Genomic DNA, 52,859 nt, shown 5'->3' with positions numbered 1-52,859 from the left:
CTACGACCGATGCCCGCAGACCTTCTTCTCGGCGATAGCTCTCGCCGCGACCGTCATCTTCTGGCTTTGAGGGAGAACGAGTCCTGAGCCTAGGCTCTGGCGATAAGAATAGTTGAACAATAGTTTCTGTAGAAATGGGCGGCGAAAGCCGCCCTTTTTTCGTTCGCGGTGATGTCGGACTTGCCCGGGGCCAAAATACTGAGCCGCGCTCGCACGACGAAAAATTGGATCCCGGTATGAAAAGCCTTCGATCGATGGCGCTTACCCTCTGCCCTCCTATCTGTCTTCGCGGAGAAAAATCTGACGGCACGTCGCGGGCGGAGCGCACCGTCTGACACTTGAGATTGCAGCGCTCAGTTCTTCGCGCCCCTGAAGTCATGGCAGGTTCTTGGGCTACCAGCGTAGCTTGTATACGAGAAACTCCTTGCTCCCAGGACAGCGTGGTAAAGGTCGCGCCTTTGGAATAGCGCTTTCGATCCGTGCTTTCCGCCAGATGTAACGCGAGCACAAAGGATCATCCTTGCGAAATAAATTTCTGAAAACCCTTTTGGCCGCGTGACTCCCGGAACCATCTTCCTCGGGATAGAGTCGAACCCTGCACTCAAGGCGCAGGCTCGTAATACGCGAAAACCGGGCATTTCCGCCCGGTGGTCACGTTATGCTTATCAGAATGGCCAAAAAACCACCCCAAAAGGACAATTAGTCCTTTCAATTTCAACAGGCTCATGCACGAACCTCTGTTCACCCACACTTCGAATGCCCGCAGGAGGCACAGGTCATGCAACCTTCGACCATGCGCATGTCGTATTGCCCGCAGTTGGGGCAGGCCGGACCGCGAGGCTGGTCGAGGTTGACCACCTGGGCGGTCGGGTCGCTCTTCAGGCCCATGCCTTCGCCTTCCAGGAAGCCGGTTGCGATCATGTGGCGCTCGATGACGCCGCCGATGGCCGCGAGGATCGAGGGGATGTACTTGCCCTGAACCCAGGCGCCGCCGCGCGGGTCGAAGACGGCCTTCAGTTCCTCGACGACAAAGCTCACGTCGCCACCGCGCCGGAACACGGCTGAGATCATCCGCGTCAGGGCCACGGTCCAGGCGAAATGCTCCATGTTCTTGGAGTTGATGAAGACCTCAAAGGGGCGGCGGCGGCCGCCGACGATAATGTCGTTGATCGTCAGGTAGATGGCATGTTCGCTGTCGGGCCACTTGAGCTTGTAGGTCGCGCCCTCGAGGGTCTGGGGGCGGTCCAGGGGTTCGGACATGTAGACGACCTCAGCGCCTTGGGCGCCTTCGCCCCGGACCTGGTCCGGCGCCTCGCCGGGGGCCACGTCTTCGACCTCGGAAACGCTCAGCACCGATCCGGTGACGTCGTTCGGACGATAGGTTGTGCAGCCCTTGCAGCCTGTCTCGTAGGCTTGCAAGTAGACGTCCTTGAAGTCCTCGAAGGAAATGTCCTCGGGGCAGTTTATGGTCTTGGAGATCGACGAGTCGACCCATTTCTGAGCCGAGGCCTGCATGCGGACATGGTCCAGTGGCGCCAGCGTCTGCGCATTCACGAAATACTCGGGCAGGGCGGCATCAGTGCCGAAGGTCTCACGGTACATCTGCACCGCGTAGTCGACCACCTCCTCCTCGGTCCGGGTCCCGTCCTTTTGCAGGACCTTGCGGGTGTAGGCATAGGCAAAGACCGGCTCGATCCCCGACGAGACGTTCCCGGCATAGAGCGAGATCGTCCCGGTGGGGGCAATCGAGGTGACGAGGGCATTGCGGATGCCGTGTTCGCGGATGGCGGCGCGTACGTCCTCGTCCATGCCCCGCATCGTGCCGCTGTCCAGGTAGGCTTCGGCATCAAAGAGCGGGAAGGCGCCTTTTTCCTTCGCCAATTGCACGGAGGCCAGGTAGGCGGCGCGGGCGATCCGGTGCAACCAGCGTTCGGTTTGCCGCGCCGCTTCCTCGGAACCGTAGCGCAGCCGTACCATCAGCAGGGCATCCGCCAGCCCGGTCACGCCCAGCCCGATGCGGCGCTTGTTCAGGGCCTCGCGGGCCTGCTCCTCCAGCGGAAAGCGCGAGGCATCGACCACGTTGTCCATCATCCGGACAGCGGTGGCGACCAGCTTGTCCAGTGCCTGCTCGTCGAGGTGCGCGTCGCCGGTAAAGGGATCATTGACCAGCCGGGCAAGGTTGACCGACCCCAGCAGGCAGGCGCCATAGGGCGGCAGGGGCTGCTCTCCGCAGGGGTTGGTGGCGGCGATTGTCTCGCAGTAGCTGAGGTTGTTGGCCTGGTTGATCCGGTCGATGAAGATCACGCCCGGCTCGGCATAGTCATAGGTGGCGCGCATGATCCGGTTCCACAGGTCGCGCGCGGGGAGCGTGTGATAGACCACCCCGTCAAAGACCAGCTCCCAGGGGCCGTCCGCCTTGACCGCCTCCATGAAGGCATCCGTGACCAGGACCGAGAGGTTGAACATGCGCAGGCGCGCGCTGTCGGCCTTGGCTCCGATGAAATCCTCGATGTCCGGGTGATCGCAGCGCATGGTCGCCATCATCGCACCGCGGCGCGAACCTGCGGACATGATCGTTCGACACATGGCGTCCCAGACGTCCATGAACGACAGCGGTCCCGAGGCATCCGCCGCCACGCCTGCCACGGGTGCGCCCTTGGGCCGGATGGTCGAGAAATCGTAACCGATCCCGCCGCCCTGCTGCATGGTCAGCGCCGCCTCGCGCAGCTGGTCGAAAATGCCGCCCATGTTGTCGGGGATCGTGCCCATGACGAAACAGTTGAACAGGGTCACGCTGCGGTCGGTGCCGGCGCCTGCGGTGATCCGGCCCGCAGGCAGGTACTTGAAGTCTTCCAGCGCCTCATAGAACCGCTCTTCCCAGTGAGCGGGGTCCTTTTCGACCGTGGCCAGCGCCCTGGCGATGCGGCGCCAGCTGTCCTCGACGCTGAGGTCAAGCGGCGTGCCGTCCGCCTGTTTCAGGCGGTATTTCATGTCCCAGATCTGTTCGGCGATGGGGGCGGCAAAGCGGGTCATGGCGATTCCCTCAGGTGGCAGGCTGAACAATGTAGCTGCAACCCGAGTTTTCCACAACAGATTGACAGGCTTGCCGCCATGTCCCCCAGATCATGCGCCGAATGCAAGTGGTTTGCCCCGGCGCATGTTATGGTTTTTTAGAAAAAGAATTCGTCTCCGGGGACATAGTCCTCGGTGTCCTGCAGATCCGGTTGATCCCGCGGGTCCTCGGTGAATTTGCGGCGCGCGGCGCTTTGAACTGCCTCGCGAGCTGCGCCCAGGTGGTCGAACGCGGCTTCCTGGACGATACGGTCCGCCAGTTGGTCAAAGGTCTGCTGCACCGCGCGGTCATTGGCGATGAAGGGACCGTTGTCCTGGCTGAAGAAGCGAAAGCCGATGTCGTCGATGATGATACCGTCTTCGGGCATTTGGCTGGTCTCCTGGATGGACGCCCCGAACCTTGGGGCGGGGATTACTGGTCAAGGAAGTCTCAGGCCTGCACCGGTGTCAGCGGTGTGGCTGCCAGTATCCCGCATCCGTCGCGTTGCGGACAGTCAGGTTAACCTTGCCATTGCTTCGGCAGGTCTCCGCCGAACCGTGCGCGGCAGAAGGCGTATTGGGGCGCCAGGGCCGCGGCCAGGGCCTTTTGCGCGTCATGGGGCAGGGCGGTTCCCACGGTGGTTTCATTCCGGCGTAGCCCGGGGCCGGGCGACCGCCAGGGGGTGTCCAGAAAGCGACATAGCCGGGGCAGGGCGTCGCCCCCGGCGAGATCCTCGTAGAAGAGGTACAGAAGATCCTCGGGCGCGAAACAGTCGTCCAGTGCCGTGACGGTCGCCCGGTAGTCGCCGCGCGCCATGATCGCGGGCGCGTCCAGGGCGTCGGCCCAAGCCTGCGTGGCGTCCTCTGTCAGGCCCTGTTGCTGCATGTGCCGCAGTTGAGACCACAGCCGTTCGACGGGGTCACGCATGACGAACAGCAGTTTCAGCCGGATGTCCTGCGTGGCGCAAAAGGCCTGCATATGGGAAAAACCCACCGTCCCCAGCACTGAATAGGCCGGGGTGACATCGCATATCACCCGTGTCTGCAGGGTGCTGATCCGGGCCATATGGCCGAAATAGGCGTTGTCGTCATAGATCATCTGCACCCGGTCCAGTGCGGCCTGGAGCATCGGCGAAGCGGCCAGGTGCTCTGCCGGGTGCCCCTCTTGCGACAGGAACAACGTCAAACGACGGACTGCCAGAAGGTCCATGTCACTCAGGGCATGTTCCGGGAAATCTCGGCTGAAGAAATGCAGTTCCTTGAGCGGAGAGGGCGACACGCCCTCCAGTCCGCCCATGTAGGCGTGCAACCAGCTCGTCGCGCATTTCATGGCGCCGACGCAGACCAGCAGCGTCTTGCCGTCCAGCTCGGGGTAGTGCCGGATGCGCGAAAGCTCGGTCGCCATAGGACCCTCCTGCCGGTTCGCAACAGAAGGTCAGGCTGACACGCTGCGGCACACGGCTCAAGCCCGGAGGTGACGTGCCCGATGGTGACGGGCGTGGTGAAAAAATGGGCGGACTTGGCGACGTGGAATGATTTTGGCGGCCCTAGTTGCGACTAATTCTCATTTTCATTGACTCTTGCGAATTAGTCGCACTATATCTCGCAGGTGAAAACGCCTCGGCGGGTGTATCGCCGGGGTGTCGTCTTGAGGAGGTGCACAGTGACTTTGACCAAGCGAAAGCTTCTTGCCGGACTGGCGACCTTGCCGCTGGCCCTGTCGGCCAAAGGCCTGGCCGCGCAGGGGGTGACAACCGTGGTCGCGACCACGGGCATGATCGCCGATGCCGCGCGGCAGGTGGGGGGCGATCTTGTCGAGGTCCGTGGCCTGATGGGGCCGGGTGTCGATCCGCACAGCTATCGCCAGACCCGCAGCGACATCGTGGCGATGGCCCGCGCGGATGTCGTGCTCTGGCATGGTCTCTACCTCGAGGCGCAGATGGAGGAATTCCTTCAGGATCTGGGCGAACGCGGCACAACGACCGCTGTGGCCGAGGGGCTGCCGCGCGACCTGCTGCTGGCCCATGACGACTACGACGACAAGTTCGACCCGCACGTCTGGATGGTGCCTGATCTCTGGACACATGTGGTGGAAAACGTACGCGACGCGTTGAGCGCGGTGCGACCCGACAGTGCCGAGGTCTTTGCCGCCAATGCCGCCGCGCACCTGGCAGAACTGGACGAGCTGGCCACCTATGCCGCCGGCATCCTCGCCAGCGTGCCCGAGGAAAGCCGCGTGCTGGTCACGGCGCATGACGCCTTCAACTATTTCGGCCAGGCCTACGGGTTCGAGGTCATGGGCATCCAGGGTATCTCGACAGAGTCCGAAGCCGGGCTGCGCCGGATCGCGGATCTGGTGGATATCCTGGTGGATCGCCGCATCGGCGCGGTCTTTGTCGAAAGCTCTGTTTCTGATCGCAACATCCGCGCCCTGATCGAAGGTGCCGCCGCCAAGGGGCACGAGGTTGTCATCGGCGGCGAGCTCTTCTCGGACGCGATGGGAGAGCCGGGTACCTACGTCGGCACCTATGTCGGCATGATTGATCACAACGCGACAACCATTGCCGGGGCCCTTGGCGGCGACGTCCCGCGCGATGGCATGAAAGGACTGTTGAACGGATGACCGAACCTTCCGTGACCTTGGCCGCATCCGGCGGGCAGGCGGCGGCGCCGGCGCGCCCTGACGCCGCCCTGAGCCTGCGGGGCCTGACCGTGTCCTACGGTGAGAAACCTGCGGTGTTTTCCGTCGATGCGGCCTTCCCTGCGGGCGAGATGACCGCGATCATCGGGCCGAACGGGGCGGGCAAGTCGACCTTGCTGAAGGCCGCGCTGGGCGTAATCCCGCGGCTGTCGGGCGAGGTCAGCGTCTTCGGTCAGCCGATCGAGACGGTCCGCGGGCGCATCGCCTATGTCCCCCAGCGCGCCAGCGTCGACTGGGATTTCCCGACCACGGTGATCGACGTGGTGATGATGGGCCTGTACCGTCAGGTCGGCCTGCTGGGGCGGCTGACCGGCGCTCTCAAGGCGCGGGCCCTGTCCTGTCTCGACCGGGTCGGCATGGCCAGCTTTGCCGACCGCCAGATCGGCCAGCTGTCGGGCGGCCAGCAGCAACGGGTCTTCCTGGCCCGGGCGCTGGCGCAGGACGCGGACCTCTACCTGCTGGACGAACCTTTCGCCGGGGTGGATGCGGCGACCGAACGGGCGATCATCGACGTTCTGAAAGCGCTCAAGGCCGAAGGCAAGGCGGTGGTCTGCGTCCACCATGACCTAGCCACGGTGCGCGACTATTTCGACAATGTCTTCATGATCAACGTGCGCCGCATCGCCGAAGGCCCGGTCAGGACAACCTTCAATGGCGAGACCCTGAATGCCACCTACGGCGGGCGGCTTGCTGCCACGCATATCGACCAGTTGAACCTGGTGGAGGGCGCGTGACCCCGTTGATCGAGGCGTTGCTGCTGCAAGCGGGCTACAATGCGGCGCTGGTGGCCGTGGGCGCCGCTTTGCTGGGCTTTGCTGCCGGCGCCGCCGGAACCTTTCTTTTCCTGCGCAAGCGCGCGCTGGTGTCCGACGCAGTGGCCCATGCCACGTTGCCCGGCGTCGGGCTGGCCTTCATCGCGATGGTCTGGCTGGGCGGCGACGGGCGCAACCTGCTGGGTCTTCTGGCGGGGTCTGCCGTGACCGCCGGGATCGGCCTCTTGGCGGTGGAATGGATGACCCGGCGCACCCGGCTCAGCGAGGATGCGGCCATCGGCGCGGTGCTCTCCGTCTTTTTCGGGCTGGGGATCGTCATCCTGACCGTGATCCAGACAATGAGCTCCGGCCGCCAGGCAGGGTTGGAGAGCTTTCTGCTCGGCTCGACCGCCGGGATGCTGTTCCAGGACGCCATCGTGATCGCCGTGGGTGGCTCGCTGGCGGTTCTGGCGACTTGGGTGATGCGGCGACCGATGACGCTGGTGGCCTTTGACGCGGAATACGCGGCGGCGAGCGGCGTCAACGTGCCGGGGATCGACCGGCTGATGATGGCGCTGGTCATGGCGGTCACGGTGATCGGGCTCAAGATCGTCGGGCTGATCCTGATCGTGGCGATGCTGATCATCCCGCCGGTCACTGCGCGGTTCTGGACCGAGCGTAGCCAATCCCTGATTTGGTACGCGGGGGGCATTGGCGCTGTGTCGGGGTACCTGGGCGCGGCGCTGTCCGCCTCGGCCCCCGATCTGCCGACGGGGCCGATCATCGTACTCGTCGCGGCGGGCCTGTTCCTGCTGTCGCTCTTCCTCGCTCCCGCGCGCGGCGTGGCGGCGGCGGTGTTCCGGCACCGCCGGTTCCAGCGCAAGGTGCACCGTCGGCAGGGCCTCTTGGCATTGGCGCGGCAGGAGCCGATCCACGACGAGCTGACCCTGCGTGTCTTGCGGGGCGAGGGGCTGATCCGTGCCGATGGCGTTGCCACGGAAACCGGGCGCGCCCAGGCGGCCAAGATCGCCCGCGACGAACGCCGCTGGGACGTGGCCCGCGAAATCCATCAGGACACCGGGCTGACCGGGCGCTATGACGGGCTGACCCCGATCGAAGATGTCTTTGCCCCCGACGAGATCGCCGAGTTCGACAGCCGCATCGGCGGCCCGCGTGCCATAGGAGAGGGGCTGTGATGGGCAGCGAATTCGTCATGTTCTCCCTGACACCCATGCTGATCGGCGTGCTGGCCTCTGTCGCCTGTGCCTTGCCGGGAAACTTCCTGATCCTGCGGCGGCAGGCGCTGATCGGCGATGCCATCAGCCATGTCGTCCTGCCGGGGATCGTGGTGGCTTTTCTTCTGACCGGCGTCGTGGCCGCGATCCCGATGCTGCTGGGTGCCGCCGGGGCCGCCGTGGTGGCTGTTGTGCTGATCGAGGCGATCAAGCGGCTCGGTCGGATCGAACCGGGCGCGGCGATGGGTGTGACCTTTACCACGCTTTTTGCGGGGGGCGTCTTGCTCTTGGAGCAGAGCGATACCTCCAGCGTCCACCTGGATGTGGAACATGCTCTGATGGGCAATCTTGAATCGCTGGTCTGGCTGCGCGCGACGGACTGGTCCTCGCTCTTTGATCCCTGGGCGCTGGCCGGCGTGCCCGAGGAACTGCCGCGCATCGCCGTGGTCTGTGCGGGGGTTATCCTGCTGACGCTGGTCTTCTGGCGCTGGCTGAAGATTTCCACCTTCGACGAGGGCTTTGCCCAGGCGTTGGGCCTGCCGGTGGGCATGATCGGCATGGGCCTGGTCATCACGGCGGCGGTGGCAGCGGTCGCGGCCTTTGATGCCGTGGGGTCAATCATCGTGATCGCCATGTTCATCTGCCCGCCGGCGGCGGCCCGGATGATGACCAACGGGCTGGAACGGCAGGTCTGGTGGTCGGTGCTGTTCGCGGTTGTCGCGGCCGTGCTGGGATACGTTCTGGCGGGCTACGGGCCGCTCTGGCTGGGCGGGGACAATGCCGTCAGCGCGGCGGGGATGATCGCGACCGTCTCGGGCGTCATCCTTGCGCTGGCCTGCGCCTTTGGACCGCACCGCGCGCGTGTGGGGGCGCGGGCCGAGGCCTGAAATGAAAAAAAACGGCCCGCGGAATGCGGGCCGAGTGATGTGACGCGGCGAAACGGATCAGGCGGCGGGGCGAGACCCAACGACGCCTTGCGTGACGGAATCCGTGATCTCGAGGCTTTCTTCCTCGGACAGGTCCATCAATTCGGCCAGCCGGGCGCGCGCGCGGCCCACGCGGCTCTTGATCGTGCCCACGGCGACGCCGCAGACCTCTGCCGCTTCTTCGTAGGCCAGGCCCTGTGCACCGATCAGCACCAGCGCCTCGCGCTGCGTGTCGGGCAACTGATCGAAGGCCACCTTGAAATCTCGTAGGTTCAGACGCCCGTCGTGATCGGGTTTGGTCGCAAGGCTTTCGCTCATCGTGCCGTCGGCATCCTCGACCTCGCGCTTGCGCTTGCGCCGCAGCGAATAGAACGTGTTGCGCAGGATCGTGAACAGCCAGGCCCGCATGTTGGTGCCCTGCTGAAAGCTGTCGATGTTCGTCCATGCCTTGACCAGCGTCTCTTGGACGAGGTCGTCCGCCGTGGCAGAGTTCCGGGTCAGCGACAGCGCAAAGGCGCGCAACGAGCCGATGTGCTCGGTCAGTTCCTCGCGGGGGTCACGCATCTTGCTGGCCCCCGCTGTTCTTTTTATCCTCGGCGGCTTTCAATTGCGCCAGCAGGTCGGTGAACCGATCGGGCACGGGCTGCTGGGCCATGTCATCGAAGGCCTGTCTCAAGTTCCTGTCGATTTCGTCGACGACTCTTGAATTGAGTTGTTTACGCGTCATGTGTTTTGTCATCTTTGGATCTCGCAACGCCTCATTACGGAACCAAAACGTTGCAGCCTGCGTTCGGTTCCAAAGGTAGCACTAATATTTGGAGCAACAAGCATGACGGCTCAGTCATCCTCGGACATGACAACCGCAATCGGCGGCAACCTTCCCTACCTGCGCCGCTACGCCCGCGCGCTGACCGGGCGCCAGGACAGCGGCGACCGCTATGCCGCAGCAACGCTTGAGGCCATCCTGAACGACCCCGAGCTGTACGATGCCGGCCTGACCGCCAAGGTCGCCCTGTTCCGCGTGTTTCACGCGATCTGGATGTCCTCGGGCATGCCGGTCGAGGACGGCGGCGAAACGGGGCTGGCGGCACGGGCGCAGAAACACCTGTCGCGCCTGACGGAAAACACGCGCGAGGCGCTCTTGCTGCACACGATCGAGGAATTCCCGATCGAGGAGGTCGCCCAGATCATGCAGGTCTCGACCGAAGAGGCGGGCCAGTATGTCGATACGGCCTTCCTTGAAATGCGTGACGCGATTTCCGGCAAGATCATGATCATCGAGGATGAGGCGGTGATCGCGATGGATCTTGAAAGCATCGTGATGGACATGGGCCACCGTGTCACCGGCGTTGCCCGCACCGAGGCGGCGGCGCTGGACCTCGCCAGCAGCGAGGCCCCGGACCTGATCCTGTCGGACATCCAGCTGGCCGACGATTCCAGCGGGATCGACGCGGTCAACCAGATCATCGCTCGCGACGGCGACCGTCCCGTGATCTTCATCACCGCCTTCCCGGAACGGTTGCTGACGGGCGAGGGGCCGGAGCCGGCCTTCCTGATCTCCAAGCCCTATACAGAAAACCAGGTGCGATCCGCTGTCAGTCAGGCGCTGTTCTTTGCCTCGACAGAGACGTTGATCCGCTGACTTGATCACTGATGTGAAAAAGAAAAAGGCCCGCCGGTTTCGGCGGGCCTTTTTTGTATACCTGGTCCTGTGCCTCAGCTTTTTGCCAGGGCACGCAGCATCCAGGCTGCCTTTTCATGAAATGCGCTGCGGGCGGTTGCAAGGTCTTCGGTCACAGGGTCGCGATGCGTACCAGCCAGCGCGATCAGCGCATGCAGACGATGTGCCAGTTTCTCGTGATCGTGGGCCAGGTCCTCGATCATGTCGGCGGTTGTCGCCTTTGCAGACAGGTCGTCGACCCGCGATCTCTTGGTGATGTCGTCCAGGCGGGCCGGGGCAAGATGTCCAAGCGCGCGTATCCGCTCGGCCAGGTCATCGGCAGCGGCAAAGAGATCCTGGTACTGTTCCTCGGTCAGGTTGTGCACGGAAAAGAACAGCGGCCCTTCGACATTCCAGTGAATGGCATGGGTCTTGAACAGCAGCCGGTAGGTATCGGCCAGAACGTCCGACAGGCCGCTTGCCAGGGTTTCGGTGTTGCGGACCCCGGTGGAAACGGAATCTTCGGTGGGAACGACTTTCAGGGAGTCAGTCATCTATGCCTCCTGCTTGATTGGTTAATCAGACAACGAGCGGTGCCCGGAAACGTTCCTGATCCAGCCCGGCGGGACGCAGGGGCGGGCGCGTTTCGGCGGGGAACAGGCCGCAGAGAAGGCAGCATGTCCCAATCTGGCACCGACATCGAAAGACAAAGGCGCCACCACCGTCTAGCGACGCCCAGGCGCCGTGACCTACGCAGATTGACGTCATACGTGAAAAGGCCCGCACTGGGGTAGCGCGAGCCTTTGCATCGGTTGGACCGGTTATTCCAGATCAGGCCAGGCGGCGCGTAGAACGCGGGCCCGCGATCAGCCAGACGATGAACCCCAGCAGCGGCAGCAACAGCACGAACAGCGTCCAGAGAACCTTGCCGCCGGTGCTTGCGCTGGAATTGATGATGTTGACGATTGCCCAGACCGCTAGGCCCAACAGGATCAATCCGCCCAGACCCGCAATTTCGATACCCATGATAGTCTCCTTTCGGTTTCGCGCCGCGTTCAGCCGCGCAGTGCGTCGATCAGCTCCGACTTGGTCATCTGCGACCGCCCATCGACATCCAGTTCGCGCGCCCTGTCGTAGAGCGCATCGCGCGTCCATTCTTCATAAGGGGGCGCTTTTCCGCCTTTGCGGGACGGGGCCATGTTGTCATTCGCCTGCGCATTGGCGATCGCCGCCGCTTTCGACTTGGCATAGCCCTTGTCGCGCAGGGCCTGGTAGGTTTCCTCGTCCTTGATCGACGGGTTGTTCTCCTTCTCCTTCGCCATCGCGCTACCTCCTGCATCCTTGCCCCGCGTGAGACCGGCCCGGGGATTTTCCCATGCCGCCCGGCCCAAAAGCGCGAGACTGTACAAGGACCAAACGCCCGGCGTCCCACGCGGTTCCGTGTGCTCCGGGCCGGAAACAGCAAAGAAAGACGGGTTTTTTCGGGAACCTGCAGGGGAGAAAGAGCGTTACGCACGCATGGAAAACACAAATTGTGTCGGCGGGTTTCGTGCCCTGCCCAAAGAGAAAACACTTGCCGGCAAAATGCGCCGGTGCGGGATAGAGATAGAATTTTCAGGAATTGATGAAGGCAACACCTCGCAGATCGTGGCCCAGACCCTGGGCGGCCTGGTCAAGCGGCAGGGGCCGCATCTGTTCACGATCGAGGACAGCGGACTCGGAACCATCTGCGTCGAGCTGGACACGCGGTATGCCAAGCCGGGAAACCAGTTCCTGCCCGAAGGCGTGCTGGACGCCGCCCGCGCCGTCGTCCCGGTCGAGGTGGTCACGCCCCCCCTGACGCCAGAGCAGATGGATCGTGTGCTGGACCTGACCAAGGCTCTGCAAAAGGCGGGTGGCAAAGGCACGTCCGACAGCCTGTTTGCCGGGTTCGGCATCCATTTCAACCCCGAGATCACCGGCTACGAAGATCCCTACTTGTTGCGGACCGTGATCGCCTATGGCCTGCTTGAACCCTGGTTGCGCGAATGGCGCCCACTGGACATGTCGCGCCGCATCCTGCCCTTTGTCGATCCCTGGCCCCTGCAATTCACGGATGCGCTAGTGGCGGCGGACGATCTTGATCTCACGGTGCTCCGGCACCTGGTTCACAGCCACCTGAACGGGCGGAATTACGGGCTGGACCTCTTGCCGATCCTGCACGCCCATGACCCCGAGGGGTTTGCGGCGATGTTCGGAAAAGAAGCCAGCGGCGCCCGTCCGGCCTTTCACTTTCGCTTGCCAGATTGCCGCCTGGACGAGCCGGACTGGTGCATCACGGACGAATGGGACCGATGGTGGTTGGTCGAAGCCCTGGCGGCGGACGAGGCTCGATTTGACGCATTGTACCAGGCCTGGCGGCAAGGGGCAGGGCACGGCGGGCTCTGGGTCGAAGAAGTGGCAGGGCAGATCGGCAACAACGGCGAGGAGCTATTCAGGTGAACCGGCCGCTGATCGCAGTGACCACCTCGACACGGTCGGGGTGGCGTATCTTTCCGCTTGTCCGGCTGAACCTTTGGCTGGCCGGGGCGCGTGCCTTGCGCTGGACGACCCGGTCGGACATCGATCTGGGCCGCGTCGAAGGCGTGATCATCGGTGGCGGCGACGACATCTCGCCCGATCTCTATGGTGCCCGCCTGGAAGTGACCGCACGGCTGGATCATGACCGCGACGCGATGGAACATGACATCGCGCGCGAGGCCCTGGCCAGCGGCATCCCCGTCCTGGGTATCTGCCGCGGGGCTCAGATGCTCAACGTCGCGGCAGGGGGGACGCTGCACCAGGACGCCTGGTCTCTTTATCCCGAAGCCCAACCGATCAAGACCATCCTGCCCCGGCGCGAGGTCCATGTCGAAACGGGCTCGCAACTGGCGGCCTGGTCGGGCGAGGCTCCGATGCACGTCAACGCGCTGCATACCCAGGCGGTCGACCGGTTGGGCCGGGGCTTTCGCGTCGCGGCGCGGGATACGCACGGCATGGTTCAGGCCATCGAACGCTGTCGGGATCCCTTTGCGTTGGGCGTGCAGTGGCATCCCGAACACCTGTTCTATGCGCATCGCCAGCGGGCGATCTTTCGCGCGTTGAGCCGTGCCGCATCTGCCTATGCAGAAGACCGGGCGCAAGTCCTGTCACCCGCCTGAAACCGGCTCTAGTACAAAGAAAAGGGCCCGCCAATCTGGCGGGCCCTTTCGTGTTGATCTGTCTGTACGTCAGACTTTTTCGAGGATTTGGTCCAGCGTCTTGCGGGCCTCGTCCTTGGTCTGGCCCAGTCGCTGCTGCAGCTTGCCTTCAAGCTGTTCGCGGTCGCCGCGTGCCTCTTCAAGTTCGTCGTCCGAAAGCACGCCATAGGCTTCGCGCAGCCGGCCCTTGATCTCGGTCCATTTTCCTTCCAGGCGATCCCTGTCCATCGGATATCTCCTTTGCGTTTCGCTGCCCGGATCCGTTCCGGGCCTCTGATTGTAAAACGTCCGGGATGCCGATCCGTTCCGTCTCAGGCCGCTTCTTCCAAGGCGCGGGTGATCGCGGTCTCGATCTCGTCCAGCGGATGGTTTGTCAGCACCTTGGGCAGGTCCAGCACCAGTTTCGAGGCCACTTCCTCGTGCATTTCCTCGCGCAGGGCGCTGAGCACCGGGCGGCTTGCGACGATGATGAGCCGGTCGAACTTGCCGGCATGGGCGGCCTTGTAGAGGTCTGCGCTGATGGTCTTGGCAAAACGCTCTTTTTCCAGTTGGTGCCAATCGGTGTCATCCACGGCGGAGCGATGTTCGCCGGGACCATCATTCAACCGGCCCGGGCGGTTTTCGGCCCACTCCTGCGCCTTTGGATTCTCCTGCTCCGCGCGATCCCGCACCACCAGGTGCAGATGCGCCTTGTCCCCCTTGTTGACGAGGTACAGCGCCTTTTCTCCATCGGCGATCAGCACCCAGGTGCCATGCGGCACGCCCTTGGCTCGCATCATGTCGTGATCCTCCTCTTTTCAGCGTGGTGACTATCGGGCGGTCAGTCGCCTGCCTGTCGGCCGCGACTGTCGGGCGTGCAAAGCCATCCGCTTTGCGCGCTTTCGAGACGTCAACGCGCAAACCTGCGTTGGCGTTCCCTGCTCAGACGATGTCCTCGGTCACGCCGGGCAGGTCCTGCGCGAGGTCGGCGCCTTCCTCGGCGTCGAAGGGCACAAGGAACCCGCTGCGGTTCTCGGGGCGGCGCAGACCGTTGCGCCGGATCTCTCCCTGCCACAGGGGATAGAGCGTTTCCGGCGACATGGCCTTGGGGGCAAGCGGCTCATGCCACCAGTGCGACAGTAACCGCTCACGCGCCCGTTCCACGCGCTCCGGCTGCGTGATCTCGACCGCCAGCTCGGTATCCCAGCGCATCGACCGCCCGTTCAGATTGGCAGAACCGATCAGGACAGAGGCCGCATCGCGGATCAAAACCTTGTTGTGCACATGGATCAGCGGAGACCCGGCCAGCGTCTCGCAGGTGTCGCGGGCGGCCAGGACCGGGCGCACCGGCGTCGCGATGGTCAGCCGATGCCCGAAACTCTCACGCAGGGTGGCAACCGCCTGCTGGCGCAGGGCAAGCCCATAGCGGGCATCCAGGCTCTCGGAGGAATCGAAAGCCACGTCCTCGGGCAGTCCCGGCATGACGATGATGGCGTTCAGGTCGCGGTTGCGTGTCGCGCCCTCTGCCAGCGCCTCGGCGATCCGGCTGGAGCGGATGAACTGCGTCTCTATATGGATCAGGTGACGTGCCTTTCGAAAGGCCTCCAGGTGCGCCTCCTCGATTTCCGACACCAGCGTGCGGGGAGAAAGATAGGGCAGTTGCAGACGCCGAGGCGCCGACAATGTCCGTTTCAACCCGGGGCAGGGTGGCGGGGCCGCGCGGCCTTCGGTCACTGCCTGGAAACTCTCGAGGTGCCTGCGTGCGGCCGCCGCCTCGGGGCCGCGCAACATGACCTGCACGTCAGACCAGGTATGCCGCGCCGGGCGATCGTGACCGGGGGTGTCGTAACGCCGTTCGTTCAGGTCCAGCCCGCCGACGTAAAGCCATTCGTCGTCGATCACGGCCACCTTCTGGTGATGGGAGACCGTGTGCAGGTTCGGCAACACGCTGCGTTCCAGCCCGACCGCCTCGAACCGGCGTTCAACCGGGGTCGTCTCGCGCAGGCGTTCCCAGCGGCGGCGCAGGACCGCAGGCAGGAAAGCCAGGCGCGGCAACATGCCGGCGCGCGCGCTGTGCTGGTGCGCGCGGATGTTCAGCAGGTCCTTGCCCGCGCCCGTCGCCTCGGCCAGGGCCACGCCCTGCCGCACGGTGCGCCAGCTGAGTTCGTGCAGATCGGTTGCCATGACCGGGTCAAAATCGCTCACGGTGAGATCGATCCGCACGCCGCGCCGCAGGGCATGGGCGAGAAGGTCGAACCAGTCCCGGCCGATCTCGCGCGCCTCGGTGCTGCGCAGCCGGGTCGCCAGGTCGAAGATACGGAAACCGGCGACGACATGACTGCGCGCGGACAGAACCGCACGCTCGAACGCCGGCCAGGCCTCGTCGGCCGTGATCATCACTTCGAAGTCGCCGGCCATCCGGCCCCCCTGTCAGGCGCCGTAGGCGGCGCGCGGAAACATCACTGTCACGCGATAACGTCCGTCATCCGAAGTGGTTTCCATCTTTCCGCCCAATTGCCGCAGAAAGGCGGCAATCATCTTTTGCGCCATGCCGTCGGGGCGCGGCGCATCTGTCCCGGGGGGCAGCGGTTCGGCGGGGGAACTGTCGATGCACAGCCGGACCTCGTCACTACCGCCCGAAGTAAGTTGGACACCGATCCGGTCGCGCGGGTCCGCGTTGCAGGTCTGTCGGATCGCGGTGTTCAGTGTCTCGGCCACGAACAGCGACAGGGGGATGGCCTGGTCGGGATAAAGGGCCACATGCTCCAGGGCCGTGTCGATTTCGATCTTGCCGCGCGCGCCGACCAGATCCTGCGTGTCGCGCACCACCGCCTGCACCAGATCGGCGGCGTCCACCGTGGTGCTGGTCGGCGTATTGTAGAGCGCACGGTGCAACACCGCCATGCCGCGCACCCGGCGCTGAAGCTCGGACACGACGTGCTTGGCCTCGTCGGTTTCCAGGTCACGCGACTGCATGTTCATGATCGAGGCGATCAGCTGCAGGTTGTTCTTGACCCGGTGATGCACCTCTCGCAGCAGCACTTCTTTGTCCTTGAGATCCTGTTCGCGGCGCTGTTCGCCCTCCGCGATCAACAAGGCCATGCGGTTGAAGGCGCGCTGGGCCTCCTCCAGTTCCGCCGGCGGATCGCGCAGGTCCAGCGTGGTTTCCTCGCGCTCGCCCAGGGCAAAACGGCGCATCGCGTTGCGCAACTGCGCGACATGGCGGATCACCAGCCGCTGGATGCCGAACAGGGCGACTCCGACCCCGGCCAGCCACATCAGCACCGGCAGCGAACTTGCGATCACGCTTTGCAGGCGGCTGTCCGCATCGGGCACGGCAGAGAGAGGCCAGCTGCCCAGCAACATGACCTTGCCGGGCACCATCTGCGTGACGGCGAAAAAACGCGTCTCACCCGAGCCGCTGACCGCACGAAAGGTTCGGCCCGGTTCCTTGACGATCTCGGACAGGGGCATGTCGCGGGGCAGGTATTCGGGGGCTGTGGCCCGTCCCAGCGAGGCGGCCAGGATGTCCCCCTCGGCGTCCAGGGCCGCCAGACGCAAAGCGCCGTCGTGGTCGGGATCCTCAAGCGCACCATTCAGGATCGCATGGGGGATCGACAGCGAGACATAGCCGACCATCTCGCCGCCTTCGCGTACCGGATGCGTCACCATCACGATGTTGCGCCCGGTCACGGCGCCCTCGAGATTGACTTGCACGCTTGCGCCGCCGCGCGCCATCGCGGTCTTGAAGGGTTGGCGTTCGGACAGGTCCATCCGGTCGGCGGTCGAACTGCAGGTCAGCCAGCCCGAGGCCTCGATGAACCCGGCAAAGACATAGGTGTCATTGCTTTCGACAAAGCCTTTCAGGATGTCGCTGCAATCTTCCTCGCCCAGCTTGGTGATCAGCACGGCCAGCCCCTGTGCCGCGGCCAGCGCGCTTTCGAGGGTCTCCGCCTGGGGCGAAGCTTCGGCGCGCAGCTGTGCCATCAGCGCGGTGCGGTTCTGTTGCCGCGCGCTCTCGATCACGGCCTGGGTCTGATAGACCGCGATCAGGCCTACGGGCAACATGGCAATGGTCATCAGGCAGGCGATACGCGCCGGCAGACTGCGGGACAGTCGATAGAGGCTTTTCAGACGCGTGGGCATGGAGGGCAGAACTTCGAGGCTAGGGAATGAACGGGACGCTTCCGGGCGGCACGGTGCGTGACCGGGGGCACAAGTCTCCCTTGACCGGGGCAGTATGCCCCTGTTCCCACGCGCCGCTCATGCGGATATCGCCGCTGCCTGCTCATGCAGTCACCCCATCTGAAATCACAGTCCCCTCCGGACAAATGCCGCATGTCCCGAATTGGTTCCCAAGATTTTCGGGTGGGTCAGGACTGCAGGCTGGTCAGGGGGATCTGCAGCCGGCGGCGGAACATGCCGGCCTCGATCTGGGTGGCCATTTCGCCAGCCAGTTGCCCCTCGACGGCGATCGACAGGAGTCGCGAGCCGAAGCCCGAGCGTGGTCGGGCCTCTGTGTCCCAGGAAAGGCCGGTTTCTTCCCAGCTGATGGCAACGTCATCGCTGTCGGTGCGGTTCCATTTCACCGCCAGCTGTCCGCCATCGGTGGACAGCCCGCCGTACTTGGCGGCATTGGTCGCCAGCTCGTGCAGCGCCAGCGTCAGATAGACGGCGGCCTTGGGGCCGACAGGAACGTGTTCGCCTTGGATCGTGATCCGCGTCTCATGTTCCGAGCCATGCGGCGCCAGCAGCTTGTGCGTCAGCGCGTCCAGCGTCGTGGTCGCGCCTTCGCTTCGGCGGACATTGACGACGGGCACGATCATCTCATGCGCATCGCTCAGCGCCTTGAGCCGGGCACCCACGCTTTCGGCCAGTTCGTCGGCGGTCTCATGCGCGTTGCGCTCCATGCGCAGAATGCTGTTGATGACGGTAAAGAGGTTCTTCACCCGGTGCGTCATCTCCTGCATGACAATATCGCGTTCCTCGAGCGTCTCGCGCAGGCGCAGGTCGGATTCGATCATGTCCGCGATGTCCCGCATCTTGGCGATGTCATCGGACGTCCAGTCGCGGGGCTTGTCGTCGATGACGCAGAAAGAGCCCAGCACATGCCCGTCCGGCGATCGGATCGGCACGCCCAGGTAGGCCCGGACGTTCAGGTCCTGAACGGCGCTGTTGTCGCAGACCAGGCTGTCGGCTTCGGCGTCCGGCACGACCAGCGGCTCTTCGGACGACACGACATACTGGCAAAATGAATGGCTGAGCGGCGTGCCGCGCTGTTCTGCGGCCTCTCCGGTGATCCCGGTCTGGGCGGAAAAGAACTGCCGCTCGTCGTCCACGAAAGACACAAGGCTGACGGGAACATCCATCAGGCGTGCGGCGATGCGCGCGGCTCTCTGGTGTGCTCCGGGGGCGGGGCTGTCCATCAGCCCTGTCCGTTCCAGCGCCTGCAGGCGCTCCGGATCCCGAAGCCGGTCTTGGTGGGTCACTTCCTGAACCTCTGTCCTGAACTCGGGGGTATCTTTCATCGGACAGGTCCAATCAGCAATGCATCACTTGGGGTAAGTAGTCCTGCAAAGGCAAAGGAAAGCCCCTTTCAGGCGGTTTTTTGCCCTTTGGCCCGGGCGGTTGGCACGTCTTCGGCCCGGGGGCGGGAACCTTTGCGCGGCAAGGCACGTTCCTTTGCCAGAGCGCCACGGACGGCGCATAGGGAAAAACACAAGGAGACTTACCATGCTTGGCTGGGCCCTGACGTTCCTCATCATCGCACTTATCGCGGCCGCACTCGGCTTTGGCGGCATCGCCGGCGCATCCGCCGGGATCGCGCAGATCCTCTTCTTCGTCTTCCTCATTCTCTTTGTCGTGTCGCTGGTGGCGCGCGTGGTCCGAGGATGATCCGGGCCTCGGCCCGGAGGTTTCCGGGCCGCGCACATTGCAACCTCACTGACAGAGGACGGACGACATGAGCAAGAACACACAAGATCACCATCGGAACGGCGCCGCCGAAGCTGCAGAAGCCGGAGCCGCCTATGCCCGCGCCGCAGGTGAACGGCTGGACGAGGCACAGGCATCGATCGACCGGGCCATCGAAGAGGGCCGGGACGAGATCGAGCGTGCCGCCCGCCAGTCCACCCAGATGGTGCGGGACAACCCAGTCCTTGCTGTCGCCGGTGCTGTCGGCGTCGGGCTCCTGCTGGGTTTGGCCATGCGCAAGAAGGGCTGACTTGCCAGTAACTTGGCCGTTGAAAAGGGCGTCGCAAATACGGCGCCCTTTTCTTGTCGGCGGGGAGTCGGACGACCGAAATGCGGAACCTTTCGCGTCCCCGTCCGTTCTTCTTGCAACGGACGTAAACCAGGGGGGCACCTTCCGATGACCCGCAAGACGCAAGACCGCAAACCTTCTCGTTCCACCGGAAAAAAGGAAGCTGTGCGCGACGCAGGCGCCTTGGCGTTGCGCGCCGGAGCGGGCGGCCCTGCGGGCCTGATCTCGCAGGCGTTGGGGGTGGCGCGCCGGCACCCGGTGCTGGCCCTGGCGGCCACCGCGCTGGCGGGCTACGCGGCAGGGCGCCGGGCGCAGCGGCGTGGAACACTGGTGCCGCCCCGCGACACCAAGGTGCGAGACGCCTGGGCGCCGCAAAACAGCGGCGCGCGGGGGCCTCATCCGCCTGCCCAGGATCACCGCAACCTGCTGACGCGGATGCAGCTGGAGGACCGCAATGAGTGGTCCTGACCTGCGCGATGCGCCGCGCATCCTGACCGAAGTGCTGCGCCAGGCGATCTCCTTGCTGCAAAGCGAGATGCGCCTTGCACGGGCCGAGATCGGTGAAAACCTGTCGCGGGCCGGGTCGGGGCTGGTGTTTTACGCCCTCGCGTTGGTGCTGACCATCGCGGGGCTGAACGCGCTCGCCACGGCTGGCATCGCCTGGCTGGAAACGCATGGCCTGACCTTGGTCGAGGCGGCAGGCGGGATGGGGGGCGGACTGCTGGTGCTTGCGCTGATCTGCGTGCTGATCGCCCGCAAACGCATCAATGCCCGCGTTCTGACGCCCCGGCGCAGTCTCAACAACGTCAAACGCGATCTGGAAACCTTGCAGGAGGTCCGCCGTGGCTGAGATCGAGAAACTCGAAATGCGGGCGGCGGAAGACCGTGCCCGGTTGAAAATCGCGCTTGAGGCGCTGGGCGGCAGCACCAGCAAAAGCGCCATTGCCACGCCCCTGACCGGGGCCGCGATGGGACAGGCCGGACGGTTGGGCCGCGGCGCCGTCGGCGCGGCAGGCCGCAACCCGACAGCGGCGGCGCTGATCGGGCTTGGCATGGGTTTGTTCGCGACGGGCACGGGGGCGCGGACCTCGGGCGCGGTCAAGGACGATGCCCCCAAGAGCCGCGCACCGATGTTGACGGCCGGGGCGCTGATCCTTGGTGCGGGCGCCCTGGCCGGCGCGCTGCTGCCCAACCTGGGCCGTGACAGTCACGGCGACGACTGACCAGCGAGACCTGAACCATGCTCACCACCGTTCTCAGCGAGCGCGCGCAACGCGTGATGTTGCTGATCCTTACCGTGATCGCGCTGACCGGCGCCCTGCAACTGGGTCAGCAACTGCTGGCGCCCATCGTCTTTGCGGTGGTGCTGGGCATCGTCGTCTCGCCCCTCGCGGAACGCCTGACCGACGTGGGCATCCCGCGGGTCGCGGTTGCGATCCTGTTGCTTCTGGTCACGACCAGCCTGATCGCGCTTCTGATCCTGATGATCGAGCCGCTGCTCAACATGTTCATCGAACAATTGCCCCGTCTCAAGGCGGCGGCGACACGTTGGATCGCCTCGGTTTCTGACGTGCTGCGCGGGATCGAGACCATCAGCGAAGAGATCGAAGGCGCCAAGCCGGCCGCCGAGGCAAGCGAAAGCGCCTTGCCAACCGTGCGCGACGCTTTGTGGATGGCGCCCAACTTTGGCGCGCAGTTCTTCGTCTTTGTCGGTACGCTGTTCTTTTTCGTGCTGACCCGCAACGAACTCTATTCCGCTGTCGGCACGCTGGAACCGAAGCTGCGCAAGGCCGATCGCGCCGTGGCCCGCTATTTCGCTGCCGTGACGCTGGTCAACGCCGGGCTGGGCACCGTGACCGCGCTGATCATGCTGGCCATCGGGGTGGATTATCCCATGCTCTGGGGCCTGGCGGCCGCGATCCTGAACTACATGCTGTACCTGGGGCCGCTGCTGATCATCTTCGGGCTGGCCATCGCCGGGTTGCTGCAATTCACCGGCGCCATGTCCCTGCTGCCGCCCGCCCTGTTCATGCTGGCCAACTTCACCGAGGCGAATTTCGTCACCCCCTGGGTGGTCGGTCAACGGCTGGCGATGAACCCGCTGGGTGTCTTCGTGGCCATTGTCTTTGGCCTCTGGCTCTGGGGGCCGGTCGGGGCCATCGTGGCGCTGCCCGTGATGCTGTGGTTCGGCGTGTTGATGAGCCCGGAGATGCTCAACAGGACCCTGGGAGCCGATCAGCTGCAACCGGCCGAATAGGGGTCAGGCGTCCAGCGCGGCCAGCCTGTCGGTCAGTCGCTGGCGTTCCCGCGCGGTCATCAGCCCCGCCTCGCCATGCGCGCGCAGGTCCTCGAGCAGATCCGCGATGGCCTCGCGCCCGGCCTCCGGCATCGCCCCGCGCAACCGCACCAGTGCCTCGGCCACGGCGGTCAGCACGTCGCCAAAGCCTGCCGCGTCCCGCGTGATGTCGCGAAAGCCGGCCTCGACCAGGTCTCCGGCGCCCAGTTCCCTCAGGAATACCCGGTCGTATAGGGGGCCCCCGGTGTCGGAGGTGTTCAAGGCCCAGTCCCACAACAACCGTTCCAGTCGCGCGATCACGTCGATGGCGGTCTTGGGGTCGTTGATCCCGGGGGACAGCGCCTTGGAGGCGGATTCCCTCAGTGCCTGCAGCGCATAGGCCGGGTCCTGTTCATAGGTCCGGTCGGTGGCCAGCAGGAAACAGGCGGCAAATTCCTCGGTCTCGTCACAGCCGCGCAACAGGCCCAGCCGCTGGCTGCGCAGCACGATGTCGCCGGGCAGGTGATCCAGGTAGACCTCCGCCTCGTGGGTTTCCGCCAGCTTCTGCAACTCGTCCATGTCGATGCGCCGCAGAAAGCCAGAGCGCGGCGCCTCGATGTCCACACCGTCCGTGGGCCTCTCCTCCAGCTTGCAGCCCCCCAGGCGGGGCAGGCGCCGTTGCTGGTAGAGGATCTCGCGGGCGGTCTGTTCGGCGCGCAGCAAGGCGTATTCCAGGCTGCCGATCCGCGACAGTTGCCCGATCCAGCGCACCAGCGATACCACGATCGCTGCCACCACGAAAACCGTGACGGCAAAGACGATCACCGAGGCGCTGTCGGAATAGTAACCTGCCCGGTAAAGGATGATCGAGGACAGCGCAAAGACGAAGGCGCCGATGAAGGTCGCCAGCATCGTCTGAGTCGAGGTGTCTTCCATCAACAGGCGGTGAATGCGCGGCGTGGTCTGCTGAGCCAGCGTGCGGTGGGTCGAGACCATGACCCCCAGCGAAAAGGTTGCGACCGCCAGCATCCCGTTGGCCAGGATTGTCAGGATGGGCATGGTCGCGTCTTCGGAAAAGCGGTCGCGCGGGCCGTCCGGGATCAACGGTCCCAGCAGCTCTGCGGACAGCGCGGCCAGGACCGACAGCGCGGACAGTAGCGCGACCCGAATCCAGAGAATGCGGCTGATCCGACGCAGGGTCAGCATCGTCTGGACCAGTTTCATTGTGTGTTTGCCTGCCATGCGGGTCAGCAGGCCACCATTCGGGGGGCATGGTCAAGCGCCAGCCAGCCGCGCAGCGCACGGGAAAAGGTGCAGGGATGCTCGATTAAGGGCAGATGTCCGCCGGGGACAAGCTGTGCCTGGGCCTGTGGCAGGTGGCGCAACAGCTTCAGCTGGTGAAGCGGCGGGACGACCGTGTCCTGACGTCCGATGACGGCAAGGCAGGGCTGTGCGATCTCGGCCATGTTCGCGGTGGCATCCTGCTCCAGCACCCATTTGCCGCATTGGCGGATCGCTTCGGGGTTGCGGTGCTGCAGGGCCAGGCGCATGTCGTCCGGTACCCTCGCGGCCGCCTCGCGCGGCAGGACCGTGGTCAGCGCACGCTCGAAACTGCCGCGCGTGGCAAGGCCCAGGCGCCACATCATCGGTAGCGACCAGCGTCCGGCCAGGTCATGCGACAGGATCGCCGCGCCGATGTCGCGCGGCAGGTCGCGGTGTCCCGTGACAGGCGCCCCCACCAGCACGAGCGAGCGGACAAGGTCCGGCGCCCGGCGTGCCAGCAGCAGGCTGACCAGCCCGCCGCTGGAATGGCCGACAAGATGCACGGCCCGCCCGCCGGAAAACGCCGCGATCCTCTCCAGCATGGGGTCCAACCACTTGCCTGAGGCCAGGTCCCGCGTCACCGATTCTGCATCCTCCTGCGGCCCATGGCCCGGCAGATCCAGGAACAACCGGTTGCCCAACCCCATGTCGCGGCATAGCGGCAACCAAGCCTCGCATGTCATGAAGAGACCGGGAAGAAAGACCAGAGGGGCGCCGCCGCGCATGGGCGCGTTGCGGGACGGAGGCTGACAATCGGGCAGGGAAATCGCGTTCATCGGGAACCTTCGGTCATCTGTCGGAGACATGCCTCCGGCTTTGTGACAACGCTGCACGCCCTTGCGCGGTTCCCGGGGCGGGCGTCCCGGGCAAATATACGGGCCTCACGGAACTTCCGGCGCAGTGAATGCGTTGAGTTTGCGAAGACGGCGGAAGGAGGTCCACGTCCTGGGGCGAACAAGCCTGCAGCGACAAGAACCCTCCGCCGGGGTGTCGCAATCAGTGGCGCCGTTGAGGCGGACAAACCGCCGAATGGAGGATGGAACGCGATGAACACGATCACGGCATCAGCACCCCAAAGGGGCCTGTCGCGTGGTTCTTCCCCCTTTTTTGGGCGGCGGCGTCTTCCCATGTCCATGCAGATGCGGCGCTAAAGCGAACACCACCCCGATCCGCAGATTTCGACCACCGACCAGGCCGAGGTGGCCTGGCCGGCAGGGCATGTCTTGCCCGGACCCCGACGAACCAAAGAAAAGGAGGCTGCCAAATGCTCCGTATTCTTGCCTTTTCCCTCGCCGCCACGTTGATGGCCGGCACCGCCGAGGCGCAGGTCCGCGATGCGCTCGCCTCCGATCTGCGGAATTTCGTCGAGGCGTTCGAGCTGTCACAGGTGCCCGCAACCGAGCAGGCCCGGCTGCAGGTGATCGTCGACCATCCCGAGGCCTCGCATGTGGCCAAGGTCATGGCCATCCACGAGATCCTTCAGGACAACGGCGCCTTGCGTCACGTCGACATGCATGGCGACGCGCCGACGCTGCATTCGTCCCTGCGCGACTGACGCGGACCGACGCACCACTGAAAAGAACCGAAAAAGCCGCGCACCCACCCGGGCGCGCGGCTTTTCGGTGTCACGCGATGACGTAAAAAAAACGCCCCCGCCGAAATCGGGCGGGGGCGATGATTGCGGGCGTTGGGGGATGAGGGATCTGCGCCCGCAGATGACGTGCCTGTCACAAGGGAAATGCACGGCGCGGCAAATGGTTCCCGAAGGGTACATCTTTTCTTGCCGGGCAAGGGCCTTGCCCCGGCCCCGGCTGCTGCGCCAAGCTGGGGATGGGACAACCGGACAAGCCGGGCCGCAACCGTTGGAGGAGCAGAGATTGGGACATGTACTTGCGATCTACCAGGGCACATTGTCCGGCCGCGCGATCCCGTTCGATTGCGATCTGCAAGTCGCCGCCCCGGCGCAGGAGGTCTGACCCATGATCCCGGAAACGCATCTTCGCGACGTGACCGACCGCCTGTCGGGGATCACGCCAAAGGGGCGCCGCCTGATGATTGCCGTGGCCGGTCCGCCGGGGTCGGGCAAGTCCACCCTGGCCGAAGCGCTGGTCGATCGGATCGGCCCCGAGGCGGCGCTGATGCCGATGGACGGGTTTCACCTTGATGACCGCCTGCTGGAGCCACGCGGGCTGTTGCCGCGCAAGGGTGCGCCCGAGACCTTTGATTTCCACGGGTTGAAGGCCGCGCTGGCACGTGCCGCGTCCGACCCTTCGGTCATCCTGCCCGTCTTCGACCGCGCGCGAGAGATCGCCATTGCCGGGGCGCAGGAAATCGGGCCGGAGACGCGCATCGTGGTGGCCGAGGGTAACTATCTCTGTTTCGCAGAGCCGCCCTGGTCCGACCTGATGCCACTCTGGGACCTGTCGGTGTTCCTGGAGGTGCCCGAGGCAGAGCTGGAGCGTCGCCTTGTGGCGCGATGGCTGGGCTTCGGGTTCGATGAGGAAACCGCGCAGCGCAAGGCGCTTGCCAATGACATCCCCAATGCCCGCCGTGTCATGGCTGAACGCGAGACCGTGGACATTGTATTGCGCCAGACGGACTCTGCCTGAAGTTTGGACGTTGCGATCATTTTTCGGTCACTTGCTCATATATTGGGCGCGCTGCGTGAGCAACGCAGGCCGACTGTGGTCAGCGACCTCCGGCACGGCCATAGTCTGGACATGGGTGGGATGAACGGTTGACCGTGTGAGCAAACTCGTTGTCTTCAGCGATCTGGACGGAACGCTTCTGGATCATGCGAATTACTCTTTCGCCCCGGCGCAGCCCGCGTTGGACGCACTGGCCGCGCGGGGCATTCCGCTGATCCTTGCCACCTCCAAGACGGCCGCCGAGGTCGCCGTGTTGCACGAGGCCCTGTCGCTGGGCGACTGGCCCGCCATCGTCGAGAACGGGGCCGGGATCTATCGACCCGGCAGCACGGCGGGGGATGCCGCGCCCTATGCCGCCCTGCGGGCCGCTCTGGACAGCTTGCCGCCGGATCTACGTGCACCGTTCAGGGGTTTTGGCGACATGAGCGACGCCGAAGTGGCAGAAATCACTGGCCTTGCCCCTGAGGCCGCTGCGCTGGCGCGCCAACGGCAACACTCGGAACCCGGGCTATGGCGGGGGAGCGACGCCACGCAAGCCCGTTTTCTCGCGGCCCTCGCGGACAGGGGCATCGCGTGCCGGTCCGGTGGGCGATTTCTGACGCTGTCGCATGGGCGCACCAAGGCTGACGGGCTGCGCGAAATCGCCGCCGAGCTTGGGGCCGAACGGACGCTGGCGCTGGGGGACGCGCCCAATGACACCGACATGCTGCAGGCGGCTGATCTTGGCGTCATCGTGCGCAACGACCACGGCCCCGGCATCCCGCGCCTTCCGGGCGAGGGCCAAGGCACCATCCGGCGTACCGCAGATCCCGGCCCCATAGGCTGGAACACGGCGGTTCTGGCCATACTGAACGACATAAAGGACTGATCTCATGTCTGATTTCCATCAGAACGGCAATATCGCGCAGTTTCACAACCTGCGCAGCCGCCCCCTGGAAGAGCTGATCTACGAGATCGAGACCTACGCCCAGACCCGCAAGATCACGCTTGTCCTGCCGTGCCTCTACTCCGAGCTCGAAGGGCCCGCGATGGGCAATATCCTCGATGAGTTGAGCAAGGTCACCTACCTGCACCGGATCATCATCGGGCTGGACCGCGCCACCGAACAACAATTCCGTCGCGCCCGCGATTTCTTTTCAAGACTACCGCAGGATCATGTTGTCCTGTGGAACGACAGTCCCCGCATGTCAGAGCTGGACGCCAAGCTGGCCGAGATGGGGCTGGCGCCGCAGGAACAGGGCAAGGGCAAGAACATGTGGACCTGCATGGGCTACCTGATCTCCTGCGCCGATACCTCTGTCATGGCACTGCACGACTGCGATATCGTCACCTACAAGCGCGACCTGCTGGACCGGCTGGTCTATCCTGTCGTAAACCCGAATTTCCGCTACCAGCTGTCCAAGGGCTATTACCCGCGCATCGGCGACGGCAAGCTGAACGGGCGGGTCACGCGCCTGCTGGTCTCGCCGCTGTTGATCGCCCTGAAACGCACGATCGGCGACCGCGATTACATCGACTACTTGCGCGCCTTCCGCTATCCGCTGTCGGGCGAATTTGCCCTGCGCACCTCGCTCTTGCCCGACCTGCGCATTCCCTCGGACTGGGGGCTGGAAATCGGCGTGTTGTCAGAGGTCTGGCGCAACCTGGGCCGGCATTCCGTCTGCCAGGTGGAAATCGCGGATGCCTATGACCACAAGCACCAGCAGGTCAGCGAAGAGGACGCCGCCACGGGCCTCAACCGCATGTCCATGGACATCTGCAAGGCGATCTTCCGCAAGCTGGCGGCGGATGGCACCGTCTTTACGCCCAATGTCTTCCGCGCGCTCAAGGCCACCTATTACCGCGTGGCGCTGGACCTGATCGAGTTCTACGACAACGATGCCAAGATGAACGGGCTGACCATCGACCGCCACCGCGAGGAACTGACGGTCGAGCTGTTTGCCAACAACATCGTGGAGGCAGGCAAGGTGTTCCTTGAAAAACCGAACGAAACACCCTTTGTCCCGAACTGGAGCCGCGTGAACGCCGCCGACCCGGGGATCGTGGGCGAATTGCGCGCGGCCGTCGCCGCGGACAACGAGGAATTTGCGCCGATGACCTTCTGACGGTCAGCGATAGGTGCGTTCCTCCATCGGGGTGGCCTCGATCGCCTCCAGCAGGGCGGCCAGCAGCAGGTCCTCGGCCCGGTTCTTGACCGCCTTCGGGTTCCAGACGACATGAACGTCGATGGCGGGCAGGTCGGTATAGGGGGGCAATTGCCATAGCAATCCGTCCCGCACGTCCCGCGCCGCGACGTGGACGGGCAGGGGGCCGATGCCCAGCCCGGCGATGATCATGCGCCGGACCTCTTCGAGGTTGGTCGAGACGCCGGTGATCCGCTGGCCCAGGTCGGCCTGGGCCCGCATCAGCGTGACGGGCCGCAGCACGTCCTGCAGCCGGTCGGTTTCGAAACTGACCGACCCAAGCCCGGCAAGATCGCCGATGGACAGGTCGTCACGCCCGAAAAGCGCATGTTCCGGCCCGCAGAACAGGCCGAAATACTCGCGGTAGAGGCGCCGGTATTCCAGCTTGGGGCTGTGATCCCGCACCAGGCAGATGGCGAAGGACGCGCGCTTGGCCAGCACCTCGGCGATGGCCTCGGCGCTGGACCGGACCTCGATCGACAGGCTGGCGCGGGGGTGGGACCGGTGGAACGCGGCCAGCGTCTGATCAAAAACCGGGCAGACGACATGGCTGGCCACCTCGATCTTGACATGCCCCTGCACCTCGTCGGTCAGCTCGCGCACCAGTGTCGACAGGCGCAGGACAGAGCCGTTGATTTCCACCGCCTCGCGATACAGCAGGCGGCCCGCATCGGTCAGCTGGAAATGCCCCGGGGACCGGTTCACCAGCTTGCGCCCGATCCGGTCCTCAAGCCTTTGAAGTGCCGCGGAAACTGAAGGTTGCTTGAGCCTCAGCCGCTGCGCTGCCTCGGTGATCGAATGGCTGTCCGCCAGCACCACGAAAGTGCGCAAGAGGTTCCAGTCCAGCTCGCGTGCAATGCGGTCAGGTTCATAGCGCGGATCGCTTGCGGGATCGGCAGGGGTCATAGGCGCCACCTATAGTCATCATTCTGCATATCTATTTGATCTATGATTGTCCGCTTCGCATGGTTTCCGCAAGTCTCCAGACACGAGGAAACGCATGTCCGTCGAAGCCCGTGAGGCGCGCCAACCCTGGATCCTGCTGGCCCCGGCCATCAGCGCGGTCACGCTGCTGCTGCTGGTGCCGCTGATCTTCATCGTGGTCTACAGCTTCTGGCTGCGCACAGCCACCGGCGCCGACCAGGTCGGCTTCTACCTCGACAACTGGCAGGAGGCGCTGACCGACAGGTTCTACCGCGACATCCTGTTCAGTACCCTGCGCATCGCCGCCATCACCACCATCGTCTGTGCGCTGATGGGCTATCCGGCGGCCTATTTCATCGCCCGGTCGCGCGGCAACAAGGTCATCCTGTTGCTGCTGCTGATGCTGCCCTTCTGGATCAGCTACATCATCCGCACGATGAGCTGGATCAATATCCTGGGCGTCTCGGGCGCGCTGAACACCCTGCTGATGAGCGTCGGCATCATCGGCGAGCCGTTGAACATGCTCTACAACGAGACAACCGTGATCCTCGGCCTCGTGCACTTCCTGCTGCCCTTCATGGTGCTGAACGTCTTTGTCAGCCTCGACGGCATCGACACCAACCTCGAGGATGCCGCCAATTCGCTTGGCGCGACCAAGTGGCAGTCCTTCATCCAGGTCACGCTGCCGCTGTCGCTGCCCGGTCTCGCGGCGGGCGGGTTGCTGTGCTTCGTGCTGGGGGCGGGCACCTACATCACGCCGCTGGTGCTGGGCGGGCCGCGTGACGCCATGTTCGCCAACCTCGTCTTTGAGGCGATCATCACGCAACTCAACTGGCCGCTGGGCTCGGCGCTCAGCCTGATGCTGCTGGTCGTGCTGGGCGCGCTGGTCATGATCTACAACCGCTATCTGGGCATGGCACAACTGATGAAGGGGCTGGGCTGATGCGCTGGGGATGGCAATTGATCCGCCTGTGGAGCCTGCTTGTCTACGGCTTCATGTTCCTGCCGGTGGCCGTGGTCGTGCTGCTGAGCTTCAACGCCAGCCAGTTCGGCAGCTTCCCGATGACCGGCTTTTCCTTCCGCTGGTTCGTGGAACTGTGGAACAACGACGCCATCATGCGCGCCTTTCGCACCTCGATCGTGCTGGGCCTGCTGACGGCGGTGATCTCGACGACGCTGGGCGTCCTGGCCAGTCTCGCGCTGGTGCGCTACAAGGTGCCGGGCGCCAACGCGATCTCGACCCTGCTGATCGCGCCGATCCTCGTGCCCGAGGTGGTGCTGGCGGTGGCGTTGCTGCTGTTCCTCAACTTCCTCGGTTTGCACAAGAGTTTCACGCTGCTGCTCTTCGGCCATGTGATCTTTACGCTGCCCTTCGTGATTCTTGTGGTGCAGGCCCGGCTGGTCTCGATCCGGCGCGACGTCGAAGAGGCGGCGATGAGCCTTGGGGCCAGCCCGGTCCAGACCTTTTTCCAGGTCACCCTGCCGCTGATGCTGCCGGCGGTGCTTGCCGGGGCGCTCTTTGCCTTCACGATCAGCTTTGACGACATCACCGGCACGCTGTTCTGGAAACCCGGCGGGGTGGAAACCGTGCCGACCCAGATCTTTGCCATGCTGCGCAATTCCATCAGCCCGGAAATCAATGCCCTTGGCACAGTCATGATTGTCATGACGGTCGGCCTGCCCCTGATCGGGGCGGCGATCGCACGGCAACTCGCCCGCAAGAGCGGCACCTAGAACCGCCTGCATAGTCCCATACCCGACAAGGAGATGAAGATGACACGCAAGATCGACGACACCACACGCTATGAGCGCCTGCGCGAGCGTTACATGAACGGCGACCTGGATCGCCGCAGCTTTCTGGGCCTGTTCGGCGCGGCGGGCGCGGCCTATGGCCTGGTGACCCCCTATCGCGCATTTGCGCAAAGCGTCAGTCAGGTCCGGTTCGATGGCTGGGGTGGCGTGGTGTCAGAGGCGCTGCGCGCCAACGCCTTTGATCCCTTCACCGCCAAGACCGGCATCGAAGTTGTCGATGGTACCTTCGGAGGCGGCGACGAATACATCAGCCGGGTGAAGGCGAGCCAGCCGGGCGAATACAACATCGCCCACCTGTCCGGTGTTTTCGACTACGCGCGCTATCACGGGCTGGGCCTGACCACCAAGCTGAACGAAGAGCGCATCCCCAACCTGCAATACGTCATCCCCAAGCTGGTGGACGTATTCCGCGACATCACCGATGGCTCGCTCAGCTGCGTGCCCTACGACTATGGCACCACCGGGCTGGCCTATAACCGCAAGTACATCTCGGACGAAGAGATGCAGGAAAAGGGCGCCAAGATCCTGATCGACGAGGCCCACAAGGGCAAGATCGGCGGCTGGTCCGACTGGCGCACGCGGATGTGGTATGCCTCGCTGCAGACCGGGCAGGATCCGAACGGTGTCACCGACGAAGAGGCTTGCTGGGATGCCGTGCGTGCCCATCGCGACCTGGCGCTGAAATACTGGGGCTCGGGCGCCGAGCTGATGAGCCTTCTGGCCGAGGAGGAAATCCATGTCACCGAGGGCTGGTCCGGCCGCATCTACGCGCTGCAGGAACAGGGCCACGACATCGGCTACATGGACCCGCCCAACGGCTTTGGCTGGCAGGAATGCATGTTCGTCATCAAGGGGTCGCCGCTGGAGGCCTGCGAGGAGCTGCTGAACTTCATGCTGGACCCGGCGACCTCGATCGCCGTGGCCGAGGGGCAGAGCTATCCGCCCGCGCTGGACCCGCAGAAGGTCGACCTGGGCGAGAAGATCCCGACTTTGCCGGCCTTCGATCCCACGGGCACGCTGTCGGGCCTGACCTTTGCCGATCCGGATTACTGGAACGGTCACGAGGCCGCCTGGTCGAAAACCTTCGGTCGCGTCCAGAAGGGCTACTGACCCCAATCCAACCTGCCTGTCCCGGTCGTCGTGCCGGGGCGGGCGCCCCTCTCTCGCAGGACCTTGCCCATGAGTACCGTCACCCTGGACAATATCGTCAAGCGGTTCGGCACGTTCACCGCCGTGCATCCGACCAACCTGGAAATCCCCGAGGGCACCTTCCTGACGCTGCTCGGCCCGTCCGGTTGTGGCAAGACGACCAACCTGCGGATGATCGCCGGGCTGCTGGACCCGACCGAGGGCGAGATCCGCATCGGCGGCAAGAGCGTGAACAACGTGCCGATCCACAAGCGCAACTTGGGCATCGTGTTCCAGAACTACGCGCTGTTTCCGCACAAGAGCGTGGCCGACAACGTGGCCTTTGGCCTGAAGTACCGCAACGTACCCAGTTCCGAGATTCCGGGCCGCGTGCAAAAGGCGCTGGACCTGGTGCAATTGCCCGACGTGGGCGACCGCTATCCCAAGGCCCTGTCCGGCGGGCAGCAACAGCGCATCGCGCTGGCCCGCGCCATCGTGATCGAACCGGACGTGCTGTTGCTGGACGAACCGCTCTCGGCGCTGGATGCCAACCTGCGCGAGGACATGCGGGTCGAATTAAAGCGCATCCAGGACCAGATCGGCGTCACCACCGTCTTTGTCACGCATGACCAGTCCGAGGCGCTGGCCATGTCCGACCAGATCGTCGTCATGAGCGCGGGCCGCGTCGAACAGGTCGGCACCCCGGAAGAGGTCTACAACCGCCCGGCCAGCGAGTTCGTCGCCAATTTCCTGGGCGCCTCCAACATCATCGAGGGAACGTGCAGCGGCAAGGATGCCGAGACGGTGGCGCTGGACGTGCCCGTCTTTGGCAAGGTGCCTGTACCCGCCGACAAAGCACCGAAGGTCAGCGAAGGTGCCGCCAAGCTGGTGCTGCGGGCCGAGAAACTGCAATTGATGCCGCAGGGCGCCGACACGACCGGCATGGTCACCTCCGAGGCGGTTGTGGAAACCGTCGACTACCAGGGCCAGACCGTGCGCTATTTCATCCGCGCCGGTGACCGCCAGTTCCAGGCGATCAACATGATCGACGGCCACCCCTTTGCCGAGGGCACCACGGTGACGGCGGGGTTCCGTCCCGTGGATTGCGCCGCATTGCCGGGGTGACGGGATGAGCAAGCTTTTCTACCAGGGCCGCGGACGCAAGCCGGTGCTGGACCAGGCGCGCGGCGTCTACATGTGGGACAAGAACGGGCGCCGCTATCTTGATGGATCGTCCGGCGCGATGGTTTGCAACATCGGCCATTCCAACGAGCATGTCTTGGCCGCGATGCAGCGCCAGATGGAGAAATCGACCTTCGGCTATCGTCTGCATTTCGAAACCGAGGCCTCGGAGAACATGGCCGAGAAACTGGCCGAGAAGATGCCCGAGGGGCTGGACCGCGTGTTCTTTGTTTCCGGCGGGTCCGAGGCTGTGGAAAGCGCCATGAAACTGGCGCGGCAATACGCGCTGGCCGTGGGGCAGGGGGAGCGATGGAAGATCATTTCACGCACGCCCTCTTATCACGGTTGCACTTTGGGGGCGCTGGCGACCACCGGCTACACGACGCTGACCGCGCCGTTTGAACCCATGATGCGGGTCATGCCCAAGGTGCCCGCGCCGCGCGCCTATCTCGACGGGCTGGACCCTGACGATGCGGTGACAGGGCGGCACTATGCCGACATGTTGGCCCGGCGGATCGAGGAGGAAGGCCCGGAGAACGTGCTTGCCTTTATCGTCGAGCCGATCGGCGGCGCCTCGACCGGGGCGCTGGTCTCTCCCGCCGGCTATCTCGAAAGGGTGCGCGAGATCTGCGACCAGTACGGAATCCTGCTGATCCTCGACGAGGTCATGACCGGGGCGGGGCGCACCGGCGCTTTCCTGGGCGTCGACCATTGGGGCGTGCGGCCCGACATCGTGGTCATGTCCAAGGGCATCGGCTCCGGCTATGCGCCGCTGGGTGCGATGGTGGCCGACAGGCGGCTGGTGGAGCCCGTGCTGGACGCGGGCGGCTTTGCGCATGGGTTCACCTACGCGGGCAACCCGCTGGCCTGCGCGGCGGGCCTTGCCGTGCTGGAAGAGATCGACCGGCAAGACCTCTGCACCAATGCCGCCGCGATGGGGGAAAAGCTGCTGGCGCGGCTGAACGGCCTGATGCAGCGGCACGAGATCATCGGGGACGTGCGCGGCAAGGGCCTGTTGACCGCCTTCGAGTTCATGTCGGACCGGAGCACCAAGGCGCCCCTGCCGAAACAGCTAAACGCGCATCAGCGGTTCGTGGACATCGCCTATGAGCGTGGGCTGATCGTCTATTCGCGCCGCACCCGTGACGGGGTGGAGGGGGACCATATCCTTGTCTGCCCGCCATTGATCCTGAACGAGGGGCATATCGACGAGATCATCGAGGGGCTGGACGAGTCCCTTGTCCAGTTCGCGCAGGAAATCGCGCCCGTGATGCAGGCCGGATGACATGAGCAAGATCCTCATCACCTGCGCCGTGACAGGTTCGATCCACACGCCGTCGATGTCGCCGTACCTGCCGGTGACGGCGGATCAGATCACGGAACACGCGGTTGGCGCGGCAGAGGCCGGGGCCTCGATCCTGCACCTGCACGCCCGCGACCCCAAGACCGGGCAGCCCTCTGCCGACCCGGCGCATTTCATGGGGTTCCTGCCGCGGATCAAGCAGGCGACGGGCGCTGTCCTGAACATTTCCACCGGCGGCAGTGCGGTGATGACGCTGGACCAGCGGCTGGCCGCGCCCAAGCTGGCCGAACCGGAGATGTGCAGCCTCAACATGGGGTCGATGAACTTTGCGCTTTATCCTGCTGCGGCGCGCATCGACGACTGGAAACACGACTGGGAACAGCCGTTCCTGGAAAACTCCGATGACCTGGTGTTCAAGAACACGCCGCGCGACATCGCCGGCATCCTTCAGACGATGGGCGCGGAGCGCGGCGCGCGGTTCGAGTTCGAGTGCTACGACCTGGGCCACCTCTACATGCTGCGTCATTTCGTGGATCGCGGCATGGTCGAACCGCCGTTCTTCATCCAGTTCGTCTTTGGCGTGCTGGGGGGCATGGGGCCGGACCCGGAGAACCTGACCCACATGAAGACCATCGCCGACAAGCTGTTCGGCAAGGACTACATGTTCTCGGTCCTGGCCGCTGGACGGCACCAGATCCCGCTGACCAGCATGGCCGCCGCGATGGGCGGGCATGTGCGCGTCGGGCTGGAAGACAGCCTGATGATCGCGCGCGGGCAGCTGGCGCGGACCAATGCCGAACAGGTGGCCAAGATCCGGCGCATCGTCGAGGACATGGGCCGCGAGGTCGCCTCGCCAGAGGATGCCCGCCGGATGCTGGGCCTGAAGGGCGCGGACAGGACGGCGATCTGATGGCGGTGACGATCAGGACGGCGGGGCGCTCCGACGTGGGGCGGCTCGACAGCGCACTTGCCGCCTTGGCGCGGGACCTGGGCGATACCTACAACGCCTCTCCCGAGGCGCTGGAGCGCGCGGGTTGGGGAGACATTCCCGCCTTTCGCGCCCAGATGGCCGAGGAGGGCGGGGCGTTGGCCGGGCTGGCGCTGTATTCGCCGGGGCTGTCGACGGTGCGGGGCGGTGCGGGGCTTTATGTCTCGGACCTCTGGGTGTCGCCCACGCAGCGTTCCGGCGGGCTGGGGCGGCGCCTGCTGGGGGCCGCCTTTGCCGATGCGGCGCGGGCTTGGGGGGCTTGCTTCCTGCGCCTGCAGGTCTATGACCGGACGCCTGCGGCACGCCGTTTCTATGACCGGCTGGGTTTTGTCCCCGCCAAGGGTCACACCGATCTGTTCTTGGATGAGGCCGGATGCGCGGCCCTGGAAGGAGAGCGATGAAAGCCGTCTTTGACGACCGCCAATGGCGCCATGATCCCAAGCATTTCATGGCCAACGGGGCGATCATGCCCAACCCCGAGCAACCGCGCCGGATCGAGGTGCTGAAGGCCGCCGCCGAAGAGGCCGGCTGTGCGTTTCAACCGCCGCAGGACGCGGGCCTTGGCCCCATCGCGGCGGTGCATACGCCCGAATACCTGACTTTCCTGGAAAACATCTATACCCGCTGGCGCCGGATCGAGGGGGCGGGCGAAGAGGTGATTCCCAACATCCACCCCGCCAGCCGCAGCGACGGTTATCCGAAATCCGCCGTGGGGCAGGCCGGCTATCACCAGGCCGACACTGCCTGTCCCATCGCCGAAGGCACCTGGGAGGCGGCCTATTGGTCCGCGCAAAGCGCCATCACCGGGGCCGACCTGATCGCCGGTGACGAACGCGCCGTCTATGCCTTGTCGCGTCCGCCGGGGCACCATGCCTTTGCCGATCTGGCCGGGGGATTCTGTTTCCTCAACAACTCTGGCATTGCCGCCGAACGCCTGCGGGCCAAGGGGTTCCGCCCCGCGATCCTCGACGTGGACGTGCACCACGGCAACGGCACGCAGGGTATGTTCTATGACCGTGACGACGTATTGACCGTCTCGATCCACGCTGACCCGACGCGGTTCTACCCGTTCTTCTGGGGTCATGCGCAGGAACGCGGTGCGGGCCGCGGGATGGGCTGCAACCTGAACCTGCCGCTTGCGCGGGGCACGGGGGATGCGGATTTCCTCAAGACGCTGGACACGGCGCTGGGGCGGGTGCGCAGCTTTGGCACCGATGCGCTGGTGATTGCACTGGGTCTCGATGCCTCGATCGACGATCCCTTTCAGGGGCTGGCCGTCACGCAGGATGGCTTTGCCCGGGTTGGTGCGGCCATTGCCGCCACCGGCCTGCCGGTTCTTTTCGTGCAGGAGGGCGGATACCTCTCGGACACGCTGGGCGCGAACCTGACCAAAACCCTGACCGGGTTTCAGGAGGGCGTGTGACACCCTCGGAAGTCATCGTGATCGGCGGGGGCATCGCGGGGGTCAGCGCGGGCGCGGAACTGGCCGCCGAGATGTCGGTGACCGTGCTCGAAGGGGAGCGCCAGATCGGCTATCACTCCACGGGCCGGTCCGCCGCGATCTTCATCCGAAACTACGGCAACGCGACCCTGCGCGCGCTGAACGCGGTGTCCGCCGGGTTGATGGAACGGCCCGAGGGCGTCTCGGACAACAGCCTGCTGTCGCCACGCGGCGAGATGATGCTGGCCACCGAGGAAGAACTGGCCACGCTGGAGGACTATTGCGCCGAGGCGCAGGGGCTGGAACGGCTGAGTGCCGCGCAGGCCGCGGAACTGGTGCCGATCCTGCGGCCCGAACTGATCGCCGCGGCGGTGATCGAATGGGACGCACAGGACATCGACGTCGACCGGATGTTGAACGGCTACGCGCGGCTCTTGCGCCGTCGCGGTGGCCGGATCGAGACAGGCGCGCAGGTGACGGAGATCCGGCGCGACGGTGGCCAATGGGTCGTCACCGCCGGCACGCAGGAATACCGCGCGCCGCTGATCGTCAATGCCGCCGGGGCCTGGGCGGCGCAGGTGGCGACGCTTGCTGGCGTCCGGCCCATCCCGATGCATCCCTTGCGGCGCTCGGCGGCGATCCTGCCCGCGCCGGAGGATCACGACGTCAGCCGCTGGCCGCTGTTCGTATCGGCCTCGGAGCAGTGGTACGCCAAGCCCGAGGCGGGCAAGCTGATGGTCAGCCCCGCCGACGAGGATCCGGTGGAACCGCATGACGCCTGGGCCGACGACATGGTGCTGGCAGAGGGGCTGCACCGGTTCGAACAGGCGGTCACGATGCCCGTCACCCGCGTCGAACATACCTGGGCAGGTCTGCGCAGCTTTACACCTGACCGGACGCCGGTTGTCGGCCACGATCCCGATCAACCGGGGTTCTTCTGGCTGGCGGGGCAGGGGGGCTATGGAGTACAGACGGCGCCCGTGTTGGCCCGCGTCACCGCCCGGCTTGTGACCGACATGGCCCCACCCGTTTCCGAAACCGTGATCGGGGCGTTGTCCCCGGCGCGGTTCCAATCCTGACCCAAGAGGCAAGACATGACAGAGATCACCCGAAGCCATACCGGCCAGCGCATGAGCCAGATCGTGACGCATGGCGAAACGATCTACCTGGCGGGCCAGGTCGGCACCGCGGGCGCCAGCGTCACGCAGCAGACCCTGGACTGCCTGGAAAAGATCGACGCGCTTCTGGCGGAGGCAGGGTCGGACAAGACCCGCATCCTGCAATGCGTGATCTGGCTGGCGGACATGGGCGATTTCGCCGAGATGAACGCCGTCTGGGACGCATGGGTGCCCGAGGGCCACGCCCCCGCCCGCGCCTGCGGCGAGGCCAAGCTGGCGACGCCGGACTACAAGGTCGAATTTATCGTCATCGCGGCGAAGGCCTAGGCCGGCACCGTCTCTGCCCCCGACAGCAAGGCCTTGCTGCGGGTGACGACATGTTCGACGAACAGCCGGACCTTCGGGTCCTGCAGTTTCTTGTGCGGGTAGAGACAACCAAAGATCATCGGCAGGGGCGGCGTGTCGGGTAGGATCTCGATCAGCCGCCCCTCTGCCAGGTGATGGGCGACGTCAAAACGGGGCTTGTTGACGATCCCGCGTCCGGCCAGTGCCCAGTCAGTCAGAACATCGCCATCGTCGGCATCGAACTGGCCGCGCACCTCCAGTTTCAGGGGGCCGCCGGCGGTGTTCAGGGTCCAGAAATACTCGGGCGAACGCGGATAGCGCAGCAACAGGCAGTTGTGGTTCTGGTTCAACAGGTCTTCGGGCTGCACGGGCGTGCCCGCCGCGCGCAGGTAGTCCGGCGAGGCACAGAGGACCCGGGCGCAATCGGCGATCTTGCGCAGCTTCATGTTGCTGTCCTGCGGCGCGCCGATAAAGAATGCCACGTCCTGCCCGTCCGCCAGGATGTCGACCCGCCGGTCCGAGAGGCGCATTCGCACCTCTGTCTCCGGGTAGGTGTCGGTGAACTCGGGCACCAGCGGCGCCACGATCCGCCGGCCGACGCCCAGGGGGGCCGTTACCCGCAGCGCACCGCGCGGGGTGTCCGAGAAACTGGCCACCCGCGCCTCGGCGCTTTCCAGCGCCTGCAACACCCTGCGCGCCTCCTCGTAAAAGACGCGGCCCACCTCTGTCGGCGTGATCGAACGGGTCGTGCGGTTGAACAGCCGCACGCCCAGCCGGCGCTCCAACTCCTTGATCCGCTTGCTGGCCACAGCCGGCGTCAGGCGCAGGTCACGCCCGCCAGAGGTGATGCTGCCCAGTTCCGTGACGCGGACAAACACCTGTAGGCTTTCGATATAGGACATGGTGTTACCCCCGGGTAAGACCCGTGACAGCCTTGCAGGCTTGCCACTGATTATCAACGCCGTGTTGAAAGTATTTGCCGCTTACAGGTGTTTTTTGACGCTAATCCCGCCTGTAACCTTCCGGACAACCCCGCAATCCAGCGAGTCTTCAGGGAGGAAGTCATGCCGCACCGATCCGAGATCCGTTTCATTCTGAACGGCCGCGATGTCTCTGTCAGCGACGTGGGCGCCGACCGCACGCTGCTGGATTACCTGCGGCTGGATCGCCGTCTGACCGGCACCAAGGAAGGCTGCGCCGAAGGCGATTGCGGCGCCTGCACGGTGCTGGTGGGGCGTCTGACCGCGGACGGGTTGCGCTATGACCCGGTCAATGCCTGCATTCGCTTCCTGGCCTCGCTGGATGGGTGCCACGTCGTGACCGTCGAACACCTTCGCGGCGCGGACGACGGATTGCACCCTGTGCAACAGGCGATGGTCGACCATCACGGCAGCCAGTGCGGGTTTTGCACGCCGGGCTTTGTCATGTCGCTCTATGCGCTCTGGATGGAAGTGCCCGAGCCGACGGAGGCCCAGGTGGAAACCGCGTTGCAGGGTAATCTCTGCCGCTGCACGGGCTACGCACCGATCATCCGCGCCGCCGTCGCGATCAGCCGTTACGGCTCCCCGGCTGCCGACCCGATCGCCCGCGAACGTGAAGAGATCACCGCGCGGCTGACCGCCCTGCGCGATGGCCAAAGGGTCGAGACCGGCCCCGAGGGCAATCGTGCGATCCTGCCTTCCGACGTAGACGATCTGGCCGCCTGCCTGCTGGAATATCCCGGCGCGACCATCGTCGCCGGGGCCACGGACGTCGGTCTGTGGGTGACGAAATTCCTGCGGCCCATCGGCCCAGCGATCTTTACCGGCCACCTCGAGGGTCTGAAGACGGTCGAGACCCGCGACGGCGCGCTCTGGATCGGGGCCGGGGCCAGCTATTCCGAGTGCCAGGAGATGCTGACAGGGGCCTTTCCGCACCTGGCCGGCTACTGGGACCGGATCGCTGGCTGGCAGGTGCGCAACATGGGGACCGTGGGCGGCAATATCGCCAATGGCTCGCCCATCGGGGACACGCCTCCGGTGCTGATCGCGCTGGGGGCAGAGATCACCCTGCGCAAGGGCGACGCCCGTCGTGTTCTGCCGCTGCAGGAGTTCTTTATCGACTACGGCAAGCAGGACCGGAAGGCGGGCGAATTTGTCGAGGTTCTCCGCGTTCCGCTGCCGCAGCCCGGCGAGCGCCACGCCGCCTACAAGATCTCCAAGCGTCGGGACGAGGATATTTCATCGGTCGCGGCGGGCATCCGCGTGACGGTCACGGAGGGCCGGATCACGGATTGCCGGATCGCCTTTGGCGGCATGGCCGCCACGCCGAAACGGGCCGCCCATGCCGAAAGCGCGCTGCTGGGACAGGCTTGGTCCGAAGAGGTCTTTGCCAAGGCCGCCGCTGCGCTGGCGCAGGATTTCACGCCGCTGAGCGATTGGCGCGCCTCGTCCGATTACCGCAGCCTTTCGGCGGGCAACCTGCTGCGCCGGTTCTTCCTGGAAAACGACGCGGCGACGGACGCGCCCGTGCAACTGGCAACGGCCTGAGGAGGATATCCAGATGAAAGACAACGTGACCATCACCGGCGCCGTTCACCAGGACCGCATCCATGACAGCGCTGCCAAGCATGTTACCGGGCGCGCCGACTACACCGACGATATTGCCCTGCCCGAAGGCACGCTGCACGCCTACCTGGGCGTTTCGGACGTGGCCCACGCGCGGCTGAAGGGGCTCGACCTGACCGCCGTCCGGTCCGCCCCCGGCGTCGTCGGCGTGCTGACCGCCGAGGACATCCCCGGCGTCAACGACATCAGCCCCACGGGCCAACATGACGAGCCGGTCTTTCCCACGGAAAAGATCGAGTTCCACGGCCAGCCCTTGTTTGCGGTCATCGCGGAAACCCGCGACGCGGCCCGCCGGGCCGCCGCACTGGCCGAGGTGGATTGCGAGGTGCTGCCCCACGCGCTGGACCCGCAGGCGGCCATCGACGCGGGATACCCGCACGTCACCGCGCCGCTGAAACTGGAACGCGGCGACGTGGAGACCGGGCGCGACGCGGCACCCAACCGCATCAAGGGCCGGATGCAGGTCGGTGGCCAGGACCACATGTACCTTGAAGGTCATATCGCCTGCGCCATTCCGGGCGAGGACGACGATGTGCAGGTCTACAGCTCGACCCAGCACCCGTCGGAGGCTCAGCACATGGTGGCCCATGTGCTTGGCGTGCCGTCCAATGCCGTCACGGTGAACGTGCGGCGCATGGGCGGCGGGTTCGGCGGCAAGGAAAGCCAGATGAACCTGTTCTGTGCCGTCGCCGCCGTGGCCGCGAAGAAATGGAACCGCGCGGTCAAGATCCGCCCCGACCGCGATCAGGACATGACCGCCACGGGCAAGCGCCATGATTTCGTGATCGACTATGACGTGAGTTTTGACAATGCGGGCAGGATCGAGGCGGTCGAGGGCTGCTTTGCCGCGCGCTGCGGCTATTCCTCGGACCTGTCGGGGCCGGTCACGGACCGGGCCTTGTTCCACGCGGACAATGCCTATTTCTACCCCAACGTGCGGCTGACCTCGCGCCCGATGAAGACGAACACGGTGTCGAACACCGCATTCCGCGGCTTTGGCGGCCCGCAGGGTGTCATCGCTGCCGAGCGCATCATCGAGGAGATCGCCTATGCCACCGGGCAGGACCCGCTGGATGTCCGCAAGGCGAATTTCTACGGGTTAAAGGGCCGTGACGTGACGCCCTATTACCAGAAGGTCGAAGACAACATCCTTGATCGACTGGTGGGGGAACTGGAAGACAGCGCCGAGTACCGCCGCCGCCGTGCCGAGATCATTGAGTACAACCGGACCTCGCCGGTGCTGAAAAAGGGCATCGCGCTGACGCCGGTGAAATTCGGCATCTCCTTTACCGCCACCTGGTACAATCAGGCGGGCGCCTTGGTGCATGTCTACAACGACGGCTCCATCCACCTGAACCACGGCGGGACGGAGATGGGGCAGGGCCTGAACACCAAGGTGGCGCAGGTTGTGGCCGATGCCTTCCAGGTCGATTTCGAGCGTATCAAGATCACCAAGACCACGACGGAGAAAGTGCCGAATACCTCGGCCACCGCGGCCTCTTCGGGATCGGACCTGAACGGCATGGCGGCGCTGAACGCGGTCGAGCAGATCAAGGCGCGGCTGGTGGAATTCGCCGCCGAAAAATGGGGCGTCGAACCAGAGGCCGTCCGGTTCCTGGCCAACCAGGTGCATATCGGCGACGAGGTGCTGCCCTTTGATGCCTTCATCAAGGCCGCCTACATGGCGCGGGTACAGCTGTCGGCGGCGGGGTTCTACAAGACGCCCAAGATCCACTGGGACCGCGACAAGGGGCAGGGGCGCCCGTTCTACTATTTCGCCTATGGCGCCTCCTGTTCCGAGGTCACCATCGACACGCTGACCGGGGAATACCGGATCGACCGGACGGACATCCTGCATGACGTGGGCCGCTCGCTGAACCCGGTGCTGGACAAGGGCCAGGTCGAAGGCGCCTTTGTGCAGGGCATGGGCTGGCTGACCAGCGAGGAACTCTGGTGGGATGACGCGGGCCGGCTGCGGACACACGCGCCCTCAACCTACAAGATCCCGTTGGCCTCGGACCGGCCGCGTGTCTTCAACGTGAACCTTGCCGACTGGTCGGAAAACCGCGAGCTGACGATCAAGCGGTCCAAGGCCGTGGGTGAGCCGCCCTTCATGCTGGGCATCTCCGTGTTCGAGGCGCTGTCGATGGCGGTGGCCTCTGTCGCGGACTACCGGGTCTGTCCGCGCCTCGATGCCCCGGCCACGCCGGAACGCGTACTGATGGCCGTCACACGCCTGCAGGCCGGGGGGTGATCCGATGGCATCCGCAGTCAGGTCATTGGCGGAATTCCTCGGCGCGGAAAAGGCGGTTGTTCGCGTGGAGCTGAGCCGCGTGCGCGGCTCTTCCCCGCGCGGGGAGGGGACAGAGATGTTCGTCGCCGCCGCGGCCCTCTGGGGCACCATCGGGGGCGGACAACTGGAATACCGCGCGATCGAAACCGCCCGCGAGATGTTGCGGGACGGGGATCTGAGCCAGTCGCTGGACCTGCCGCTGGGCCCCGAGATCGGCCAATGCTGTGGTGGGCGGGTCGAGATGACCCTGACGCGGATGCGCGGCTCGGACATGCGCGCGGCGATCCGGCGTGACAGCGAGGCCACTGAGACGCGCCCGCATGTCTACGTTCTGGGTGCCGGACACGTGGGCCGCGCGCTGGCCGATCTGTTGCAGCATCTGCCCGTGCACTGCGTCGTGATCGACACCCGGCCAGAGGAAATCGCCCTGTGTTCGGCGGATGTGGATACCCGGGTCCGCGCGATCCCCGAGATCGACATCATGACGGCCCCGGAGGGCAGCGCCTTTATCGTGCTGACCCATGATCACGCGCTGGATTTCCTGCTGGCCTCATCCGCCCTGGAACGTGGTGACGCGGCCTATGTCGGCATGATCGGCTCTGCCACCAAGCGGGTGAAATTCAAGAACTGGATGCGCCGGAACTGCGAGAGCGGCGACATCGACAAACTGATTTGCCCCATCGGGGCAAGCGGTAGCCGCGACAAGCGGCCCAGCCTGATCGCGGCCTTTGTCGTGGCCGAAGTCATGGCTGAATTGACCTCTGAACCTGCCGCAGCCGGTCCAAGGGAGACGGGGCCAACGCCCCGGTCGGGCCATCACCACGACCAGAGAGGAATGTGGGCCTGATCCCTCGGGCCCTGGGACTGGTCATATCGGAGGAGGAAGCCGTCATGGACGGGGGAACCTATAGCTACAGGCTGTTTACACGCAGCGATTTCAGCGCCTTCTGGGCGCTGTTCACCGACAACCTCGTGAACCTGCTGATCCTGTCCGGGGTCTGTCAGTTCGTGTTCCAGATGCCGCCGGAGATCGTCTATGGCCGCATCGTGCCGGGCGCTGCGGTGGCAATCCTGGCGGGCGTCGCGGTTTACACGCTCATGGCGAAATGGGCGGCGACGCGGCAGGGCCGGGACGTGACCGCATTGCCCTACGGCATCTCGACGCCGGTAATGTTCGTCTATCTCTTTGGCGTCATTGGCCCAATCTACTGGGCGACGCAGGATCCGTTGCTGGCCTGGCAGGTGGGCATCGGTGCGGGGTTCATGGGCGGGATCGTGGCGGCGCTGGGCGCCGTGGTCGGCCCCTACCTCAAACGTATCACGCCGCGCGCGGGGATGCTGGGCACGCTCTGCGGTATCGCTCTGGTCTTTATCGGGTCGGTGCCGCTGGCCGAGATCTTTGAAAACCCGGTCATCGGCTTCACCTCGTTGTTGTTCATCCTCTGGGGGCTGATCGGGCGGTTCCGCCTGCCGGGCAACGTGCCCGCGGGCCTTGTGGCCATCGGCGCCGGCACGGTGATCGCCATCGTTCTGGGCGAGGCAAAGTTCGATTTCTCCGGCGTCGGGGCCTATCCGCCGGTGCCCTATATCGGCGACATGATCGCGGGCATCCAGTACCTGTTCGCCAACCCCGAGTTGTTCCTGGTGCTGATCCCGGTGCAGATCTACAACTTCATCGAGACGATGAACAACGTCGAGAGCGCCGAGGCCGCCGGGGACAGCTATCCCGTGGGCCTGTGCCAGGTGACGGACGGGGCGGGCACGATGATCGGCGCCGTCTTCGGTTCCCCTTTCCCGACCACGGTCTACATCGGTCACCCGGCATACAAGCGGCTGGATGCGCATGCCGGCTATATCGTCGGGGTTGCCCTTGTGATCGCCGCCGCGGCCTTCCTGGGCTTCCTGTCCTTCCTGGCCGGGTTGATCCCGATTGCCGCCGCGGCGCCCGTGCTGGTCTTCGTCTCGGTCAGCCTGATCACCAACACCGCCTGGTCGATCAAGCCGATGCACATGGCCGCCGTGTCCTTTGCCATCCTGCCGCATATCTCGGAGTTCCTGATGGTCAAATGGGGCTCGCTGATGAACGCGCTGCGCAGCAGCGGGGTCGAAGGGCTGCCCGCCCTGGGGGATGCGAACCTGACCGCCGCCCTGTTGATGGAGGGCGCGCATTACGAGGGGCATCTTGCGCTCAGCCAGGGGGCGATCCTGACCGGGCTGATCTGGGGCGCCATCGTGGCTGACGTGATCGACGCGCGGTTCCGCATGGCGGGGGCCTTTGCGCTGGCGGCTGCCGCGATGTCCTCGCTGGGGATCATCCATGCGCCGACCCTTCAGATGCCGCAGTTCGACGGGATCACCGTGGGCTACGTCATCATCGGGGCTTTCCTGTACCTCTACCCGCTCGTAGCTCCGAAAGAGGACCTGGAAGAGCGCGTGATCGTGCCGGACGAACCCGACATGATGGACGATATTCCGCCCGCGCAGCGCGCCTGACATACCAAGGGGCGGCCCCGCAGGCCGCCCAGCCAAATGATGAGATACCCCATGACAGAGACACTCCTGCGCGGCCGCATCCTGAGCTTTCACCGCGCCCCGGCGGATGGTGAGGATACCGACGCCTTTACCTACATCGAGGACGGCGCCCTGTGGCTGCGGGACGGGATGATCGTCCGGCGCGGCGATTTTGACGAAGTGGCCAAGGAGGCCGCCGGCGTGCCCGTGACAGATCATCGCCCGCACCTGCTGATGGCCGGGTTCATCGACACGCATATCCATTTTCCGCAGGTCCAGGTGATCGCCTCCTGGGGCGCACAACTGCTGGACTGGCTGAACAGCTACACCTTTCCCGAGGAAACCCGTTTTTCCGATGAGGCGCACGCCGCGCGCATGGCGACGGCCTTCATGGATCAACTCGTTGCGCATGGCACGACCAGCGCCGTGGCCTACTGTTCGGTGCATGGCAACTCGGTCGAGGCCTATTTCGCCGAGGCCACGCGCCGGAACATGCGGATGCTGGGCGGCAAGGTGCTGATGGATCGCAATGCGCCGGACGGGCTGCGCGACACGCCGCAATCGGGGTATGACGACAGCACGGCGCTGATCGGCAAGTGGCACGGCACATGGCGTTGCGACTATGTCATCTCGCCCCGTTTCGCCATCACCTCGACGCCGGAACAGATGGAGATGGCGCAGGCCTTGGCGTTGGAAAACCCGACTTGCCACATCCAGACCCACCTGTCGGAAAACCGCGACGAAATCGCCTATACGCTGGACCTCTACCCGCAGGCGCGCGACTATCTGGACGTCTACCAGACCTATGGCCTGCTGCGGGAGAACAGCCTGTTGGGCCATGCCATCCACCTGGAACCGCGCGAGATCGACGCCCTGGCAGAGAGTGGCGCGCATCCGGTGTTCTGCCCGACCTCCAACCTTTTCCTTGGCTCTGGCCTGTTCGATCACGGCGGGCTGTCGGCGCGCGGGATCACCAGCGGGATCGCCACGGACGTGGGGGCGGGCACCAGCTATTCCATGCTGCAGACCCTGAACGAGGGCTACAAGGTGCTGCAACTGCAGGGGCAGGCGCTGCATCCGTTGCAGGCCTTCGACTGGGCCACGCGCGGCAACGCCGAAGTGCTGGGCATGGCAGACCGGATCGGCACGCTGGGGGAAGGCACCGAGGCGGACATCGTCGTGCTGAACGCAAGCGCGACCGGCGCGATGGCACTGCGCATGGAACGGGCCGAGACGCTGGCCGAAGAACTGTTCATCCTGCAGGTCATGGGCGACGACCGGGCCGTCGAAGAGGTCTATGTCGCCGGGCAGGCCAGCAAGACGCAAGGCACGCACTCCGCCCGCGTGGCGGCCTGACATTGCGTCAGTCGCGTTCCAGCCGGTCGTAGACCAGCGTCAGGGAGTCGAAGGCGATTTCGTCCCTTTGCTTGTCCAGCGGATCGGCGCGAAAGCTCGACGGCCAGGCCTCGAAAAAGGTCCACCTGGTAGCTTCCGATCCGCCGTCCTGGGCGGAAAGCGTGACAAGGACGGTGCGACGGGAGATGTTGCCCGTCACGGTCGCGGTGCACCAATCCCAAAGCCGGCTGTCCACGGTCACGCCATGCCGCAGGGTTACGGGCGATACCTTGGCCGTGCCCGGCAGATGCCGCACGGAACCGGAACCGGCGCCGCCCTCGCGATAGGGGATCGTGTCGATATGGGCGCCCATGCCTTCGATGTCCTGGAAGCGGGCGACCGCTTCACCGTCAAGATACAGGATAAAGAGGCCGGCAAGGCCAGGATCCTCAGGCATGGCTCAGCCCTCGGAGTCGGAGGTGGTTTGCATGATCCGGATCACGACGAACTCCGCAGGTCTGACCGGGGCCACGCCGATCTCGATGATCAGCCGGCCCGCATCGAGGTCGGCCTGAGTCATGGTGGTGGCATCGCATCTGACGAAGAACGCCTCTTGGGTTGTCGACCCCATCAAGGCCCCGTCGCGCCAGAGCATGTTCAGGAATTCCCAGACGTCGCGGCGAATGGATTTCCAAAGGGTGTCGTCATTCGGTTCGAAGACAGCCCATCGGGTGCCTTGCTGGATGGAGAGTTCGATCAGTGTCAACAACCGGCGGATATTGACGTATCGCCATTCGCTGTCCGCCCTCGTCAGGGTGCGCGCGCCCCAGATCCGGATCCCGTCGGAAAATTGCCGGATGGCATTCACGCAGGCCGGGGCCAGGATGTCCTGATCGGCATCGGTGAACAGACGTGAAAGCCCAAGTGCCCCGCGGAGTGGCAGATTGGCGGGGGCATGATGGACGCCGCGCGTGGAGTCATTGCCCGCGTAGGCCCCGCAAATATGGCCGGACGGGGGACAGGCGATCATTTCCCCGGTCTCGGGGTCGCGGACCTCGATCCAGGGGGCATAGACCGCTGCCATACCCTGCAACGCATTGCGGGGGCGCAGGCCGCCTTGATCCTGCGTGCGGGCAAGGTCGGCAATCGCCCCACCTTCGGCCATGTCCAGAACGGCGAAACGGTCCTTTCGGGTCTCGCAGTCGGTAAGGATGGCCTCGACGCTGTCGGCGTCGGTGAAGCCGGGCGCGGCGATGAGGCTGATGCCTTCCATCGCCGACAGGGTTTCAAGGTCATCCGCCGAGATGGTCGTGGCGTCTTGGCCCAGGTTGACGACGTAAAGCCGCGCGCCGCCGTTCTGGAAGAACCCGTCAACGGCAAGCGACAGTGTGGTGCTGCCCTGACCGTCACCTTGAAAACGGCGCTGGAAGCCTGGCCAGGACGTGACGAAGACGGGCTTGCGCAGGTGGGCATCGGCTTGCGGTGCGACACCCAGGAAGGCAGCAGTCGAGGTGCCGACGCCGGTGATCGGGCGGGCGCCGGAGCTGACGTCTTGGATGTAGACGCCGGGCCGCCTGTACTCTGCCATGTCGCTTCCTTTCGCCAATGCCGCGCAGCCCTGCGGATCGGCGGGCGTGACACAACTATTACGCGATCCTAGCATGAAACCGCCGCTGTGCGCATCCGGCGTTTACGCCTTGTTGGTGATCCAGCGGCACTGGTAGGGGGCCAGCGTCACGCCGTCCTCTTCGGGGTGCAGGGTCTCGCCCGATAGCAGGTCGATCCATTCCTCGTCCGCAATCAGGTTCAGCGACTTGGGCGGCAGGTCCACCACTTCGGCAGAGACGTTGTGCAGGGCAAAGATCGACTGGCTGCGATCCAGTGCCTGACGCCAGACCGCAAAGACCCGGTCATCCACGGAGAGCGTGAAATTGGTCGCGTTTGGATGAAAGGCCGGTTGTTTCGTGCGCAGCCGCAAGCGGTCCGACAGGGCCGTCAGAACGCGGGACTGGTCGCTGTCCGGGTCGGCCAGCTTTTCCTGCAGCTCCGGGTAGTTCCAGCGATGCCGGTTGATCGCCCGGTTCATGCCGCGTCGCGCCACGCCGTCCAGGTCGTTTTCCGTCGCCAGCATGGCATGGATATAGAAGGCCGGGATGCCCTCCAGCGACATGACGATGGTCTGCGAGCAAATGAAACGATCCACCTGCAGCCCGTCCTCGCCCTTGTAGGTGCGCTGCATGGCGGAAAAGAAGGTGGTGTTCAGCTCGTAGACCGCCGTGCCGCCGCCGGGCAGCGCCCGCATCGAGGCAAGCCCGCCGGTGGCCTGCACGGTCTTGATCATCTGGGCGATCTCCTCGTCCGGCAGCAGACCTTCGGCGGGGCGCATCCCGATGCCATCGTGGCTGGACGAGAAGTTGAGGTAGGCGCAGCCTTGCGGCGCCGGGGGCATGGCCCGCTGCCAGTTCGACAGCGCCCGTGCGTCGCCGGCCAGCATCGCATGCAGGATCAGGGGCGGCAGCGGGAAATTGTAGATCCAGTGGGCCTCGTTCAACTGGCCGAAATAGCTGAGGTTCTCCGTCTTGGGGACATTGGTTTCGGTCAGCAGGACGATCGGCTCGGCAGCGAAATCCGCCAGCACGCGCAAGAGTTGCACGATGGCATGTGTCTTGGGCAGGTGGATCGAGGGCGTGCCCGGCTCCTTCCAGATGAAGGCCACGGCATCGAGGCGGATGATCTTGACCCCGGCATCGACGTGCAGCCGGATGATGCGGATGATCTCCAGCAGCACCTCGGGGTTGCGGAAATCCAGGTCCACCTGGTCATGGCTGAAGGTGCACCAGACATGCTTGAGCCCGTTCGAGGTTTCGACCTCCTGCAAGAGCGGCGTGGTGCGGGGGCGGACCACGGCGGAAAGGTCATCGTCGGGCGAGGCTTCGTAAAAGAACTTGTCGTAGGGTTCCTGGCCCTGCCGGTAGGCGTTGAACCAGGTGCCCTGGCTTGAGACATGGTTCAGCACCAGGTCGGACATCAGGTGCCATTCCGCGCCGATCCGGCTGATGTCGGGCCAGTCGCCCAGCGTCGGGTTCACCTTGCGGTAATCGGTGACGGCAAAGCCGTCGTCCGAGGTGAAGGGAAAGAAGGGCAGGATATGCACGCCGTTCACCACGCCCGGCATGTAGTTGCCGAGGAAGTCGCGTAGCAGGTCCAGCGGCTTGTAGACCCCGTCGATCAGGCTATCGCCGTAGGTGATCAGCACCGCGTCTTTTTGCGACCAAAGCGCATTGCCCGGCTTGCGCGCACGCTTGCGGGCCGAGGCGCTGTCCGGCCAGAAGGCCTCGATCACCTGGGCGGTCAGTTCATCGGTGTCACGGTCGGGATAGATGCGCATCAACAGGGCGCGCAGGCGGTTGGAAAGCTGTGCGGGCGGCGTCATCGCGGATGGTCCGGCTGTGGTCATGCTTCCAATATAATCCCGTCGCGCCCGACCTTGGAAGCGGCATGCGCCGAAAGTGGCGCGATTTCAGGCCTTTTGCACGGATGTTGGGCGGGCTGGGGGCTTTCCCCCGGGTCGGACCCACAGTAGGACGGAACGGCGCAACCGCGGGAGGCCCGGAGATGGCAGAGGAAGAACTGGCACGCATCACGACATCCGCATCGCGCCGGGTGATCGGGGTCGTCTCGATGCTGGGCCTGGGTGGCCTGATGCTGTGGATGGCCTTCATGACGGCGGGAATGGCGCTGGGCTGGAAGGTCGTGCTGATCGCGCTGGGTGCCGGGGCGCTCTGGGCGGGTCAGGTCATGTGGCAGGCCACGGGGCATTCGCTGATCCTGACCGAAGACGCGCTGACCGACAGCGACGGCACCGTGGTGGCCCGCCTGGACGAGATCGAAAAGGTCGACCGGGGGATGTTCGCGATGAAGCCGTCGAACGGGTTCATCATCATCCTGAAGGAGCCGGGGTCCCGCGTCTGGCGGCTGGGCCTGTGGTGGCGGCTGGGCCGCAGGGTGGCTATCGGTGGCGTCACTGCGGCCTCTCAGACCAAACCGGTGGCGGACATCATGATCCACCTGCTGAGTCAGAGAAACAGCTGACCAGACAGCGAAGGGGCCACGGCAGATGCCGCGGCCCCCTGCCTTTCGGGCAGCCGTTTGGGGTAATCAGGCCGGCTGCTCAAAGACGACTTGCGGCGCATAGCGCGGGCGCGTGAAACTGTAGGTTCGGATCTCGAAGGCATCGAGGCCGACGCTGAACACCGGGCTGTAGCTGTCCCAGGTCTCGACCAGGATCAGCTGTTCGCCGTTCACGCCCGACGGCAGCTTGTCTGCATAGGCGGGCATGTCCGCATCCGAAAGGCTGGGATAGTCGCCGCGCTGCTGAGACCAGCTGACCCGCCATCCGCCATAGCTGTCGCTGTACTGCACGATGGTGATGCGCAGGTCGCTGTCGGCGCCGCCGGTTTTGGTCAGGTGGCGCAAAAGGTGGCGGGCATTGGTCAGGTAATCCGGCGTGATCGCCTCGGTCTCGCGCGAGAGCATGTCGCCGATGACGTAATTGGCCTTCTGGTTGACGGCCTGTTGGCGGAAGGCGTCGAAATAGGTCCATCCGACACCGAAGAGGAACAGCAGCGCGGGAAAGACGATGACCGCCTCGACGTTGACGAAGCCACGAGAGTCGCGGGCAAAGCGCGAAAGGAAAGAGGGAAGGCGCATGGCTGGATCTCCTCAGCTGGGCTCGTAGACAAAGGCAGAGGTCGACACGATGGCGGTATAGCCTTCGGCGTCCTTGGGCAGGCTGGCGTTCAGCGTCGAGGCGGGCGTGAGCGGACGGAACTTGTAGCAGGCGCGCAGGAACATCACCTGGCCTCCGCCACCGTGGCTGAAACTGCGTTGCGGTGTCGCCTCCTGGCTGACATCGACGCAATCGGCCGAGGCCGGTGGTTCGACGTAGTTGCGCATGTTCAGCGGGATCATTTCCAGCTGTAGCGTCTCGGTGCAGCCGGGCAGGACGGTGGTCTTGGCACAGATCGCCGCCTTGAGCACGTCGTGGCTGGGCGCGGTCACGCCGATTTTCAGATCGCGCACGGACTGGTCGAGCGCGCGTTCCAGCTGGGTATGGCGCACGGTGATCATTCCGATCTCGACCGCCGAGACGATGATCGCCACGAACAGCGGAACCCAAAGGGCGTAGGGAACCACCGCGTTGCCTGCCTCGTCGGACCAGAAGCGGCGCAGGGCGGGAAAGGATGCGCGGGTCATTGGGTCAGCCTCAGTTGGGTGATGGTGCGTGCGATACCTGCGAAAGTGTCATGCAGATCGGTGCCGTTGACGTCGAAGAAATGCGCGGGGGAAGAAGCGCAGTTCGCCATGGCCTCCAGACCGCGCGGGGGGGCTTCGAAACCGATGGCAAAGACCACGATGCCCTGCGCCTTGGCGGAGTCGCAGATCGCATCCAGTCGCGCATCGGCGCTGTTTGGGCCCGCAACGACCTCGTAAGGTTGCGAAATCGTCCAGTAGCGCGCACTGCTGATGTAACCGTGGTTGACCGGCTGCGAGAAAAGGTGGCTTGCGGCCGCCTGCGTGCCGAAACGGTCGTAGAGTTCGGTGTAATTCAGCTCGTGGATGTGATCAGGATTGCCGCCAAGCCCGTCGACCGTGGACTG

The 52,859-nt window shown here is 64.9% G+C and carries 56 protein-coding genes (1 of these 56 running past the window's edge); 33 read left to right on the top strand and 23 right to left on the bottom strand.

The genetic code is table 11. The annotated features are described in order from the left end of the window. Nucleotides 1-741: 741 nt before the first annotated feature. The 3 genes from BLQ71_RS21505 to BLQ71_RS21495 all read right to left on the bottom strand — a co-directional run bounded on the left by BLQ71_RS21505 (nt 742) and on the right by BLQ71_RS21495 (nt 4,456). On the bottom strand, nt 742-3,033 hold the full coding sequence (locus tag BLQ71_RS21505; protein ID WP_043144673.1) for an adenosylcobalamin-dependent ribonucleoside-diphosphate reductase: 2,292 nt from the start codon (nt 3,031-3,033) through the stop codon (nt 742-744). 137 nt (nt 3,034-3,170) lie between these two features. Continuing rightward, the gene (locus tag BLQ71_RS21500; protein ID WP_074623184.1) at nt 3,171-3,440 is read right to left on the bottom strand and encodes a hypothetical protein; all 270 of its coding nucleotides are present in this window, start codon (nt 3,438-3,440) and stop codon (nt 3,171-3,173) included. Between the two features lie 131 nt (nt 3,441-3,571). Further along, a complete protein-coding gene (locus BLQ71_RS21495; protein ID WP_074623183.1) occupies nt 3,572-4,456 on the bottom strand; it encodes a sulfotransferase in 885 nt (294 codons plus the stop codon). A gap of 264 nt (nt 4,457-4,720) precedes the next feature. Here BLQ71_RS21495 and BLQ71_RS21490 point away from each other — a divergent pair, with 264 nt between their 5' ends. From BLQ71_RS21490 to BLQ71_RS21475, 4 genes are read left to right on the top strand one after another with little or no spacing between them, the layout of a single operon-like run. Beyond that, nucleotides 4,721-5,674 (top strand): metal ABC transporter solute-binding protein, Zn/Mn family, encoded by a 954-nt coding sequence (locus BLQ71_RS21490; protein ID WP_043144765.1) that lies wholly within the window; start codon nt 4,721-4,723, stop codon nt 5,672-5,674. Continuing rightward, the gene (locus tag BLQ71_RS21485) at nt 5,671-6,486 is read left to right on the top strand and encodes a metal ABC transporter ATP-binding protein (protein ID WP_043144669.1); all 816 of its coding nucleotides are present in this window, start codon (nt 5,671-5,673) and stop codon (nt 6,484-6,486) included. The genes BLQ71_RS21490 and BLQ71_RS21485 overlap by 4 nt, the downstream gene beginning before the upstream one ends. Next, nucleotides 6,483-7,700: a metal ABC transporter permease gene (locus tag BLQ71_RS21480; protein ID WP_074623182.1), complete on the top strand. Its 1,218-nt coding sequence runs from the start codon at nt 6,483-6,485 to the stop codon at nt 7,698-7,700. Before BLQ71_RS21485 ends, BLQ71_RS21480 begins: the two co-directional genes overlap by 4 nt. Beyond that, nucleotides 7,697-8,626: a metal ABC transporter permease gene (locus tag BLQ71_RS21475; RefSeq protein WP_172429146.1), complete on the top strand. Its 930-nt coding sequence runs from the start codon at nt 7,697-7,699 to the stop codon at nt 8,624-8,626. Before BLQ71_RS21480 ends, BLQ71_RS21475 begins: the two co-directional genes overlap by 4 nt. A gap of 57 nt (nt 8,627-8,683) precedes the next feature. Here BLQ71_RS21475 and BLQ71_RS21470 read toward each other — a convergent pair whose 3' ends face one another. Further along, a complete protein-coding gene (locus BLQ71_RS21470; protein WP_043144666.1) occupies nt 8,684-9,229 on the bottom strand; it encodes an RNA polymerase sigma factor in 546 nt (181 codons plus the stop codon). Further along, nucleotides 9,222-9,392: a NepR family anti-sigma factor gene (locus tag BLQ71_RS26510; protein WP_157903875.1), complete on the bottom strand. Its 171-nt coding sequence runs from the start codon at nt 9,390-9,392 to the stop codon at nt 9,222-9,224. The genes BLQ71_RS21470 and BLQ71_RS26510 overlap by 8 nt, the downstream gene beginning before the upstream one ends. A 102-nt stretch (nt 9,393-9,494) precedes the next feature. On the opposite strand from BLQ71_RS26510, the gene BLQ71_RS21460 reads away from it, so the two are divergent. Then, nucleotides 9,495-10,307: a response regulator gene (locus tag BLQ71_RS21460; RefSeq protein ID WP_043144663.1), complete on the top strand. Its 813-nt coding sequence runs from the start codon at nt 9,495-9,497 to the stop codon at nt 10,305-10,307. 74 nt (nt 10,308-10,381) lie between these two features. Here the strand turns inward: BLQ71_RS21460 and BLQ71_RS21455 are convergent, their stop codons facing one another. From BLQ71_RS21455 to BLQ71_RS21445, 3 genes are all read right to left on the bottom strand, one after another. Further along, nucleotides 10,382-10,879 (bottom strand): Dps family protein, encoded by a 498-nt coding sequence (locus tag BLQ71_RS21455; RefSeq protein ID WP_074623181.1) that lies wholly within the window; start codon nt 10,877-10,879, stop codon nt 10,382-10,384. A 277-nt stretch (nt 10,880-11,156) separates the two neighbouring features. Continuing rightward, the gene (locus BLQ71_RS21450) at nt 11,157-11,345 is read right to left on the bottom strand and encodes a PLDc N-terminal domain-containing protein (protein WP_074623194.1); all 189 of its coding nucleotides are present in this window, start codon (nt 11,343-11,345) and stop codon (nt 11,157-11,159) included. Nucleotides 11,346-11,380: 35 nt separating this feature from the next. Beyond that, nucleotides 11,381-11,647, bottom strand: a complete 267-nt coding sequence (locus BLQ71_RS21445; protein WP_074623180.1) for a DUF7218 family protein — start codon at nt 11,645-11,647, stop codon at nt 11,381-11,383. A gap of 196 nt (nt 11,648-11,843) precedes the next feature. Between BLQ71_RS21445 and BLQ71_RS21440 the strand changes: the two genes are divergently transcribed. Together BLQ71_RS21440 and BLQ71_RS21435 are read left to right on the top strand one after the other, a co-directional pair. Then, nucleotides 11,844-12,806, top strand: a complete 963-nt coding sequence (locus BLQ71_RS21440; protein ID WP_074623179.1) for an amidoligase family protein — start codon at nt 11,844-11,846, stop codon at nt 12,804-12,806. Next, on the top strand, nt 12,803-13,504 hold the full coding sequence (locus tag BLQ71_RS21435; protein WP_074623178.1) for a gamma-glutamyl-gamma-aminobutyrate hydrolase family protein: 702 nt from the start codon (nt 12,803-12,805) through the stop codon (nt 13,502-13,504). The genes BLQ71_RS21440 and BLQ71_RS21435 overlap by 4 nt, the downstream gene beginning before the upstream one ends. A 69-nt stretch (nt 13,505-13,573) precedes the next feature. On the opposite strand, the gene BLQ71_RS21430 is transcribed toward BLQ71_RS21435, so the two are convergent. From BLQ71_RS21430 to BLQ71_RS21410, 5 genes are all read right to left on the bottom strand, one after another. Next, nucleotides 13,574-13,771 (bottom strand): CsbD family protein, encoded by a 198-nt coding sequence (locus tag BLQ71_RS21430; protein ID WP_043144659.1) that lies wholly within the window; start codon nt 13,769-13,771, stop codon nt 13,574-13,576. Nucleotides 13,772-13,854: 83 nt separating this feature from the next. Further along, the gene (locus tag BLQ71_RS21425) at nt 13,855-14,322 is read right to left on the bottom strand and encodes a baeRF12 domain-containing protein (RefSeq protein ID WP_083342330.1); all 468 of its coding nucleotides are present in this window, start codon (nt 14,320-14,322) and stop codon (nt 13,855-13,857) included. A gap of 142 nt (nt 14,323-14,464) precedes the next feature. Then, nucleotides 14,465-15,940 carry a phospholipase D family protein gene (locus BLQ71_RS21420; protein WP_074623177.1) on the bottom strand — a complete coding sequence of 492 codons (1,476 nt, stop codon included), beginning with the start codon at nt 15,938-15,940 and terminating at the stop codon, nt 14,465-14,467. Nucleotides 15,941-15,952: 12 nt separating this feature from the next. Next, nucleotides 15,953-17,668 carry a sensor histidine kinase gene (locus BLQ71_RS21415; protein ID WP_074623176.1) on the bottom strand — a complete coding sequence of 572 codons (1,716 nt, stop codon included), beginning with the start codon at nt 17,666-17,668 and terminating at the stop codon, nt 15,953-15,955. 227 nt (nt 17,669-17,895) lie between these two features. Then, nucleotides 17,896-19,050, bottom strand: coding sequence for a sensor histidine kinase (locus BLQ71_RS21410; RefSeq protein ID WP_074623175.1), 1,155 nt, complete (start codon nt 19,048-19,050; stop codon nt 17,896-17,898). Nucleotides 19,051-19,255: 205 nt separating this feature from the next. On the opposite strand from BLQ71_RS21410, the gene BLQ71_RS21405 reads away from it, so the two are divergent. The 6 genes from BLQ71_RS21405 (at nt 19,256) to BLQ71_RS21380 (ending at nt 22,041) form a co-directional block, all read left to right on the top strand. After that, a complete protein-coding gene (locus BLQ71_RS21405; protein WP_043144655.1) occupies nt 19,256-19,417 on the top strand; it encodes a DUF1328 domain-containing protein in 162 nt (53 codons plus the stop codon). Between the two features lie 67 nt (nt 19,418-19,484). After that, nucleotides 19,485-19,745 (top strand): DUF883 family protein, encoded by a 261-nt coding sequence (locus tag BLQ71_RS21400; protein ID WP_043144654.1) that lies wholly within the window; start codon nt 19,485-19,487, stop codon nt 19,743-19,745. A 204-nt stretch (nt 19,746-19,949) separates the two neighbouring features. Further along, nucleotides 19,950-20,252 carry a hypothetical protein gene (locus BLQ71_RS21395; protein WP_139168482.1) on the top strand — a complete coding sequence of 101 codons (303 nt, stop codon included), beginning with the start codon at nt 19,950-19,952 and terminating at the stop codon, nt 20,250-20,252. After that, a complete protein-coding gene (locus BLQ71_RS21390; RefSeq protein WP_074623173.1) occupies nt 20,239-20,634 on the top strand; it encodes a phage holin family protein in 396 nt (131 codons plus the stop codon). Before BLQ71_RS21395 ends, BLQ71_RS21390 begins: the two co-directional genes overlap by 14 nt. Further along, a complete protein-coding gene (locus tag BLQ71_RS21385) occupies nt 20,627-21,007 on the top strand; it encodes a hypothetical protein (RefSeq protein ID WP_074623172.1) in 381 nt (126 codons plus the stop codon). The genes BLQ71_RS21390 and BLQ71_RS21385 overlap by 8 nt, the downstream gene beginning before the upstream one ends. A 17-nt stretch (nt 21,008-21,024) precedes the next feature. Further along, the gene (locus BLQ71_RS21380; protein WP_074623171.1) at nt 21,025-22,041 is read left to right on the top strand and encodes an AI-2E family transporter; all 1,017 of its coding nucleotides are present in this window, start codon (nt 21,025-21,027) and stop codon (nt 22,039-22,041) included. Nucleotides 22,042-22,044: 3 nt separating this feature from the next. On the opposite strand, the gene BLQ71_RS21375 is transcribed toward BLQ71_RS21380, so the two are convergent. Next, a complete protein-coding gene (locus BLQ71_RS21375) occupies nt 22,045-23,283 on the bottom strand; it encodes a DUF2254 domain-containing protein (protein WP_157923338.1) in 1,239 nt (412 codons plus the stop codon). 23 nt (nt 23,284-23,306) lie between these two features. Next, nucleotides 23,307-24,158, bottom strand: coding sequence for an alpha/beta fold hydrolase (locus BLQ71_RS21370; protein ID WP_074623169.1), 852 nt, complete (start codon nt 24,156-24,158; stop codon nt 23,307-23,309). Between the two features lie 488 nt (nt 24,159-24,646). On the opposite strand from BLQ71_RS21370, the gene BLQ71_RS21365 reads away from it, so the two are divergent. The 4 genes from BLQ71_RS21365 (at nt 24,647) to BLQ71_RS21345 (ending at nt 28,135) form a co-directional block, all read left to right on the top strand. After that, the gene (locus tag BLQ71_RS21365) at nt 24,647-24,937 is read left to right on the top strand and encodes a hypothetical protein (RefSeq protein ID WP_043144646.1); all 291 of its coding nucleotides are present in this window, start codon (nt 24,647-24,649) and stop codon (nt 24,935-24,937) included. 424 nt (nt 24,938-25,361) lie between these two features. Further along, entirely contained in the window at nt 25,362-25,991 is a 630-nt protein-coding gene (locus tag BLQ71_RS21355) for a nucleoside/nucleotide kinase family protein (protein ID WP_083342328.1), read from the top strand. A gap of 136 nt (nt 25,992-26,127) precedes the next feature. Then, nucleotides 26,128-26,898, top strand: a complete 771-nt coding sequence (locus BLQ71_RS21350; protein WP_069208099.1) for an HAD-IIB family hydrolase — start codon at nt 26,128-26,130, stop codon at nt 26,896-26,898. 4 nt (nt 26,899-26,902) lie between these two features. After that, nucleotides 26,903-28,135: a glycosyltransferase family protein gene (locus BLQ71_RS21345; protein WP_074623167.1), complete on the top strand. Its 1,233-nt coding sequence runs from the start codon at nt 26,903-26,905 to the stop codon at nt 28,133-28,135. Nucleotides 28,136-28,138: 3 nt separating this feature from the next. On the opposite strand, the gene BLQ71_RS21340 is transcribed toward BLQ71_RS21345, so the two are convergent. Continuing rightward, entirely contained in the window at nt 28,139-29,119 is a 981-nt protein-coding gene (locus BLQ71_RS21340; protein ID WP_043144642.1) for a LysR family transcriptional regulator, read from the bottom strand. A 94-nt stretch (nt 29,120-29,213) separates the two neighbouring features. Between BLQ71_RS21340 and BLQ71_RS21335 the strand changes: the two genes are divergently transcribed. The 10 genes from BLQ71_RS21335 to BLQ71_RS21290 all read left to right on the top strand — a co-directional run bounded on the left by BLQ71_RS21335 (nt 29,214) and on the right by BLQ71_RS21290 (nt 38,436). Further along, nucleotides 29,214-30,080, top strand: coding sequence for an ABC transporter permease (locus BLQ71_RS21335; RefSeq protein WP_043144641.1), 867 nt, complete (start codon nt 29,214-29,216; stop codon nt 30,078-30,080). After that, entirely contained in the window at nt 30,080-30,871 is a 792-nt protein-coding gene (locus tag BLQ71_RS21330; protein WP_074623166.1) for an ABC transporter permease, read from the top strand. The genes BLQ71_RS21335 and BLQ71_RS21330 overlap by 1 nt, the downstream gene beginning before the upstream one ends. A gap of 39 nt (nt 30,872-30,910) precedes the next feature. Further along, a complete protein-coding gene (locus tag BLQ71_RS21325) occupies nt 30,911-32,059 on the top strand; it encodes an ABC transporter substrate-binding protein (RefSeq protein ID WP_198548586.1) in 1,149 nt (382 codons plus the stop codon). A 69-nt stretch (nt 32,060-32,128) separates the two neighbouring features. After that, nucleotides 32,129-33,202, top strand: coding sequence for an ABC transporter ATP-binding protein (locus BLQ71_RS21320; protein WP_074623165.1), 1,074 nt, complete (start codon nt 32,129-32,131; stop codon nt 33,200-33,202). A 4-nt stretch (nt 33,203-33,206) separates the two neighbouring features. Continuing rightward, the gene (locus tag BLQ71_RS21315; RefSeq protein ID WP_074623164.1) at nt 33,207-34,544 is read left to right on the top strand and encodes an aminotransferase family protein; all 1,338 of its coding nucleotides are present in this window, start codon (nt 33,207-33,209) and stop codon (nt 34,542-34,544) included. Between the two features lies 1 nt (nt 34,545). Next, nucleotides 34,546-35,472, top strand: a complete 927-nt coding sequence (gene kce / locus BLQ71_RS21310; protein WP_074623163.1) for a 3,5-dioxohexanoate:acetyl-CoA acetone transferase — start codon at nt 34,546-34,548, stop codon at nt 35,470-35,472. Then, nucleotides 35,472-35,951, top strand: a complete 480-nt coding sequence (locus tag BLQ71_RS21305; protein WP_074623162.1) for a GNAT family N-acetyltransferase — start codon at nt 35,472-35,474, stop codon at nt 35,949-35,951. Before kce ends, BLQ71_RS21305 begins: the two co-directional genes overlap by 1 nt. Further along, nucleotides 35,948-36,973, top strand: coding sequence for a histone deacetylase family protein (locus BLQ71_RS21300; protein WP_074623161.1), 1,026 nt, complete (start codon nt 35,948-35,950; stop codon nt 36,971-36,973). The genes BLQ71_RS21305 and BLQ71_RS21300 overlap by 4 nt, the downstream gene beginning before the upstream one ends. Beyond that, entirely contained in the window at nt 36,970-38,070 is a 1,101-nt protein-coding gene (locus BLQ71_RS21295) for an NAD(P)/FAD-dependent oxidoreductase (protein WP_074623160.1), read from the top strand. The genes BLQ71_RS21300 and BLQ71_RS21295 overlap by 4 nt, the downstream gene beginning before the upstream one ends. Before the next feature lie 15 nt (nt 38,071-38,085). After that, nucleotides 38,086-38,436: a RidA family protein gene (locus tag BLQ71_RS21290; protein WP_043144631.1), complete on the top strand. Its 351-nt coding sequence runs from the start codon at nt 38,086-38,088 to the stop codon at nt 38,434-38,436. Here BLQ71_RS21290 and BLQ71_RS21285 read toward each other — a convergent pair. Beyond that, nucleotides 38,433-39,356 carry a LysR family transcriptional regulator gene (locus BLQ71_RS21285; protein ID WP_069208107.1) on the bottom strand — a complete coding sequence of 308 codons (924 nt, stop codon included), beginning with the start codon at nt 39,354-39,356 and terminating at the stop codon, nt 38,433-38,435. The two genes, BLQ71_RS21290 and BLQ71_RS21285, sit on opposite strands and share 4 nt — an antisense overlap. A gap of 162 nt (nt 39,357-39,518) precedes the next feature. On the opposite strand from BLQ71_RS21285, the gene xdhA reads away from it, so the two are divergent. The 5 genes from xdhA to guaD are packed head-to-tail and all read left to right on the top strand — an operon-like array spanning nt 39,519 to nt 47,220. Beyond that, entirely contained in the window at nt 39,519-40,982 is a 1,464-nt protein-coding gene (gene xdhA, locus BLQ71_RS21280) for a xanthine dehydrogenase small subunit (protein WP_074623159.1), read from the top strand. 13 nt (nt 40,983-40,995) lie between these two features. After that, entirely contained in the window at nt 40,996-43,314 is a 2,319-nt protein-coding gene (xdhB, locus tag BLQ71_RS21275) for a xanthine dehydrogenase molybdopterin binding subunit (protein WP_074623158.1), read from the top strand. Nucleotides 43,315-43,318: 4 nt separating this feature from the next. Further along, nucleotides 43,319-44,200 carry a xanthine dehydrogenase accessory protein XdhC gene (gene xdhC, locus BLQ71_RS21270; RefSeq protein WP_074623157.1) on the top strand — a complete coding sequence of 294 codons (882 nt, stop codon included), beginning with the start codon at nt 43,319-43,321 and terminating at the stop codon, nt 44,198-44,200. Nucleotides 44,201-44,244: 44 nt separating this feature from the next. Further along, complete coding sequence (locus tag BLQ71_RS21265) at nt 44,245-45,846, top strand: xanthine/uracil/vitamin C permease (RefSeq protein WP_074623190.1); 1,602 nt, start codon at nt 44,245-44,247, stop codon at nt 45,844-45,846. A gap of 51 nt (nt 45,847-45,897) precedes the next feature. Beyond that, nucleotides 45,898-47,220 carry a guanine deaminase gene (gene guaD, locus BLQ71_RS21260; protein ID WP_074623156.1) on the top strand — a complete coding sequence of 441 codons (1,323 nt, stop codon included), beginning with the start codon at nt 45,898-45,900 and terminating at the stop codon, nt 47,218-47,220. Between the two features lie 7 nt (nt 47,221-47,227). Here the strand turns inward: guaD and BLQ71_RS21255 are convergent, their stop codons facing one another. The 3 genes from BLQ71_RS21255 to BLQ71_RS21245 all read right to left on the bottom strand — a co-directional run bounded on the left by BLQ71_RS21255 (nt 47,228) and on the right by BLQ71_RS21245 (nt 50,632). Next, nucleotides 47,228-47,656: a phage tail protein gene (locus tag BLQ71_RS21255; RefSeq protein WP_074623155.1), complete on the bottom strand. Its 429-nt coding sequence runs from the start codon at nt 47,654-47,656 to the stop codon at nt 47,228-47,230. A 3-nt stretch (nt 47,657-47,659) separates the two neighbouring features. Then, the gene (locus BLQ71_RS21250; protein ID WP_074623154.1) at nt 47,660-48,787 is read right to left on the bottom strand and encodes a phage tail sheath family protein; all 1,128 of its coding nucleotides are present in this window, start codon (nt 48,785-48,787) and stop codon (nt 47,660-47,662) included. A gap of 102 nt (nt 48,788-48,889) precedes the next feature. Next, nucleotides 48,890-50,632 (bottom strand): alpha-amylase family glycosyl hydrolase, encoded by a 1,743-nt coding sequence (locus BLQ71_RS21245; RefSeq protein ID WP_074623153.1) that lies wholly within the window; start codon nt 50,630-50,632, stop codon nt 48,890-48,892. A gap of 182 nt (nt 50,633-50,814) precedes the next feature. On the opposite strand from BLQ71_RS21245, the gene BLQ71_RS21240 reads away from it, so the two are divergent. Further along, entirely contained in the window at nt 50,815-51,291 is a 477-nt protein-coding gene (locus BLQ71_RS21240) for a hypothetical protein (RefSeq protein ID WP_069208115.1), read from the top strand. Between the two features lie 66 nt (nt 51,292-51,357). Here the strand turns inward: BLQ71_RS21240 and BLQ71_RS21235 are convergent, their stop codons facing one another. The 3 genes in view from BLQ71_RS21235 to BLQ71_RS21225 are tightly spaced (at most 12 nt apart) and all read right to left on the bottom strand, a layout consistent with a single transcriptional unit that may run on beyond the window. Beyond that, nucleotides 51,358-51,909, bottom strand: a complete 552-nt coding sequence (locus tag BLQ71_RS21235; RefSeq protein WP_043144617.1) for a TadE/TadG family type IV pilus assembly protein — start codon at nt 51,907-51,909, stop codon at nt 51,358-51,360. 12 nt (nt 51,910-51,921) lie between these two features. Continuing rightward, nucleotides 51,922-52,455: a TadE/TadG family type IV pilus assembly protein gene (locus BLQ71_RS21230; RefSeq protein WP_069208117.1), complete on the bottom strand. Its 534-nt coding sequence runs from the start codon at nt 52,453-52,455 to the stop codon at nt 51,922-51,924. Continuing rightward, nucleotides 52,452-52,859: the 3' end of a Tad domain-containing protein gene (locus tag BLQ71_RS21225; protein ID WP_074623152.1), read on the bottom strand. It continues 1,626 nt past the right edge of the window; only the last 408 of its 2,034 coding nucleotides appear in the window; its start codon lies off the right edge, out of view; its stop codon occupies nt 52,452-52,454. Before BLQ71_RS21225 ends, BLQ71_RS21230 begins: the two co-directional genes overlap by 4 nt.

It is taken from the genome of Antarctobacter albus (genome assembly GCF_900101505.1).
GTDB classification, from domain to species: domain Bacteria; phylum Pseudomonadota; class Alphaproteobacteria; order Rhodobacterales; family Rhodobacteraceae; genus Antarctobacter; species Antarctobacter albus.
Note: the sequence above shows the minus strand (reverse complement) of the source record. Positions and strands in the feature narration are given on the sequence as shown.

Coding starts and splice junctions, on each gene's coding strand:
- BLQ71_RS21505 (WP_043144673.1), bottom strand. CDS start 3,033: ATGACCCGCTTTGCCGCCCCCATCGCCGAACAGATCTGGGACATGAAA.
- BLQ71_RS21500 (WP_074623184.1), bottom strand. CDS start 3,440: ATGCCCGAAGACGGTATCATCATCGACGACATCGGCTTTCGCTTCTTC.
- BLQ71_RS21495 (WP_074623183.1), bottom strand. CDS start 4,456: ATGGCGACCGAGCTTTCGCGCATCCGGCACTACCCCGAGCTGGACGGC.
- BLQ71_RS21485 (WP_043144669.1), top strand. CDS start 5,671: ATGACCGAACCTTCCGTGACCTTGGCCGCATCCGGCGGGCAGGCGGCG.
- BLQ71_RS21470 (WP_043144666.1), bottom strand. CDS start 9,229: ATGCGTGACCCCCGCGAGGAACTGACCGAGCACATCGGCTCGTTGCGC.
- BLQ71_RS26510 (WP_157903875.1), bottom strand. CDS start 9,392: ATGACGCGTAAACAACTCAATTCAAGAGTCGTCGACGAAATCGACAGG.
- BLQ71_RS21460 (WP_043144663.1), top strand. CDS start 9,495: ATGACGGCTCAGTCATCCTCGGACATGACAACCGCAATCGGCGGCAAC.
- BLQ71_RS21455 (WP_074623181.1), bottom strand. CDS start 10,879: ATGACTGACTCCCTGAAAGTCGTTCCCACCGAAGATTCCGTTTCCACC.
- BLQ71_RS21445 (WP_074623180.1), bottom strand. CDS start 11,647: ATGGCGAAGGAGAAGGAGAACAACCCGTCGATCAAGGACGAGGAAACC.
- BLQ71_RS21440 (WP_074623179.1), top strand. CDS start 11,844: ATGGAAAACACAAATTGTGTCGGCGGGTTTCGTGCCCTGCCCAAAGAG.
- BLQ71_RS21430 (WP_043144659.1), bottom strand. CDS start 13,771: ATGGACAGGGATCGCCTGGAAGGAAAATGGACCGAGATCAAGGGCCGG.
- BLQ71_RS21425 (WP_083342330.1), bottom strand. CDS start 14,322: ATGATGCGAGCCAAGGGCGTGCCGCATGGCACCTGGGTGCTGATCGCC.
- BLQ71_RS21420 (WP_074623177.1), bottom strand. CDS start 15,940: ATGGCCGGCGACTTCGAAGTGATGATCACGGCCGACGAGGCCTGGCCG.
- BLQ71_RS21415 (WP_074623176.1), bottom strand. CDS start 17,668: ATGCCCACGCGTCTGAAAAGCCTCTATCGACTGTCCCGCAGTCTGCCG.
- BLQ71_RS21410 (WP_074623175.1), bottom strand. CDS start 19,050: ATGAAAGATACCCCCGAGTTCAGGACAGAGGTTCAGGAAGTGACCCAC.
- BLQ71_RS21405 (WP_043144655.1), top strand. CDS start 19,256: ATGCTTGGCTGGGCCCTGACGTTCCTCATCATCGCACTTATCGCGGCC.
- BLQ71_RS21400 (WP_043144654.1), top strand. CDS start 19,485: ATGAGCAAGAACACACAAGATCACCATCGGAACGGCGCCGCCGAAGCT.
- BLQ71_RS21390 (WP_074623173.1), top strand. CDS start 20,239: ATGAGTGGTCCTGACCTGCGCGATGCGCCGCGCATCCTGACCGAAGTG.
- BLQ71_RS21380 (WP_074623171.1), top strand. CDS start 21,025: ATGCTCACCACCGTTCTCAGCGAGCGCGCGCAACGCGTGATGTTGCTG.
- BLQ71_RS21375 (WP_157923338.1), bottom strand. CDS start 23,283: ATGAAACTGGTCCAGACGATGCTGACCCTGCGTCGGATCAGCCGCATT.
- BLQ71_RS21370 (WP_074623169.1), bottom strand. CDS start 24,158: ATGAACGCGATTTCCCTGCCCGATTGTCAGCCTCCGTCCCGCAACGCG.
- BLQ71_RS21365 (WP_043144646.1), top strand. CDS start 24,647: ATGCTCCGTATTCTTGCCTTTTCCCTCGCCGCCACGTTGATGGCCGGC.
- BLQ71_RS21355 (WP_083342328.1), top strand. CDS start 25,362: ATGATCCCGGAAACGCATCTTCGCGACGTGACCGACCGCCTGTCGGGG.
- BLQ71_RS21345 (WP_074623167.1), top strand. CDS start 26,903: ATGTCTGATTTCCATCAGAACGGCAATATCGCGCAGTTTCACAACCTG.
- BLQ71_RS21340 (WP_043144642.1), bottom strand. CDS start 29,119: ATGACCCCTGCCGATCCCGCAAGCGATCCGCGCTATGAACCTGACCGC.
- BLQ71_RS21335 (WP_043144641.1), top strand. CDS start 29,214: ATGTCCGTCGAAGCCCGTGAGGCGCGCCAACCCTGGATCCTGCTGGCC.
- BLQ71_RS21330 (WP_074623166.1), top strand. CDS start 30,080: ATGCGCTGGGGATGGCAATTGATCCGCCTGTGGAGCCTGCTTGTCTAC.
- BLQ71_RS21325 (WP_198548586.1), top strand. CDS start 30,911: ATGACACGCAAGATCGACGACACCACACGCTATGAGCGCCTGCGCGAG.
- BLQ71_RS21320 (WP_074623165.1), top strand. CDS start 32,129: ATGAGTACCGTCACCCTGGACAATATCGTCAAGCGGTTCGGCACGTTC.
- BLQ71_RS21315 (WP_074623164.1), top strand. CDS start 33,207: ATGAGCAAGCTTTTCTACCAGGGCCGCGGACGCAAGCCGGTGCTGGAC.
- kce (WP_074623163.1), top strand. CDS start 34,546: ATGAGCAAGATCCTCATCACCTGCGCCGTGACAGGTTCGATCCACACG.
- BLQ71_RS21305 (WP_074623162.1), top strand. CDS start 35,472: ATGGCGGTGACGATCAGGACGGCGGGGCGCTCCGACGTGGGGCGGCTC.
- BLQ71_RS21300 (WP_074623161.1), top strand. CDS start 35,948: ATGAAAGCCGTCTTTGACGACCGCCAATGGCGCCATGATCCCAAGCAT.
- BLQ71_RS21290 (WP_043144631.1), top strand. CDS start 38,086: ATGACAGAGATCACCCGAAGCCATACCGGCCAGCGCATGAGCCAGATC.
- BLQ71_RS21285 (WP_069208107.1), bottom strand. CDS start 39,356: ATGTCCTATATCGAAAGCCTACAGGTGTTTGTCCGCGTCACGGAACTG.
- xdhA (WP_074623159.1), top strand. CDS start 39,519: ATGCCGCACCGATCCGAGATCCGTTTCATTCTGAACGGCCGCGATGTC.
- xdhB (WP_074623158.1), top strand. CDS start 40,996: ATGAAAGACAACGTGACCATCACCGGCGCCGTTCACCAGGACCGCATC.
- xdhC (WP_074623157.1), top strand. CDS start 43,319: ATGGCATCCGCAGTCAGGTCATTGGCGGAATTCCTCGGCGCGGAAAAG.
- BLQ71_RS21265 (WP_074623190.1), top strand. CDS start 44,245: ATGGACGGGGGAACCTATAGCTACAGGCTGTTTACACGCAGCGATTTC.
- guaD (WP_074623156.1), top strand. CDS start 45,898: ATGACAGAGACACTCCTGCGCGGCCGCATCCTGAGCTTTCACCGCGCC.
- BLQ71_RS21255 (WP_074623155.1), bottom strand. CDS start 47,656: ATGCCTGAGGATCCTGGCCTTGCCGGCCTCTTTATCCTGTATCTTGAC.
- BLQ71_RS21250 (WP_074623154.1), bottom strand. CDS start 48,787: ATGGCAGAGTACAGGCGGCCCGGCGTCTACATCCAAGACGTCAGCTCC.
- BLQ71_RS21245 (WP_074623153.1), bottom strand. CDS start 50,632: ATGACGCCGCCCGCACAGCTTTCCAACCGCCTGCGCGCCCTGTTGATG.
- BLQ71_RS21240 (WP_069208115.1), top strand. CDS start 50,815: ATGGCAGAGGAAGAACTGGCACGCATCACGACATCCGCATCGCGCCGG.
- BLQ71_RS21235 (WP_043144617.1), bottom strand. CDS start 51,909: ATGCGCCTTCCCTCTTTCCTTTCGCGCTTTGCCCGCGACTCTCGTGGC.
- BLQ71_RS21230 (WP_069208117.1), bottom strand. CDS start 52,455: ATGACCCGCGCATCCTTTCCCGCCCTGCGCCGCTTCTGGTCCGACGAG.